Source organism: Bradyrhizobium diazoefficiens, from assembly GCF_016616235.1.
GTDB classification, from domain to species: domain Bacteria; phylum Pseudomonadota; class Alphaproteobacteria; order Rhizobiales; family Xanthobacteraceae; genus Bradyrhizobium; species Bradyrhizobium diazoefficiens_H.
Genome location: NZ_CP067100.1, coordinates 453384 through 508537, shown reverse-complemented (window position 1 = coordinate 508537; position 55154 = coordinate 453384). Strand labels below are relative to the sequence as shown.

General features: G+C 64.8%; 59 protein-coding genes (1 of these 59 only partly in view). 34 read left to right on the top strand and 25 right to left on the bottom strand.

Features of this window, described 5'->3' with window-relative positions:
* The 4 genes from mdh to JJB99_RS02400 all read right to left on the bottom strand — a co-directional run.
* Nucleotides 1-736, bottom strand: partial view of a malate dehydrogenase gene (gene mdh, locus JJB99_RS02415; RefSeq protein ID WP_014490623.1) — the 5' portion only. It extends 233 nt beyond the left edge of the window; 736 of the gene's 969 nt are visible here — the first part of the coding sequence; it begins with the start codon at nt 734-736; its stop codon lies beyond the left edge, outside the window.
* A gap of 254 nt (nt 737-990) precedes the next feature.
* Entirely contained in the window at nt 991-2178 is a 1188-nt protein-coding gene (gene zapE, locus JJB99_RS02410; RefSeq protein ID WP_200497225.1) for a cell division protein ZapE, read from the bottom strand.
* Between the two features lie 209 nt (nt 2179-2387).
* Entirely contained in the window at nt 2388-2924 is a 537-nt protein-coding gene (gene thpR / locus JJB99_RS02405) for an RNA 2',3'-cyclic phosphodiesterase (protein WP_200497224.1), read from the bottom strand.
* Nucleotides 2925-3096: 172 nt separating this feature from the next.
* Nucleotides 3097-3732 carry an arylesterase gene (locus JJB99_RS02400; protein ID WP_200497223.1) on the bottom strand — a complete coding sequence of 212 codons (636 nt, stop codon included), beginning with the start codon at nt 3730-3732 and terminating at the stop codon, nt 3097-3099.
* A gap of 55 nt (nt 3733-3787) precedes the next feature.
* Between JJB99_RS02400 and JJB99_RS02395 the strand changes: the two genes are divergently transcribed.
* From JJB99_RS02395 to JJB99_RS02380, 4 genes are all read left to right on the top strand, one after another.
* A complete protein-coding gene (locus JJB99_RS02395) occupies nt 3788-4507 on the top strand; it encodes an ABC transporter ATP-binding protein (RefSeq protein WP_200497222.1) in 720 nt (239 codons plus the stop codon).
* A complete protein-coding gene (locus tag JJB99_RS02390) occupies nt 4504-7074 on the top strand; it encodes an ABC transporter permease (protein WP_200497221.1) in 2571 nt (856 codons plus the stop codon). The genes JJB99_RS02395 and JJB99_RS02390 overlap by 4 nt, the downstream gene beginning before the upstream one ends.
* Before the next feature lie 272 nt (nt 7075-7346).
* Nucleotides 7347-8138, top strand: a complete 792-nt coding sequence (locus JJB99_RS02385) for a Bax inhibitor-1/YccA family protein (protein ID WP_200500018.1) — start codon at nt 7347-7349, stop codon at nt 8136-8138.
* 288 nt (nt 8139-8426) lie between these two features.
* Nucleotides 8427-8957: a GNAT family N-acetyltransferase gene (locus JJB99_RS02380; protein WP_200497220.1), complete on the top strand. Its 531-nt coding sequence runs from the start codon at nt 8427-8429 to the stop codon at nt 8955-8957.
* Nucleotides 8958-9072: 115 nt separating this feature from the next.
* On the opposite strand, the gene JJB99_RS02375 is transcribed toward JJB99_RS02380, so the two are convergent.
* The 3 genes from JJB99_RS02375 to acnA form a co-directional block, all read right to left on the bottom strand.
* Complete coding sequence (locus JJB99_RS02375; protein ID WP_200497219.1) at nt 9073-9444, bottom strand: DUF2794 domain-containing protein; 372 nt, start codon at nt 9442-9444, stop codon at nt 9073-9075.
* Between the two features lie 588 nt (nt 9445-10032).
* Nucleotides 10033-10809, bottom strand: a complete 777-nt coding sequence (locus tag JJB99_RS02370) for a DUF1223 domain-containing protein (RefSeq protein ID WP_200497218.1) — start codon at nt 10807-10809, stop codon at nt 10033-10035.
* Between the two features lie 219 nt (nt 10810-11028).
* Complete coding sequence (gene acnA, locus JJB99_RS02365; protein ID WP_200497217.1) at nt 11029-13749, bottom strand: aconitate hydratase AcnA; 2721 nt, start codon at nt 13747-13749, stop codon at nt 11029-11031.
* Nucleotides 13750-13989: 240 nt separating this feature from the next.
* On the opposite strand from acnA, the gene ccmA reads away from it, so the two are divergent.
* The 5 genes from ccmA to JJB99_RS02340 all read left to right on the top strand — a co-directional run bounded on the left by ccmA (nt 13990) and on the right by JJB99_RS02340 (nt 17130).
* Entirely contained in the window at nt 13990-14592 is a 603-nt protein-coding gene (gene ccmA / locus JJB99_RS02360) for a heme ABC exporter ATP-binding protein CcmA (RefSeq protein WP_200497216.1), read from the top strand.
* 271 nt (nt 14593-14863) lie between these two features.
* Nucleotides 14864-15532, top strand: coding sequence for a heme exporter protein CcmB (gene ccmB / locus JJB99_RS02355; RefSeq protein ID WP_200497215.1), 669 nt, complete (start codon nt 14864-14866; stop codon nt 15530-15532).
* A gap of 91 nt (nt 15533-15623) precedes the next feature.
* The gene (locus JJB99_RS02350) at nt 15624-16355 is read left to right on the top strand and encodes a heme ABC transporter permease (protein WP_200497214.1); all 732 of its coding nucleotides are present in this window, start codon (nt 15624-15626) and stop codon (nt 16353-16355) included.
* Nucleotides 16352-16537 carry a heme exporter protein CcmD gene (gene ccmD / locus JJB99_RS02345; RefSeq protein WP_200497213.1) on the top strand — a complete coding sequence of 62 codons (186 nt, stop codon included), beginning with the start codon at nt 16352-16354 and terminating at the stop codon, nt 16535-16537. Before JJB99_RS02350 ends, ccmD begins: the two co-directional genes overlap by 4 nt.
* Nucleotides 16534-17130, top strand: a complete 597-nt coding sequence (locus tag JJB99_RS02340) for a DsbE family thiol:disulfide interchange protein (RefSeq protein ID WP_200497212.1) — start codon at nt 16534-16536, stop codon at nt 17128-17130. Before ccmD ends, JJB99_RS02340 begins: the two co-directional genes overlap by 4 nt.
* Nucleotides 17131-17289: 159 nt before the next feature.
* Here the strand turns inward: JJB99_RS02340 and JJB99_RS02335 are convergent, their stop codons facing one another.
* Nucleotides 17290-17892: a septation protein A gene (locus JJB99_RS02335; RefSeq protein ID WP_200497211.1), complete on the bottom strand. Its 603-nt coding sequence runs from the start codon at nt 17890-17892 to the stop codon at nt 17290-17292.
* Between the two features lie 129 nt (nt 17893-18021).
* The gene (gene ftsY / locus JJB99_RS02330) at nt 18022-18969 is read right to left on the bottom strand and encodes a signal recognition particle-docking protein FtsY (RefSeq protein ID WP_200497210.1); all 948 of its coding nucleotides are present in this window, start codon (nt 18967-18969) and stop codon (nt 18022-18024) included.
* Nucleotides 18970-19016: 47 nt separating this feature from the next.
* Here ftsY and JJB99_RS02325 point away from each other — a divergent pair, with 47 nt between their 5' ends.
* A complete protein-coding gene (locus JJB99_RS02325) occupies nt 19017-19718 on the top strand; it encodes an RluA family pseudouridine synthase (RefSeq protein WP_200497209.1) in 702 nt (233 codons plus the stop codon).
* A 260-nt stretch (nt 19719-19978) separates the two neighbouring features.
* A complete protein-coding gene (locus tag JJB99_RS02320; RefSeq protein WP_200497208.1) occupies nt 19979-21088 on the top strand; it encodes a DUF2336 domain-containing protein in 1110 nt (369 codons plus the stop codon).
* 85 nt (nt 21089-21173) lie between these two features.
* On the opposite strand, the gene mtaB is transcribed toward JJB99_RS02320, so the two are convergent.
* Both mtaB and dapF read right to left on the bottom strand, forming a co-directional pair.
* Nucleotides 21174-22490 (bottom strand): tRNA (N(6)-L-threonylcarbamoyladenosine(37)-C(2))-methylthiotransferase MtaB, encoded by a 1317-nt coding sequence (gene mtaB, locus JJB99_RS02315; RefSeq protein ID WP_200497207.1) that lies wholly within the window; start codon nt 22488-22490, stop codon nt 21174-21176.
* The gene (dapF, locus tag JJB99_RS02310) at nt 22490-23365 is read right to left on the bottom strand and encodes a diaminopimelate epimerase (protein WP_200497206.1); all 876 of its coding nucleotides are present in this window, start codon (nt 23363-23365) and stop codon (nt 22490-22492) included. Before dapF ends, mtaB begins: the two co-directional genes overlap by 1 nt.
* Before the next feature lie 245 nt (nt 23366-23610).
* On the opposite strand from dapF, the gene JJB99_RS02305 reads away from it, so the two are divergent.
* Both JJB99_RS02305 and JJB99_RS02300 read left to right on the top strand, forming a co-directional pair.
* Nucleotides 23611-24384 (top strand): GyrI-like domain-containing protein, encoded by a 774-nt coding sequence (locus JJB99_RS02305; RefSeq protein ID WP_200497205.1) that lies wholly within the window; start codon nt 23611-23613, stop codon nt 24382-24384.
* 5 nt (nt 24385-24389) lie between these two features.
* Nucleotides 24390-25106 (top strand): SIMPL domain-containing protein, encoded by a 717-nt coding sequence (locus JJB99_RS02300; RefSeq protein ID WP_200497204.1) that lies wholly within the window; start codon nt 24390-24392, stop codon nt 25104-25106.
* Nucleotides 25107-25268: 162 nt separating this feature from the next.
* Here JJB99_RS02300 and JJB99_RS02295 read toward each other — a convergent pair whose 3' ends face one another.
* Nucleotides 25269-26249 carry an MBL fold metallo-hydrolase gene (locus tag JJB99_RS02295; protein ID WP_200500017.1) on the bottom strand — a complete coding sequence of 327 codons (981 nt, stop codon included), beginning with the start codon at nt 26247-26249 and terminating at the stop codon, nt 25269-25271.
* 478 nt (nt 26250-26727) lie between these two features.
* Here JJB99_RS02295 and ffh point away from each other — a divergent pair, with 478 nt between their 5' ends.
* The 7 genes from ffh to JJB99_RS02260 all read left to right on the top strand — a co-directional run bounded on the left by ffh (nt 26728) and on the right by JJB99_RS02260 (nt 32562).
* Complete coding sequence (ffh, locus tag JJB99_RS02290; RefSeq protein WP_200497203.1) at nt 26728-28275, top strand: signal recognition particle protein; 1548 nt, start codon at nt 26728-26730, stop codon at nt 28273-28275.
* Between the two features lie 83 nt (nt 28276-28358).
* Nucleotides 28359-28691: a 30S ribosomal protein S16 gene (gene rpsP / locus JJB99_RS02285; protein WP_200497202.1), complete on the top strand. Its 333-nt coding sequence runs from the start codon at nt 28359-28361 to the stop codon at nt 28689-28691.
* A gap of 9 nt (nt 28692-28700) precedes the next feature.
* On the top strand, nt 28701-29252 hold the full coding sequence (rimM, locus tag JJB99_RS02280; RefSeq protein ID WP_200497201.1) for a ribosome maturation factor RimM: 552 nt from the start codon (nt 28701-28703) through the stop codon (nt 29250-29252).
* A gap of 33 nt (nt 29253-29285) precedes the next feature.
* Entirely contained in the window at nt 29286-30041 is a 756-nt protein-coding gene (gene trmD / locus JJB99_RS02275) for a tRNA (guanosine(37)-N1)-methyltransferase TrmD (RefSeq protein WP_200497200.1), read from the top strand.
* A 109-nt stretch (nt 30042-30150) separates the two neighbouring features.
* Entirely contained in the window at nt 30151-30531 is a 381-nt protein-coding gene (gene rplS, locus JJB99_RS02270; protein WP_200497199.1) for a 50S ribosomal protein L19, read from the top strand.
* Nucleotides 30532-30851: 320 nt separating this feature from the next.
* Entirely contained in the window at nt 30852-32258 is a 1407-nt protein-coding gene (gene leuC / locus JJB99_RS02265; RefSeq protein ID WP_200497198.1) for a 3-isopropylmalate dehydratase large subunit, read from the top strand.
* A gap of 94 nt (nt 32259-32352) precedes the next feature.
* Entirely contained in the window at nt 32353-32562 is a 210-nt protein-coding gene (locus JJB99_RS02260; protein ID WP_200497197.1) for a hypothetical protein, read from the top strand.
* 122 nt (nt 32563-32684) lie between these two features.
* On the opposite strand, the gene JJB99_RS02255 is transcribed toward JJB99_RS02260, so the two are convergent.
* Nucleotides 32685-33245 carry a hypothetical protein gene (locus JJB99_RS02255; RefSeq protein ID WP_200497196.1) on the bottom strand — a complete coding sequence of 187 codons (561 nt, stop codon included), beginning with the start codon at nt 33243-33245 and terminating at the stop codon, nt 32685-32687.
* Nucleotides 33246-33516: 271 nt separating this feature from the next.
* On the opposite strand from JJB99_RS02255, the gene JJB99_RS02250 reads away from it, so the two are divergent.
* Nucleotides 33517-33738, top strand: a complete 222-nt coding sequence (locus JJB99_RS02250; RefSeq protein ID WP_433995747.1) for a DUF1330 domain-containing protein — start codon at nt 33517-33519, stop codon at nt 33736-33738.
* 7 nt (nt 33739-33745) lie between these two features.
* On the opposite strand, the gene JJB99_RS02245 is transcribed toward JJB99_RS02250, so the two are convergent.
* Nucleotides 33746-34009, bottom strand: a complete 264-nt coding sequence (locus JJB99_RS02245; protein WP_200497195.1) for a hypothetical protein — start codon at nt 34007-34009, stop codon at nt 33746-33748.
* A gap of 55 nt (nt 34010-34064) precedes the next feature.
* Nucleotides 34065-34346 (bottom strand): hypothetical protein, encoded by a 282-nt coding sequence (locus JJB99_RS02240; protein ID WP_200500016.1) that lies wholly within the window; start codon nt 34344-34346, stop codon nt 34065-34067.
* A gap of 154 nt (nt 34347-34500) precedes the next feature.
* On the opposite strand from JJB99_RS02240, the gene JJB99_RS02235 reads away from it, so the two are divergent.
* The 3 genes from JJB99_RS02235 to JJB99_RS02225 all read left to right on the top strand — a co-directional run bounded on the left by JJB99_RS02235 (nt 34501) and on the right by JJB99_RS02225 (nt 36452).
* A complete protein-coding gene (locus tag JJB99_RS02235; protein WP_200497194.1) occupies nt 34501-34899 on the top strand; it encodes a metallopeptidase family protein in 399 nt (132 codons plus the stop codon).
* Nucleotides 34900-34979: 80 nt separating this feature from the next.
* On the top strand, nt 34980-35585 hold the full coding sequence (gene leuD, locus JJB99_RS02230; protein WP_027573022.1) for a 3-isopropylmalate dehydratase small subunit: 606 nt from the start codon (nt 34980-34982) through the stop codon (nt 35583-35585).
* Nucleotides 35586-35666: 81 nt separating this feature from the next.
* Complete coding sequence (locus tag JJB99_RS02225) at nt 35667-36452, top strand: hypothetical protein (RefSeq protein ID WP_200497193.1); 786 nt, start codon at nt 35667-35669, stop codon at nt 36450-36452.
* A gap of 62 nt (nt 36453-36514) precedes the next feature.
* On the opposite strand, the gene JJB99_RS02220 is transcribed toward JJB99_RS02225, so the two are convergent.
* The gene (locus JJB99_RS02220) at nt 36515-37264 is read right to left on the bottom strand and encodes a hypothetical protein (protein WP_200497192.1); all 750 of its coding nucleotides are present in this window, start codon (nt 37262-37264) and stop codon (nt 36515-36517) included.
* Between the two features lie 193 nt (nt 37265-37457).
* Entirely contained in the window at nt 37458-38339 is an 882-nt protein-coding gene (locus tag JJB99_RS02215) for an HpcH/HpaI aldolase/citrate lyase family protein (protein ID WP_200497191.1), read from the bottom strand.
* Between the two features lie 112 nt (nt 38340-38451).
* On the opposite strand from JJB99_RS02215, the gene JJB99_RS02210 reads away from it, so the two are divergent.
* Entirely contained in the window at nt 38452-39096 is a 645-nt protein-coding gene (locus JJB99_RS02210) for a carbonic anhydrase (RefSeq protein WP_200497190.1), read from the top strand.
* Nucleotides 39097-39294: 198 nt separating this feature from the next.
* On the opposite strand, the gene JJB99_RS02205 is transcribed toward JJB99_RS02210, so the two are convergent.
* Nucleotides 39295-40329 carry an aspartate-semialdehyde dehydrogenase gene (locus JJB99_RS02205; RefSeq protein ID WP_200497189.1) on the bottom strand — a complete coding sequence of 345 codons (1035 nt, stop codon included), beginning with the start codon at nt 40327-40329 and terminating at the stop codon, nt 39295-39297.
* 116 nt (nt 40330-40445) lie between these two features.
* Here JJB99_RS02205 and JJB99_RS02200 point away from each other — a divergent pair, with 116 nt between their 5' ends.
* Both JJB99_RS02200 and JJB99_RS02195 read left to right on the top strand, forming a co-directional pair.
* Nucleotides 40446-41252, top strand: a complete 807-nt coding sequence (locus JJB99_RS02200; RefSeq protein ID WP_200497188.1) for a hypothetical protein — start codon at nt 40446-40448, stop codon at nt 41250-41252.
* A 168-nt stretch (nt 41253-41420) separates the two neighbouring features.
* On the top strand, nt 41421-41804 hold the full coding sequence (locus JJB99_RS02195) for a hypothetical protein (RefSeq protein ID WP_200497187.1): 384 nt from the start codon (nt 41421-41423) through the stop codon (nt 41802-41804).
* A 71-nt stretch (nt 41805-41875) separates the two neighbouring features.
* Here JJB99_RS02195 and JJB99_RS02190 read toward each other — a convergent pair whose 3' ends face one another.
* On the bottom strand, nt 41876-42514 hold the full coding sequence (locus tag JJB99_RS02190) for a DapH/DapD/GlmU-related protein (protein ID WP_200497186.1): 639 nt from the start codon (nt 42512-42514) through the stop codon (nt 41876-41878).
* A 152-nt stretch (nt 42515-42666) separates the two neighbouring features.
* Nucleotides 42667-43779 carry a 3-isopropylmalate dehydrogenase gene (gene leuB / locus JJB99_RS02185; protein ID WP_200497185.1) on the bottom strand — a complete coding sequence of 371 codons (1113 nt, stop codon included), beginning with the start codon at nt 43777-43779 and terminating at the stop codon, nt 42667-42669.
* Nucleotides 43780-43911: 132 nt separating this feature from the next.
* Here leuB and JJB99_RS02180 point away from each other — a divergent pair, with 132 nt between their 5' ends.
* Nucleotides 43912-45108, top strand: coding sequence for a YbfB/YjiJ family MFS transporter (locus JJB99_RS02180; RefSeq protein ID WP_200497184.1), 1197 nt, complete (start codon nt 43912-43914; stop codon nt 45106-45108).
* A gap of 82 nt (nt 45109-45190) precedes the next feature.
* On the opposite strand, the gene JJB99_RS02175 is transcribed toward JJB99_RS02180, so the two are convergent.
* The 4 genes from JJB99_RS02175 to JJB99_RS02160 all read right to left on the bottom strand — a co-directional run bounded on the left by JJB99_RS02175 (nt 45191) and on the right by JJB99_RS02160 (nt 48515).
* On the bottom strand, nt 45191-45973 hold the full coding sequence (locus tag JJB99_RS02175) for a molybdopterin-binding protein (RefSeq protein WP_200497183.1): 783 nt from the start codon (nt 45971-45973) through the stop codon (nt 45191-45193).
* A 72-nt stretch (nt 45974-46045) separates the two neighbouring features.
* The gene (locus tag JJB99_RS02170; protein WP_200497182.1) at nt 46046-46675 is read right to left on the bottom strand and encodes a cytochrome b/b6 domain-containing protein; all 630 of its coding nucleotides are present in this window, start codon (nt 46673-46675) and stop codon (nt 46046-46048) included.
* 180 nt (nt 46676-46855) lie between these two features.
* Nucleotides 46856-47410 (bottom strand): fasciclin domain-containing protein, encoded by a 555-nt coding sequence (locus JJB99_RS02165; protein ID WP_200497181.1) that lies wholly within the window; start codon nt 47408-47410, stop codon nt 46856-46858.
* Between the two features lie 343 nt (nt 47411-47753).
* Nucleotides 47754-48515 (bottom strand): SDR family oxidoreductase, encoded by a 762-nt coding sequence (locus tag JJB99_RS02160; RefSeq protein ID WP_200497180.1) that lies wholly within the window; start codon nt 48513-48515, stop codon nt 47754-47756.
* A 94-nt stretch (nt 48516-48609) separates the two neighbouring features.
* Here JJB99_RS02160 and JJB99_RS02155 point away from each other — a divergent pair, with 94 nt between their 5' ends.
* Nucleotides 48610-50139: a malonate--CoA ligase gene (locus JJB99_RS02155; protein ID WP_200497179.1), complete on the top strand. Its 1530-nt coding sequence runs from the start codon at nt 48610-48612 to the stop codon at nt 50137-50139.
* A gap of 185 nt (nt 50140-50324) precedes the next feature.
* On the opposite strand, the gene JJB99_RS02150 is transcribed toward JJB99_RS02155, so the two are convergent.
* The gene (locus JJB99_RS02150) at nt 50325-51185 is read right to left on the bottom strand and encodes a sulfite exporter TauE/SafE family protein (protein WP_200497178.1); all 861 of its coding nucleotides are present in this window, start codon (nt 51183-51185) and stop codon (nt 50325-50327) included.
* Nucleotides 51186-51226: 41 nt separating this feature from the next.
* Here JJB99_RS02150 and JJB99_RS02145 point away from each other — a divergent pair, with 41 nt between their 5' ends.
* The 5 genes from JJB99_RS02145 to JJB99_RS02125 all read left to right on the top strand — a co-directional run bounded on the left by JJB99_RS02145 (nt 51227) and on the right by JJB99_RS02125 (nt 55136).
* A complete protein-coding gene (locus JJB99_RS02145) occupies nt 51227-51625 on the top strand; it encodes a hypothetical protein (RefSeq protein WP_200497177.1) in 399 nt (132 codons plus the stop codon).
* A 64-nt stretch (nt 51626-51689) separates the two neighbouring features.
* Nucleotides 51690-52088: a succinate dehydrogenase, cytochrome b556 subunit gene (gene sdhC / locus JJB99_RS02140; RefSeq protein ID WP_183249632.1), complete on the top strand. Its 399-nt coding sequence runs from the start codon at nt 51690-51692 to the stop codon at nt 52086-52088.
* Nucleotides 52085-52489, top strand: a complete 405-nt coding sequence (gene sdhD / locus JJB99_RS02135) for a succinate dehydrogenase, hydrophobic membrane anchor protein (protein WP_200497176.1) — start codon at nt 52085-52087, stop codon at nt 52487-52489. Before sdhC ends, sdhD begins: the two co-directional genes overlap by 4 nt.
* A 3-nt stretch (nt 52490-52492) precedes the next feature.
* The gene (gene sdhA / locus JJB99_RS02130) at nt 52493-54328 is read left to right on the top strand and encodes a succinate dehydrogenase flavoprotein subunit (protein WP_200497175.1); all 1836 of its coding nucleotides are present in this window, start codon (nt 52493-52495) and stop codon (nt 54326-54328) included.
* A 25-nt stretch (nt 54329-54353) separates the two neighbouring features.
* The gene (locus JJB99_RS02125; RefSeq protein ID WP_200497174.1) at nt 54354-55136 is read left to right on the top strand and encodes a succinate dehydrogenase iron-sulfur subunit; all 783 of its coding nucleotides are present in this window, start codon (nt 54354-54356) and stop codon (nt 55134-55136) included.
* The last annotated feature ends 18 nt before the right edge of the window (nt 55137-55154 follow it).

The window sequence follows — 55154 nt, the reverse complement described above, 5'->3', positions numbered from 1 at the left end:
AGCTCTCGGCCATCGCGATCGCGGATGCTGCCGGCGCGTAGAAGGCCGAGCCGGTCTTGAGCAGGTTGACGATCTCGGCGCCGCCGTTGCGGGTGCGGTCGACGATCTCGTCGAGGCGCGCCTGCGAGGTCCAGCCCATCTTGACGAGGTCGGGCAGCGGGATGCCGGCGACGGTGGAGTACTTCACCAGTGGCACCATGGTGTCGCCATGGCCGCCGAGCACGAAAGCGGTGACGTCCTCGACCGAGACGTTGAACTCGTCGGCCAGGAAGTAACGGAAGCGCGCCGAATCCAGCACGCCGGCCATGCCGACCACCTTCTTGTGCGGCAGGCCGGAGGCCTTCTGCAGCGCCCACACCATCGCGTCGAGCGGGTTGGTGATGCAGATGACGAAGGCGTCGGGGGCGTACTTCTTGATGCCGGCGCCGACCTGCTCCATGACCTTGAGATTGATGGAGAGAAGGTCGTCGCGGCTCATGCCGGGCTTGCGCGGCACGCCGGCGGTGACGATGCAGACCTTGGCATTGTCCAGCGCCTCGTAGGAGTTCGCGCCGGTGTAGTGCGCGTCGAAACCGTCGACCGGCGAGGATTGCGCGATGTCGAGCGCCTTGCCCTGCGGCACGCCTTCGGCGATGTCGAACATCACGACGTCGCCCAGCTCTTTCAGGCCGATGAGGTGAGCCAGCGTTCCGCCGATCTGGCCGGAGCCAATCAAAGCAATCTTGTCGCGCGCCATGTGAACCTGTCCTTTAGACACGTAAGGAGGGGAAAACTGAGACGGGTGGTTATCCCTTTCGCCTCCCCCGTTCAAGTCGGGGGATGCCCATTTGTCGGGCTTGCCGAGACAGCGGCCAGCATACCCCGTCTGTCATTCCGGGATGCGCCGACAGGCGCAGGCCCGGAATCCATCGGGCGGCAGAATTGGTGGCGCGATGGATTCCGGGCTCGTCGCTCCGCGAGCCCGCGGAATGACAGCGCTGACAATAGGACTTAAGTCTCCACCAGTCCCTTGGTGGAGCCGCTGGCGGTGGAATCCTTGCGGCCGTGGGCCAGCGCCAGATAGGATTCCGAGCTCATCTCGATCAGGCGTGAGGCGGTTCGCTTGAACTCCATCGCCTCGGTGCCCTCGTGGGCGAGGTAGAGCGAGATCGGGTTGGCATCGGCCGAGGCCATCAGCTTCACGGCATTGTCATAGAGCGTGTCGATCAGCGTGATGAAGCGCTTGGCGGCATTGCGCTGGGAGAAATCCATCACTGGAATATGGTCGACCAGGATGGTGTGATAGTCGTGCGCGAGCCGGAGGTAGTCAGATGCCCCGAGCGGCTTCTCGCAGAGATCGACAAACGAAAACCGCGCCACGCCATGGGCCGAGCACGGCACGTGCAGGATGCGGCCCTTGATCGAAATGTCGCGCGGCTTGCATTTGGCCCCGCCTGACATCTTCGACCAGGCGCGGTCGAGCGCTGCGTCCGCATCGCCATCCGCCGGCGTCAGCCACATCGGCACGCCCTGGAGCTTTTCCAGGCGGAAGTCGGTGCGCGCGTCGAGCCGCGCGACATCCATGTGGTCGGTGATCTGCTTGATGAAGGGCAGGAACAGCGAACGGTTGAGGCCGCCCTTGTAGAGATCGTCGGGCGCGACGTTGGAGGTGGCGACCACGACGGTGCCGAGCTCGAACAATTTTGCGAACAGGCGTCCCAGGATCATCGCGTCGGCGATGTCGGTGACATGGAATTCGTCGAAGCAGAGCAGCCAGCTTTCCTCGAAGATCGCCTGCGCGGTCAGCGCGATGACGTCGGCATCCGGGATCTGTCCGCGCGAAATGCCCTGGCGATAGTCGTAGATGCGTTCGTGCACGTCGGCCATGAATTCGTGGAAATGCGCGCGGCGCTTGTGCTCGACCGTCGAGTGCTGGAAGAACAGGTCCATCAGCATGGTCTTGCCACGGCCGACCTCGCCATGGATGTAGAGCCCGCGCGGCGCCTCGTCCTTATCGCCGTTACTGAACAAGCGGCTGAGCAGGCCCTGCTTGCGCTGCGGCTTGTAAGTCGCGAGCCGCTGATCGAGCGCCGCATACGCCTCGGCGACCTCGGCCTGCGCAGCATCGGGCTCGATCGCGCCGGACGCGATCTGGGCCTGGTACGCTTCGCGGAAGGTGGAATTGGGGGTGGAGAGCATGGCTCTTTACCGCCAGAGACCGGCGGAAATTGCAAGCCGTCAATTGGTGCGGGGCGCTATGCGTTCCGTGTCCCGGACGCGCTGCAGCGCTCTTGCGCTGCTGCGCAGAGCCGGGACTCACCGTTTCGTTCATCGATCGTGGAGCAATGGACCCCGGCTCGGCAGAGCACCGCTTCGCGCTGCGCAGCGCCCGGGGCACGAGAGCCTCGCTACTCACACAGCTCGTAGGCGTCCTCGACCACATACGGCCCACCACCCGTCGATGCGCGGGACGAGAACAGGACGAAGCGTTCGGCCATGAACACCTTGCTCGGGAAGTAGCCGCGCAGCGAGAGATAATCAGCGACATCACGGTCGGTGGCGTCGTGCAGCCGAGCCAGCGTCACGTGTGGGATGAACTTGCGTCCTTCCGGGTCGAGACCGATCCGCTGCATCATGCGTTCGAGCTCGGCCTGCAAGTCCATCAGCGGCTTGCTCGGCGCGATGGTGGCGACCACCGCGCGCGGCTTGCGGCCGCCGAAGCTGGTCAGCCCCTGCACCTTGACCTCGAACGGCTTGCGATCGACGCGAAACAGCATCGAGGCGATCTCGTTGGCGGAGACGCCGTCGATATCGCCGATGAAGCGCAAGGTGACGTGATAATTTTCGGGATCGATCCACCGGGCGCCGGGAAGGCCGCCCCTGAGATTGGAAAGCGACTGGCCGATCTCGGCCGGAATTTCCAGACCAGTGAACAAACGCGGCATCGTTTCGCACTCCCGATGCTTGGGCATGATCCCCAGGATGGATCATATCCAAATTAGAGCCGGTGACGAATCACCGGTACCCTGATTCCTATCGCAGTTGTGTGACTCTGCGAAGCATGCCGCGCCTCACCCCGGGAAAACCCTGGGAATTAGGGTTAGTGCTGCCTGTTTTTCAACGCCGTTGCTCGTTGATCGTGCCAAGGAATGCCTCCACTGTGGGCATGATCTTGCCGACAATGATGTCGATGCCGACTGCCGTCGGATGAATGCCGTCGGCCTGGTTGAGCTTGGCGTCGGCGGCGACGCCGTCGAGGAAGAACGGATAAAGCGGCACGTCGAATTGTTTTGCCAGATCCGGATAAATCGAATTGAAGCGCGCGGCGTATTCGGCGCCGTAATTCGGCGGCGCCAGCATGCCGCACAGCATCACCGGAATCTTGCGCGCCTTGAGGCGCTGGACGATCTCGGTCAGCGCTTTGCGCGTCAGATCGGGATCGATGCCGCGCAGCGCGTCGTTGGCGCCGAGCTCGACGATGACACCATCGGTTCCATCGGGCACCGACCAGTCGAGCCGGTCGCGGCCGCCGGAGGCGGTGTCGCCGGACACCCCGGCATTGGTCATCTCGACAGCTATGCCTTTGGCCTGCAAGGCTTTTTGAAGCTTGATGGGGAATGCCTCCTGACCCGGAAGGCCAAGGCCCGCGCTCAAGGAATCGCCGAGAACGACAAGCTTGACCGGCTTTGTCGCGTCCGCCCAAGCCGGTTTCGCAATCGTCATCAAAGCGAGCATCAACACGGCTATGTGCATGAACAATCCGTAACGCCTCTCGACCGCGCGTGCGGAGTTGCCATATGACCGGACCATGGACACTCGCATCTCTTCCTCTTCGCTCGCCGCTGCCGCGGACACCATCGCCATCTCCAACGTCAATCTCTCATTGGGTACGGGCGCGGCACGCGTTCACATCCTCAAGGATATCAGCCTGCGGGTCGGCCGTAGCGAGACGATCGGCCTGATCGGCCCGTCAGGCTCGGGCAAATCCACACTGCTGATGGTGATGGCAGGGTTGGAGCGTCCTGATAGCGGAGAGGTGGTGGTCTCAGGCACGCCTTTCAATGCCCTCGACGAGGACGCGCTGGCCCGCTTCCGCGGCCGCCAGGTCGGCATCGTATTCCAGTCCTTCCATCTGATCCCGACCATGACGGCGCTGGAGAACGTCGCCGTGCCGCTCGAGCTCGCCGGCAATCCCGATGCGGCCAAGCGTGCGGCGCAGGAGCTGCAATCGGTCGGGCTCGGTGATCGCCTGCATCACTATCCGACGCAGCTGTCGGGCGGCGAGCAGCAGCGCGTCGCGCTCGCGCGTGCGCTGGCGCCCGATCCCGCCATTCTCGTTGCCGACGAGCCGACCGGCAATCTCGACGAGGCCACCGGAAAGCAGATTGTCGATCTGCTCTTCACCAAGCATGCCGAGCGCGGCATGACCCTGGTGCTGGTCACGCACGATGCTTCGCTCGCCCATCGCTGCGATCGCGTCATCCGCCTGCGCTCGGGCCGCATCGACACGCAGTCTGCGCCGGCATGAGTGCTGTGGCCGAACCGTTCGCGAAGCCCAGCGCCGTCGCGTTGTCAATGCGCTATGCGCTGCGCGAACTGCGCGGGGGCTTGCGCGGCTTCTACGTCTTCATCGCCTGCATCGCACTCGGCGTGATGGCGATCGCCGGCGTCGGTTCGGTGTCGGCGAGCCTCTCCGACGGTCTCGCCCGCGAGGGCCGCACGCTGCTCGGCGGCGACGTCTCCTTCGTGCTGTTCCAGCGCGAGGCCAAGCCCGACGAGGTTGCCTTCCTGCGCTCGCGCGGCACCGTCTCGGTCGCGGCGACCCTGCGCGGCATGGCGCGCTCGACTGACGGCAAGCTCGCGCTGGTCGAAATGAAGGCCGTCGACGGTACCTATCCAATGCTGGGTCAGCTGACGCTGGCGCCGCCGATGCCGTTGTCCGATCTGCTCGCCGAGCACGACGGCGCGTTCGGCGCGGCCGCCGATCCGACGCTGCTGGCGCGGCTCTCGCTGAAGACCGGCGACCGCGTCACCATTGGCTCGGCAACCTTCCAGATCCGCTCGACCGTCGAGGCCGAGCCCGACAAGCTCGCCGGCGGCATCGGCTTCGGTCCGCGCTTCCTGATCAGCGAGGCGGGCCTGCGCGCCACCGGTTTGATCCAGCCCGGTAGCCTGGTGCGCTGGGTCTACCGGGTGAAGCTGCCTGATGGCGCCAACAGCGAGCGCGCCACCGAAACCTTCATCAACGATGCGCGCAACGCGGCGCCGCAGGCCGGCTGGGAGATCCGCAGCCGCTCCAATGCCTCACCGCAGCTCGAGCGCAACATCAACCGCTTCACGCAATTCCTGACGCTGGTCGGCCTTGCCGCACTGCTGGTCGGCGGCGTCGGCGTCGCCAATGCCGTGAAGAGCCATATCGACCGCAAGCTCGAGGTGATCGCGGCCTTCAAGGCGGTCGGCGCCACCGGGCGCGACGTGTTCGGCATTTATCTCGCGCAAGTGATCCTGCTCGCCGCGATCGGGTCGGTGATCGGCTTGGCGCTCGGCGCCGCGATGCCGTTCGCCATCGTCGGCCTGTTCGGAAAACTGCTGCCGCTGCCGGTGGTGCCGGCGGTGCATGCCGGCGAGCTCGCGCTGGCCTTCGTCTACGGCCTGCTCACTGCGCTCGCGTTCGGCCTGTGGCCGCTCGGGCGCGTGCACGATGTGCCGGTCGCCGCGCTGTTCCGCGACACCATCAGCTCCGAATGGCACCGGCCGCGCCTCGGCTATGTCGTGTTCATGGGTATCGTGGTCGCGCTGCTGATCGCCGTCGTGATCGGCCTCTCCTTCGACAAGCGCATCGCCGCGGTGTTCGTGGCCTCCTCCGTCGTCGTGTTCGCATTGCTGCGCGGCATCGCCGCGCTGCTGATGGCCATCGCGCGGCGCCTGCCGCGCACGCGCCTGCCGATGCTGCGGCTGGCGATCGCCAACATCCACCGGCCCGGCGCGCTGACGCCGTCGGTCGTGCTGTCGCTGGGACTCGGGCTCGCCGTGCTCGTCACCATCACCCAGATCGACGGCAATCTGCGCCGGCAGTTCTTGGCAGCCTTGCCGGAGCGCGCACCGTCGTTCTTCTTCATCGACATCCCGAGCACGCAGGCCGAACAGTTCGACGGCTATCTCCGCCAGATCGCGCCCGGCGCGAAGGTCGAGGACGTGCCGATGCTCCGCGGCCGCATCGTCGCCGCGCGCGGCGTCCGTGCCGAGGACCTCAAGCCGACCACCGATTCCGAATGGGTGCTGCAAAGCGACCGCGGTCTGACCTATACCGGCGAATTGCCGAAGGGCTCGAAGGTGGTCGAGGGCGAATGGTGGGGCCCCGACTATTCCGGACCGCTGCTGGTCTCGATGGAGAAGAAGATCGCCGACGGGCTCGACCTCAAGCTCGGCGACGAGATCGTGGTCAACGTGCTCGGCCGCGACATCCCGGCCAAAATCGGCAATCTGCGCACGATCGACTGGCAGGGCATGGGCATCAATTTCGTGCTGGTGTTCTCGCCGAACGCCTTCAAAGGCGCGCCGCACACCCACATCGCGACGCTGACCGAATCCGGCGGCGATGCGACCGGCGACGGCAAGATCATCAAACAGGTGGCCGACGCCTATCCGATGGTGACCAGCGTGCGCGTGCGCGAGGTGATGGAGACGGTCGGCGCGGTCGTGACCAACCTCGCGCTGGCGATCCGCGGCGCCAGCGCCGTGACCCTGATTTCGGCGATCCTGGTACTGGGCGGAGCGCTTGCGGCCGGCCACCGTCATCGCGTCTACGATGCGGTGATCCTCAAAACCCTGGGCGCGACCCGGCTGAGGCTGCTCGGCGCCTACGCCCTCGAATACCTCCTGATCGGGCTTGCCACCGCGGTGTTCGGCGTGATCGCCGGCAGCATCGCGGCCTGGATGATCGTGACGCGGCTGATGACCCTGAGCTTCGTCTGGCAGGCCGGCAGCGCCGCCGGCGTGGTCGCGGCCGCCCTTATCGTCACCGTCGGGCTCGGGCTTGCCGGCACGCTGCTGGCATTGAACAAAAAGCCCGCCACGGTGTTGCGGAATTTGTGACAAAGTGTAGCGGCCGGCCGCACTGGAGCGGAATCGCACGATTCCCGCGATTAACCACGTCCGCCTGCGCCAGGATTATGAGTGAGGGCGACATTCAGCCGCGCGTGGACGGTTGCGGCGAATGTGTTAGTTTCCCACATATCGAATGGGTCCGGAGCCCCGATTGTTAGCCAAATTTAATGACGGCCGACATCGGTATCCGGGATAGAATTTGACGAACCGGCGGCATGGCGACCCTCATGCCGGACCGGCCAACCAACGGGAATTCGACCATGTCGGACCTCAACCGTAACTACGCTTCTCCTTTCGGCAGGGCCGCCGGGCGTGTTGACGCCGCGACGGTCGACGCCGGCCTGCGCGCCTACATGCTGCGCATCTACAATTACATGAGCATCGGCCTTGCCATCACTGGCCTTGCCGCGCTTGGCGTCTACATGGCTGCCGTGACCGATGTTCCGACCCCGGAAGCCGTCCGTGTCGGCAAGCTGTTCCTGACGCCGTTCGGCTACGCGATGTTCGTCAGCCCCCTGAAGTGGCTGTTCATGCTCGCGCCGCTGGCCATGGTGTTCGTGATCTCGGCGGGCATCAACCGTCTCGCCCCGTCGACCGCCCAGATCCTGTTCTGGGTGTTCGCGGCGCTGATGGGTGTCTCGCTCTCGTCGATCTTCCTGGTGTTCACGCACACCTCGATCGTGCGGGTGTTCTTCATCACCGCGGCGACCTTCGGTGCGCTCAGCCTCTACGGGTACACCACCAAGCGTGACCTGACCGGGATGGGCTCGTTCCTGTTCATGGGCCTGATCGGCATCATCATCGCGAGCCTGGTGAACCTGTTCCTGGCGAGCACGATGCTGCAGTTCATCGTCTCGGTAGTCGGCGTGCTGGTGTTCGCGGGCCTCACCGCCTGGGACACCCAGCGGCTGAAGAACGACTACATCTACGGCTACGCCTCGGCCGGCGGTGACATCGCAGAACGTGCGGCCATCACCGGCGCGCTGTCGCTGTACCTGAACTTCATCAACCTGTTCACGCTGCTCTTGCAGCTCCTCGGCCAGCGCGATTAAGCGATAGACCGAGAGAACGGACACGAACCCCGGCCGAAAGGCCGGGGTTTTTGTATGTGGCCCGTGGCTGCCGCCATATGCTTGGTGTCATCGCCCGCGAAGGCGGGCGATCCAGTATTCCAGAGGCGGTCGTGATTGACCGAGAAGCCGCGGCGTACTGGATTCCCCGCCTTCGCGGGGAATGACGAGAGAGAGAAAAATGCAATGGAGGCTGCCCTCGCACCGACGGAGTGTACGGATGCGCCAAGGCCCCTTCCGGCAGCCGGGCGGAGGCTCTAGTCTGAGGATATGTCCGCACCTGAAATCAGGCCCACGACCGAGGCCCACCTCCCCGCCATCACCGCCATCTACCAGCAGGCCGTCCGCGAGGGCACCGCGACCTTCGAGCTGGATCCGCCCGACCTCACTGAAATGACGCGCCGCTATCGCGCGCTGGTCGATGGCGGCTACCCTTATTTCGTCGCCATCCTCGACGGCCGCGTGGCCGGCTACGCCTATGCGGGCGCCTACCGGCCGCGGCCGGCCTATCGCTTCACGGTCGAGAACTCGATCTATCTCGATCCTTCGTTCCATCGCCGCGGCATCGGCTCCTTGCTGCTGGAGCGGCTGATCACCGAATGCGAGGCGCGCGGCTTCCGCCAGATGATCGCGGTGATCGGCGACTCCGCCAATGCCGGCTCGATCGGCGTCCACACCAAGGGCGGCTTCAAGATGATCGGCACGCATCCCAATGTCGGGCTGAAATTCGGCCGCTGGCTGGACACGGTGATGATGCAGCGCGACCTTGGCGAGGGCGCGAAGACGGTGCCAACCAAGTAGGGCAGTCTCGTAGGGGTGGGAAAAGGCGCAAAGCGCCGTGCCCACCATCTCTCATCATAAGCAAGCATGGTGGGCACGCTTCGCTTTGCCCACCGTACGGCACCGCTCGCGTGGCCTACACCACCGCCAATTTGCGATCGATCACCAGCAGCACGCGCTCGAGCTCGTGGCCGCGGCGCAGGATCAGGCCGGTGGCCGAGATCACGCTGTACATGCCCTGCTTGCGCGCAAGCCGCGGGTCCTTCTCGATGCGGTAGATCGGCACTTCCGAGGCGCGGCGATAGACCGAGAACACCGCGCGGTCCTTCAGGAAGTCGATGGCATAGTCGCGCCACTCGCCGTCGGCGACCATGCGGCCATAGAGATTGAGGATACGGTGCAGCTCGAGCCGGTTGAACGTCACCCGGTTCGGTTGCGCATTCGCCGCGGCGGGGCGGGGCGCCGCGCGCTGCTCGCTCGGATCGGCATCCTCCGACATCAGACTCATGGGAAGCGGCTCCTCATCGCGCAGCATGACCTCGCCCGCGAAACCGTCCCCGGACCGCGGATCATGACAATCGCATGATTGCGCCAACCGGTCCTGGCCGCAAGGGCCTTGCGGGAACTCGTCGCCTGATCGGGCGCAAATCAGCCCACACGCAATGGTGGAACTCTGTCGCGGCAAACCGTCACGGGATCGTTAGCAGGAATCATACTGTCGCCGCTTTTCCGCCCAGCGCCCGCCGCCCTGCACTGCGAAAAGACCTATGTGCGTTGGCCCGGTCCTTTCGGTTCCGGATTCCTCAGCCCCCAGCCCCCCGGGGTCGAACAGGATCGGGTCTGTACGCGCGACAAGGAGGGCCAACGCAAGTTGGTCCTTTTTTGTTTGTGTCGGGATGTTTCTGACGCGCCGAATTTCCATCCAACATCCAACGCGAGCACTCTTTCCCCTCATCCGGAGGAGCCGCGAAGCGGCGTCTCGAAGGATCGAGGCCGGGATGCGTCGGCGGGCCTTGCATGGTTCGAGACGCGCGCAAGAGCGCGCTCCTCACCATGAGGGTTGAGAGTGAGTGTGACGCTTAGAGAGAAATTCGCTTCAGTGCAGCGACGTGTACGCCGCGCCCAGCATCGGGCCGGGCCTGTCGCGGCTGCCGTCCTGGACATAGACCACCGCGCCGTCGACGCCGTCGCGCGTGAGGTTCTCGATCGGCACGGTCCAGCTTTCCGGACGGCCGTTCCAGTCGCCGACCTTGAGCAAGTTGCGCACGACGTTGTGATACGTGATCTGCTGTCCGCGATTTTCGCCGCGGCTGATCGAGATCGGCACCGACTTGGCGACCGAGCAGATCCAGACCTCGCCGTGCGATACAGCAGGCTCCTTGCTCGCGGCCACCGAGACGTTGATCTGCTTGCCCGAGAGCGACATCGTCACCGGCACGCTCATCACGCCATTGCCCTTGTCGGTCTTGCCGATCGCATTCTCGATGCCGGCACGATCGCTGCCGATGACGTGGGTCGAGCCATTGACCACGACCTGCGGCGTGTAGACTTCGCGGTCGCCGCGCATGCGCGAATAGGCGCGCTGCCGCGCCGAGAAACGCGAATCCGCCAGCGTGTCCTTCCAGCCGAGATAATCCCAATAGTCGATCGGCATGCTCAGCGCGATGATCGAGGGGTCGCTGGAGAGATCGCCGATGATCTTGTCGGCGGGCGGGCAGGACGAGCAGCCCTGCGAGGTAAACAATTCGACAACGGCGCGGGGATCGGCGTGGGCGGGACGGATGATGGCGACGATGGCGCAGATGCCAAGCGCTCCCGACCAGAGTGCACCGGACCAGCGCGAAACCAGATTAGAAGCCGTCATTGTCGTCATGTCGAACGTCACACATCGCCACTCGTTGGGGGGAAGCTTAGCGCCTGATGGTCACCGTAGTCTTACGGGGCGCGGCATATTCGACCGTCCGGGGCGGGATTTGCGCCGGGCGGGCCCATCTGAAGTATGCCGCAACGTGCGAAGGCGGCCTTGTGATAGGCCGCCTTCGTTCAACCTTCTACTCACTTCGCAGTGAGCCACCGTTCACAAATCCGCGCTTTAAGCCGCGAGCTTGCGCAGCACGTAGTGCAGGATGCCGCCGTTCCGGTAATAGTCGAGCTCGTCCAGCGTATCGATGCGGCAAAGCAGCGAAACGCGCTGCAATGAACCGTCGCCGGAGACGATCTCCGCGGTCAGCTTCTGGCGCGGCTTGAGGTCGCCGACGAGGCCGCGCAGCGTGACCTTCTCGTCGCCCTTCAGGCCCAGCGACGACCACGAGGTGCCCTCCTCGAAGGTCAGCGGCAGCACGCCCATGCCGACCAGGTTGGAGCGATGGATGCGCTCGAAGCTCTGGCAGATCACGGCGCGCACGCCGAGCAGACGCGTGCCCTTCGCGGCCCAGTCGCGCGAGGAGCCGTTGCCGTATTCGGCGCCGGCGAACACGACGAGCGGCACCTGCTCCTGCTGGTACTTCATCGCGGCGTCGTAGATCGACATCTGCTCGCCGTCGGGCCAGTGCTTGGTCAGGCCGCCCTCAGGGATGTTGCCGTCGGCGCCTTTCAGCATGAAGTTCTTGATGCGGATGTTGGCGAAGGTGCCGCGCATCATCACTTCGTGGTTGCCGCGACGCGTGCCGTACTGGTTGAAGTCGGCGGGGCGCACCTGGTGCTCGCTGAGATATTTGCCGGCGGGCGAGGTGAGCTTGATCGAACCGGCCGGCGAGATGTGGTCGGTGGTGATCTTGTCGCCGAACATGGCGAGGATGCGCGCCTCGACGATGTCGGTGACCGGCTCCGGCTCCTTCTTCATGCCGTCGAAATAGGGCGGGTTCTGCACATAGGTCGAAGACATGTTCCAGCGATAGGTCTCGCTCTCGACCGTCTTGATCTTGCGCCAGTTGGTGTCGCCCTTGAACACGTCGGCATACTTCTTCTTGAAGATCGACGCGGTCACGAACTTCTTCATGAAGGCGTTGATCTCCTTGGTCGTCGGCCAGATGTCCTTGAGGTACACCGGCTTGCCGTCCTTGCCTTCACCGAGCGGCTCGACAGCGAGGTTCTTGGTGACGCTGCCGGCGAGCGCGTGGGCGACGACCAGCGGCGGCGAGGCCAGATAGTTCGCCTGCACGTCCGGCGAGACGCGGCCTTCGAAGTTGCGGTTACCTGACAGCACGGCGGCCGCGACGATGCCGTTGTCGTTGATCGACTTCGAGATCTCCTCCGGCAGCGGGCCGGAATTGCCGATGCAGGTGGTGCAGCCGAAGCCGACCAGGTTGAAGCCGACCTTGTCGAGATCGGCCTGCAGACCGGAATCGGCGAGATAGCCCGCGACCACCTGGCTGCCCGGCGCGAGCGAGGTCTTCACCCACGGCTTGGCCTTCAGGCCCTTGGCAGCGGCATTGCGTGCGAGCAGGCCGGCGCCGATCAGGACGCTCGGGTTCGACGTATTGGTGCAGGAGGTGATGGCGGCGATCACGACGTCGCCGTGGCCGAGGTCGAAGTTCTTGCCTTCGACGGGGAAGCGCTTCGCCGGCTCCTCGGCCTTCTTGTACTCGCTGGCGAGCGCGAGCGAAAAGCCTTCGGCGACCGAGGGCAGCGCGATGCGGCCTTCGGGACGCTTCGGACCGGCCATCGACGGCACGACGTCGGCGAGGTCGAGCGTCAGCGTCTCCGTGAACACCGGATCCGGCGACTTGGCGGTGCGGAACAGCCCTTGCGCCTTGGCATAGGCTTGCACCAGCGCGACGCGCGCGGGCGCACGGCCGGAGGTCTTGAGGTAATCGATCGCGGCGGCATCGACGGGGAAGAAGCCGCAAGTCGCGCCGTATTCGGGCGCCATGTTGCCGATCGTCGCCTTGTCGGCGACCGAGAGATTGTCGAGGCCGGGGCCGAAGAACTCGACGAATTTGCCGACGACGCCGAGCTTGCGCAGCATCTGCGTCACCGTCAGCACGAGATCGGTGGCGGTGACGCCTTCCTTGAGCTGGCCCTTCAGCTTGAAGCCGACGACGTTGGGCAGCAGCATCGATAGCGGCTGGCCGAGCATACAGGCTTCCGCCTCGATGCCGCCGACACCCCAGCCGAGCACGGCGAGGCCGTTGACCATGGTGGTGTGGGAATCGGTGCCGACCAGCGAGTCGGGATAGGCGACCTCGAAGGTGCCGGTCTTCTTGCCGACCGTCATCTTCTCCTTCTTGGTCCAGACCGTCTGGGAGAGATATTCGAGATTGACCTGATGGCAGATGCCGGTGCCGGGCGGCACGACGGAGAAGTTGGAGAACGCCTTCTGGCCCCACTTCAGGAACTCGTAGCGCTCCTGGTTCTGCTTGTACTCTTCGGTGACGTTCTTGGCGAAAGCCTTGTTGTCGCCGAAGAAGTTCACGATCACCGAGTGGTCGATGACGAGGTCGACCGGCACCAGCGGGTTGATCTTCTCAGGCTCGCCGCCGAGTTTCTGCATCGCGTTGCGCATTGCGGCAAGATCGACCACCGCGGGCACGCCGGTGAAGTCCTGCATCAGCACGCGGGCGGGACGGAATGCGATTTCATGCTCCAGCGACTTCTTGCGCAGCCACTTCGACACCGCGACGATGTCGTCCTTCTTGACCGAGCGGCCGTCCTCGTTGCGCAGGAGGTTCTCGAGCAGGACCTTCATCGAATAGGGGAGCTTCGAAATTCCCTTCAGACCATTCTTCTCGGCCGTGGGCAGGCTGTAATAGACGTAGGTCTTGGCGCCGACCTTGAGGGTCTTTTTGCATTTGAAGCTGTCGAGCGAGGTCATGTACGAAATCCCAATCGTTAGTTATACCCGGCCGGGTATTTTAACACCGTCAGCATAGCAGGCTGGGTCGCTTGCAGGGGCAGGTTGAGTTGCTGCATCAAGTAGTTCCGGGCTTATAGAAGCTTTCTAACCGCACCGCCACAGCCACAAACATACCCAGCAATCCGCGAGCCAAAAATTCTGATGCGCTACCGCAAGTTTTCCTGAGGCCTGGCTGTGAGCGGGTTGGGACCAGGCCAGATGCAGCTGTCCGGACGCGGGGTCGCCTGCGTGCGGGGCGGCCGGGAGGTGTTTGCCGGGCTCGATTTCGAGGCCGTCTCGGGCGAAGCCGTCGCGGTGATCGGCCGCAACGGCGCGGGCAAGACCTCGCTGCTGCGGCTGATCGCGGGGCTGCTCGTTCCGGCCGGCGGCACGATCGTACTGGACGGGGGCGACGCCGACATGACGCTGCCCGAGCAGTGTCACTATCTCGGCCATCGCGACGCCCTCAAGCCGGCGCTGAGCGTGGCTGAAAATCTATCGTTCTGGGCTGATTTTCTCGGCGGCGAGCGCAGTGATGCGGGTGAAAGCCTCGCCACCGTGGGACTCGACCATGCGGCCGATTTGCCCGCCGCCTTCCTGTCCGCGGGTCAGCGCCGCCGGCTCTCGCTCGCCCGCCTGCTGACCGTCCGCCGGCCGGTCTGGCTGCTGGACGAGCCGACCAATGCGCTGGATGCCGCCGGCCAGGATATGTTCAGCGGCCTGATGCGGGAGCATCTGGCGCGCGGCGGCCTGATTATCGCCGCGACCCACGCCCCGCTCGGGATCGAATCGCGGGAGCTGCGGATCGGGGGTGTGGCGTGAGGTGGGCCGACCCTCAGCTTTCCGAGCGGCATGATGGCGACCTCTCCGTTCCCTCCCCCCTTGTGGGGGAGGGGCAGGGAGGGGGGTGCCACACGGCATGCTCTCTTGGTTCTAGCGTTTGGGAAGCAGGCGCTCCGCTGCGGACCGTCCGCCCCTCAAAGGCACCTCGCCCGGGGCTACCCCCCTCCCCCGCCCTCCCCCACAAGGGGGGAGGGAGCGCATCATGTGCTCGGCTGGCAGCGGACGCTTCGGCGATCATTGGGAGCACCCCATGACCGCCCTTGCCGCCCTGATCCGTCGGGACGTCCGGATCGCGCTGCGCGTCGGGGGCGGGGCGCTGATTGGCGTGTTGTTCTTCCTGACCGTCGTCGTGCTGATGCCCTTCGCCGTTGGGCCGGATCTAGCGCTGTTGTCACGACTCGGGCCGGCGATCCTGTGGCTCGGCGCGCTGCTGGCGAGCCTTTTGACGCTGGACCGGCTGTTCATGGCCGACCATGAGGACGGCTCGCTCGATTTGATCGCGATGAGCCGGACGCCGCTGGAACTCGCCTGTGCGGCCAAGGCGCTGGCGCATTGGCTGGCGGCGGGCCTGCCGCTGATTGTCGCAACCCCCGTGCTGGGCCTGCTGCTCAACCTCGACATGGTCGCGACCGGCGCGGTGGCGCTGACGCTTTTGGCCGGCACTCCGGCGCTGACCTTCACCGGCATGATCGGCGCTGCACTCGCCGTAACCCTGCATCGCGGCGGGCTGCTGATGGCCGTGCTGGTGCTGCCGCTGTCGATTCCCGTGCTGATCTTCGGCGTCGCGGCCTCGCAGGCCGCGATCGTCGGCCCCATGACCTTCGGTGCGCCGTTCTCGATCCTGTGCGCGCTGTCGCTGGTCAGCCTCGTGATCGGCCCGTTCGCGGCGGCGGCAAGCCTGCGGCATGGGCTAGACTGAGATGGGCTCGACTGATCTTGCCCCCGATCAACTTTCGCCGCCCGCTTTCATGCTGATTGCGTGAGCGCCTACCTGTGATTATCAGAAGACCATGTCGCTGATCGACCTCGCCAATCCCACACGGTTCCTCGCGCTGACGGCGCGGGTGCTGCCCTGGCTTGCGGCTGCGACAATCATCGTGCTCACGATCGGCCTCTACCAGTCCGCGCTTGCGCCCGACGACTACCAGCAGGGCGCGACCGTGAAGATCATGTTCATCCACGTGCCCAATGCCTGGCTGTCGATGTTCGTCTGGGGCGTGATGAGCATCGCCTCGCTCGGCACGCTGGTGTGGCGGCATCCGCTCGCCGACGTTGCCGCGAAAGCGGCGGCTCCGATCGGCGCCAGCTTCACCTTCCTTGCACTGCTCACCGGTTCGCTGTGGGGACGTCCGATGTGGGGCACCTATTGGGAATGGGACGCGCGGCTGACCTCGGTGCTGATCCTGTTCCTGATGTATCTCGGCCTGATGGCGCTGTGGCGCGCGGTCGACGATCCCTCGCGCGCGGCGCGCGCCGCCGCCGTGCTGACGCTGGTCGGTGCGATCAATCTTCCCATCATCAAGTTCTCGGTCGACTGGTGGAACACGCTGCACCAGCCGGCCTCGGTGATGCGCATGGGCGGCTCGACGCTCGACAAATCGTTTTTGATCCCGCTGCTGGTGATGGCGGTCGCGTTCACGCTGCTGTTCGTCACGCTGCATCTGGCCGCGATGCGCAATGAGATTTTGCGCCGGCGCGTCCGCTCGCTGCAGATGATGCAGGCGAGCCAGAAGGCTGCGTGATGATATCGCTTGGTCCATACGCATCCTTCATCGTGACGTCCTACGCGGCTGCGGCGGTCGTCGTGGTGATCCTGATCGGCTGGGTCATCATCGATTATCGCAACCAGACGGAGCGTTTGCGCGAGCTCGAACGCACCGGCATTAGCCGCCGCTCCGGCCGCAGCGGGACGAAGCTGCGATGAGCAATCAATCGACCTCCGCCCCGCCGCAGCGTCGCACCTTCCTGATGGTGCTGCCGCTGATCGCCTTCATTGCGCTCGCGCTGCTGTTCTGGTTCCGGCTCGGCAGCGGCGATCCCTCGCGAATTCCCTCCGCACTGATCGGTCGTCCGGCGCCGCAGACCACGCTGCCGCCGCTCGAGGGGTTGCAGACTGATAACGCGCAGGTCCCTGGCCTCGACCCGGCCGCGTTCAAAGGCAAGGTCAGCCTCGTCAATGTCTGGGCATCCTGGTGCGTGCCGTGCCACGACGAGGCGACGCTGCTGACGGAGCTCGCCAAAGACAAGCGCTTCGCGCTCGTCGGCATCAACTACAAGGATGCGCCCGACAACGCGCGGCGCTTCCTGGGACGCTACGGCAACCCATTCGGCCGCGTCGGCGTCGACGCCAACGGCCGCGCCTCGATCGAATGGGGCGTCTATGGCGTGCCGGAGACCTTTGTCGTCGGCCGCGAGGGCACCATCGTCTACAAGCTGGTCGGGCCGATCACGCCGGAAAACTATCGGACGGTGTTGCTGCCGCAGCTTGAGAAGGCGCTGAAGGCGACCGGCTCCTAACACCGCTCTCGTGCCCCGGACGCTGCGCAGCGCTTCTTCAGCGGTGCGCTGCAAAGCCGGGGCCCATATCACCACGACGGCGCTCCTGGATGGTTCTGGGTCCCGGCTCTGCGCAGCAGCGCAAGAGCGCTGCAGCGCATCCGGGACACGAGACGGTCATCACCCCTTCCGCACATCCCCCGCCTCTGCCTCGCTCGCTTCCAGCGAGGCCGGCTCGATCCCGTAGCGCTTGGTCAGCGGCATCTGGGCGATGGCGAAGACCATGGTCAGCGGGGTGACGCCGAACACCTTGAAGTTCACCCAGAAGTCCGTGCTCTGGGTGCGCCAGACGACCTCGTTCAGCACCGCCATGCCGGCGAAGAACAGCGCCCAGCGCAGCGTCAGGATGCGCCAGCCCTGCGGCGTCAGGTTGAACATCTGGTCGAACATCACGGCGATGAAGGAGCGGCCGAACAGCAGGCCGCCGCCGAGGATCGCGGCGAACAGGCCGTAGATGATGGTCGGCTTGACCTTGATGAAGGTCTCGTCGTGCAAGACCAGGGTCAGCGTGCCGAACACCAGCACGATCACGCCTGTGACGATCGCCATGATCGGGATGTGACGCGTCACCACATAGGAGGCGATCATCGCCGCGACGATCGCGATCATGAAGGCGCCGGTGGCGGCGAACAGGTTGAACTTCGCATTGACGAAGAAGAACACGAGCAGCGGACCGAGCTCGGTCGCCAGCTTGAACAGCGGATGCGGCTGGGTCTTGTCCATTACCTGACCTTTGTTGCTGTCATCCCCCCGCGAAGGCGAGGGATCCAGTATTCCAGAGGCAGCTCGGCTTGAACCGAGAAACTGCGGCGTACTGGATGCCCCGCCTCCGCGGGGCATGACGAAAGAAACCTACGATTCGATTCCGGCAATCGCGCGGGCGAAATCGCGCGCGGTGAAGGGGGCGAGATCGTCGACGCCTTCACCGACGCCGATGAAATGCACCGGCAGTTTGAATTTCTCCGCGAGCGCCACCAGAATGCCGCCGCGCGCGGTGCCGTCGAGCTTGGTCATCACGAGGCCGGTGACGCCGGCGGTGCGATGGAAGGCCTCGACCTGCGACAGCGCGTTCTGGCCCACGGTCGCGTCCAGCACCAGCAGCACGGCATGCGGTGCAGTCGCATCCACCTTGCGGATCACGCGCACGACCTTTTCGAGCTCGTTCATCAGCTCGGCCTTGTTCTGGAGACGGCCGGCGGTGTCGATCAGCAGCACGTCGACGCCCTGCTCCTTCGCCGCCGTCAGCGCGTTGAAGGCAAGGCTCGCCGAATCCGATCCTTGCGCGCCCGCGATGACCGGGGTCTTGGTCCGCTCCCCCCAGACCTTGAGCTGTTCAATCGCGGCGGCACGAAACGTGTCGCCGGCGGCCAGCATCACCTTGCGGCCCTCGGAGGCGAATTTCTGCGAGAGTTTTCCGATCGTCGTGGTCTTGCCGGAGCCGTTGACGCCGACCACGAGGATCACGAACGGCTTCTTCGCCGCATCGATCTCGAGGGGCTTGGCCACCGGTGCCAGCACCTTCTCGACCTCGGTTGCGACGACGTCCTTGACCTCGTCCGCCGAGATCGCCTTGTCGTAGCGTCCGGTGCCGACGGCGTCCGCAATCCGCACCGCGACCTCAGTGCCGAGATCGGCGCGCAGCAGCACGTCCTCGATGTCGTCGAGCATGGCGCGGTCGAGCTTGCGCTTGGTGACGAGATCGGCGACCGCGGTCCCGAGCGAGGACGAGGTGCGCTTCAGCCCGTTGGACAGGCGGCGCCACCAGCTCAGCTTGGGGGGATCTGACGTGGTATCGTTCATGGCGGGGGTGTGTTAGCCGTTCCGGCCTCTAAACGAAAGTCTTGCAATTGCTCGATGTTCCCCAATTGACTGCCGACGAGATCCTCGCGCGCGTGCTCCATCGCGACGGATTGATGCTGGTCATCGACAAGCCGGCCGGCCTTCCCGTGCATCGCGGCCCCAAAGGCGGCGCCAATCTGGAAGACTCTTTCGACGCGCTCCGGTTCGGTCTGCCGCGACCGCCGGTGCTGGCCCATCGGCTCGACAAGGACACTTCCGGTTGCCTCGTGCTCGGCCGCCACCGCAAGGCGACTGCCTCGCTCGGCCTGCTGTTCAAGCACGGCAAGATCGGCAAGACTTACTGGACCGTGGTTGAAGGCGGCCCCATTGCGGATGAAGGCGTCATCGACATGCCGCTCGGCCGGCTCAATGCCGAGCGCGGCTGGTGGCAGAAACCCGACCCAGAGGGCCAGAAGGCGATTACCAACTGGAAGGTGATGGGACGTGGCGACGGTTTCACCTGGCTCGCCATGGAACCGGTGACCGGGCGGACCCATCAATTGCGCGTGCATTCGGCCGAGAGCGGCTGGCCAATCTTTGGCGATAACATTTACGGCAACGGTCCGCGTTTCGGCGAGCCGAAGCTGCACCTGCATTCCCGCGAGATCGTGGTGCCGATCTCCCGGAACAAGGAGCCGGTCCGCGTCGTGGCGCCGGCGCCGCCGCATATGCATGAGAAGCTCAGGGCGTGCGGGTGGAACGGGGAATAGGTGCCGCTGGCGTTCACCTTTCCCGCGTGCCGGAGAGGTCGGCGCGAAGCGCGGGGCGAGGGTTCTATGGGAGATTGTCCCGTCGCGGAGACACCCTCTCCCCAACCCTCCCCCGCAAGCGGGGGAGGGAGCACAGCTCCGCCGCCGCATCACCTCGTCCTCATCGCTCCATGGTTTACGAAACGTTCAGCGCTCATCGCTAATGATAGCGGTTGCTTAGAACAAGCTTCCGTCAATCCGCTCAGGACGAGCTGCGCGACATGTCCAAGGCCGAGCTATCGATCATCGACGAGGTCGAATCCGCGATTCGGATGGGCTCGGCGGAAAAGGGCCTGGAAACCGCCCGGCGCGTCACCGACCTGTTCCTGTCCTCTGCCGGAAGCTTCGATGACGAGCAGATCGCGCTGTTCGACGAGGTGCTCGACCGCCTGATCGGCACCATAGAGCTGCGCGCCATAGCTGATATGGGCGCGCGAATTGCCTTGGCCGAGATCAGCGCGCAGCTCGCGCCGATCGCGCAGGCGCCGCCCTCGGTGATCCGCCGCCTGGCCAACAATGACGAGATCCGCATCGCCGGTCCGGTGCTGCAGGAATCCGCGCGGCTCGACGATGGCGAGCTGGTGAAGATCGCCTCCAGCAAGGGCGAGCCGCATCTGCTCGCGGTCGCCGGCCGCTGGTGGCTGAAGGAGATCGTCACCGATGCGCTGCTGGCGCGGCGTTATCCCAGCGTCAGCCGGCGCCTCGCCGCCAACCCGGGCGCGCGCGTCTCCGGCAAGGGATTTGCCATCATTGTCGGACAGGCCGAAAGCGATCCCGAGCTCGCCGTCAGCGTCGGCGTCCGCGTCGATCTGCCCTCGAATCTGCGCCGGCAGCTGCTGCGCTCGGCGACCGATGCGGTGCGCACCCGCCTGTTGTCGCGCGCCCCACCGCATCTGTTCGAGGAAATCCAGAGCGCGATCGCTGCGGTCACCGTCGGCGTCGAGCGCGAGATGTCCGGCGTCCGCGATTTCGAGGGCGCCAAGCGCGCGATCGCAAATCTCAAGGCGAGCGGCCAGCTCAACGAGGCGACGCTGCTCGGCTTCGCCACGCAGCGGCGTTATGAGGAGACCGTGGCGGCGTTGGCCGCGCTATCGGGATCGACCGTCGAGGTGATTCGCCCGCTGATGCAGAGCCTGCGCGAGGACGGCCTGCTGGTGCCGTGCAAGGCGGCGCAGCTCAGCTGGGAAACCACCGCCGCCGTGCTCGAAAGCCGGTTTGCCACCGGTGCGATGAAGCCGGCGGATCTTGCCAAGGCGCAGGGGCATTTTGCAAGGATAACCCCGGAGAACGCCCGGCGGACGCTGCGGTTCTGGCAGGTGCGGGCATCGTAGGGCACGCGTGTTTTTCGCGCCCTATGGGCCACACACTCCGCTGTCATCACCCGCGAAAGCGGGTGATCTAGTATTCCAGAAACGGTTATGGGATGCGGAGAAGCCGCGGCGTACTAGGTCGCCCGGTCAAGCTGGGCGACGACACTGATGATGTGGTAAGCCGCTCGCCATCACTGCCGCAAATATTCAGCCGCACGACACTGCCCACCTCCGCGCCCGTGATCGCCACCGGCAGGTAATGCTCCGTCCGGCCCTGCCCTTCGCTCTCGATCAGCACATCGCGCGTCGCGCCGATCTCGGCTTGCAGCCGCTGACGCAGCGCCAGTTCGCCCGCAGCCCGCAGCCGCTTCGCGCGTTCCTTGATCGCGGGTCCCGCCACCTGCGGCATCCGCGCGGCGGGCGTGCCGGGGCGTGGTGAATAGGGGAAGACGTGCAAGAAGGTCAGGCCGCATTGTTCAATCAGATCGAGCGAGCGCGAGAACATCTCCTCGGTCTCGGTCGGAAAGCCCGCGATGATGTCAGCACCCAGCGCGATGTCCGGGCGCAGGCGGCGGACCTGATCGCAGAACGCGATCGCATCCCGGCGTGAATGCCGTCGCTTCATCCGCTTCAGGATCATATCATCGCCGGATTGCAGCGACAGATGCAGATGCGGCATCAGGCGCGCATCATCGGCGATGGCGTCGAGCAGATCGCTGTCCGCCTCGATCGAATCGATTGAGGAGATGCGCAGGCGCTTCAGCTCGGGCACGTGCCGCAAAATCTGCTTGGTCAGCATGCCAAGTTTCGGCGTGCCCGGCAGATGGGCGCCGTAGCTGGTGAGATCGACGCCGGTCAGCACGATCTCGGCATGGCCGCGCGCGGCCAGCGCCCGCACCTGCTCGACCACGGCGCCCATCGGCACCGAACGCGAATTGCCGCGGCCGAACGGAATGATGCAGAAGGTGCAGCGATGATCGCAGCCGTTCTGCACCTGCACGAAGACGCGCGGCAGACCGCTGGCAAAGCCGTCGATCAGATGCGGCGCCATCTCCTTGACGGCCATGATGTCGCTGACGGCGATTTTTTCGCCGGCGCCGAGATCGAACGCTTCGCGCGCCTTGCGCCACACTTCGCCGCGCAGCTTGTCGTCATTGCCGACGACGCGATCGACCTCGGCCATGCCGGCGAACATCGCACTTTGTGTCTGCGCGGCGCAGCCGGTGACGACGATGCGCGCACCGGGCCGTTCGCGCTTCAGCTTGCGGATCGATTGCCGCGCCTGCGCCACCGCCTCGTTGGTGACGGCACAGCTGTTGATGACGATGGTGTCGGACAGGCCTGCGCCCTCGGCTTCGCGGCGGATCACCTCCGCCTCGAAGGCATTGAGGCGGCAGCCGAAGGTGACGACGTCGACAGCCATCAGCCGACCGGCGCGAACAGCGCCGGATCGAAATTGCCTTCATATTCGAAGGTCGCGGTGCCGGTCATCAGCACATGGTCGTCGCGCTCGCGCCATTCGATGCCGAGCTTGCCGCCGGGCAGCGTGATCTCGACATGGCGCCCGGCGCGCTTCAGGCGCGCAGCCGCGACCGCGCTGGCGCAAGCCGCCGAGCCGCAGGCCTTGGTGAGGCCGGCGCCACGCTCCCAGGTGCGGATCGTGATGTGCTCGCGATCGACGATATGGGCCAGCGTGATGTTGGCGCGCTCGGGGAAGATCGGATGGTTTTCGAGCAGCGGGCCGAAGCGGCCGAGATCGTAGGCGTCGACGTCGTCGACCCAGAAGATCGCGTGCGGATTGCCCATGCTCACCACCGACGGCGAATGCAGGATCGGATTGTCGATCGGTCCGATCTGCAATTCGATGTAGCGGGTGTCGCGAAACTCTTCCGCCAGCGGAATGTCCTGCCAGCCGAACTTTGGCGCGCCCATGTCGACCGTGTACAGGTCCGGCGCCGGGCCTTGCCAGGCGTTGAGCAGGCCGGCCGCGGTCTCGAACGTCGCCGCGGTCTGACCGGTCTTCTCGAAGATGCGGCGCACCACGCAGCGCATGCCATTGCCGCAGGCGCCGGCCTCCGAGCCGTCATTGTTGTAGATGCGGACGAAGGCCTCGGTGCCGTCGAGCCGCGGCTTCTGCAGCACCATGAGCTGGTCGTAGGGCACGCCGCCCTGAGCCGACGCCACGGCGCGCGCGTCGTCCGGCGTGACAGGCGAGGCGGAATCGCGCATGTCGACAACGACGATCTCGTTGCCGATGCCGTTCATCTTGGCAAATGCGTGGTTGGCCAGCGCGCTCATGAAAATTCCCGAATTTCGCCTGCCTTATATGGCGATCCTTGCCGGCTTGGCCAGTGATTTGGCGGCCGTCTGGGTGGACGGCCATGACGCATCTGTCATGGGACGAATTCGGCCCTCGCGTGTTAGAACGGCGCGGTTCGCGCGGACCGGGACGCGCGGGCGGGTGCAAGGATGGATTTAGGCCTTGGTGCACAAGGTCTTGATGAATTGAGGCGTTGGTGAACCAGGGCCTTGGGGAGAATAGAATGATCAGGTTTCGTCGTCTCGCTCTGGCTGCGCTGATCCCGGCAGCGGCCATGTCGCTTGCGCTGTCCGGCGCACTGGCACAGGCTCCGAGCCCGGCACCGGCCGCATCAGCAAGTCCCTCGCCGGCTCCATCGGCTGCGCCCGCTGCGGCCGCGAGCGCTTCGCCTGCGCCTGCGGCAAGCCCGTCGTCGGCGACGAGCGCCTCGCCCAGCCCTGCGGCGACACCTTCGCCCGCGGCCAGCGCCTCCCCCTCACCCAGCCCGACGGCGCCGCCACCGGCGGCCGCCGCCACGCCCGCCCCGGTGCAGACCGCCGATCCGTTCGGCCAGGAGACCACGCTCGAGGCCAAGAAGGTCGTGATGGTCAAGGGCACCGCCAATTGGGATTCGGCGTTCGACACGCTGATCGATGCCTTCAAGGCGCTGAACACGCTCCTGGACAAGCAAGGCATCCAGCACGCCGGCAATTCGATGATCGTCTACACCTCCACTGACGACACCGGCTTCACCTTCCTCGCCGAGATCCCGGTCGAGCAGGACCCGAAGAACCTGCCCAAGGACATGAGCATCGGCAAGTCGCCGGAGGGCAAGGCCCTGAAATTCGTCCATCACGGCTCCTACGACAACATGGACAACACCTATGAGGCGATCACCAATCACCTCGACGACAAGAAGCTGGAAGCCAAGGACACCTTCATCGAGGAGTACCTCACCGATCCGCTCAAGACGGCCGAGGACAAGCTCGTGATCAACGTGTTCGTACCGTTGAAGTGAGAGCGATGAAGAAGCCCGCCGTACTTGTTGCTTTCCTGGTAGCCGCTTTCGCCGCCACGCTGCTGGCAACGCCCGCGCTCGCGGACGATTTCCCATCCGCCATTACGGTGAGCGGCGAAGCCACCGTGTCCGCGGCCCCGGATCTTGCGCAGATCGATGCCGGCGTCGCCACCGACGCCAAGACGGCGAAGGAAGCCTCCGACGCCAACAACGCCGCCATGGGCAAGGTGCTGCTGGCGCTGAAGGGCGCCGGCATCCCCGAAAAGGATTACCAGACCTCGCGGCTGTCGCTGCAGCCGCAATACGGCCAGAACAAATCCACCGGCGCCTCGCCGGTCATCGGCTTCCGCGCGAGTAACCGCGTCACCGTGAAAATTCGCGACGTCACGAAAGTGGCTGGCATCATCGACACGCTGGTCAGCGCCGGCGCGAATGATATCGGCAATATCTCGTTCGAGGTGACGCAGGCCTCAAAGCTGCTGGACGATGCGCGCGAACAGGCTGTGGCCGATGCCCGCCGCAAGGCCGAAATCTACGCTAAAGCCACCGGCGTGACGCTGGGCGCACCACTCAGCGTCTCCGAAGGCGGCGCGCCGGTGCCGCTGTTCAAGGCGCGGATGGCAACGGCCCCTATGGCCGCACCCGCCGCCGTTGCGCCCGGCGAGGAAACGCTGTCGGTGACGGTGAATGTGAGCTGGGCGATCAAGGCCAAAGAGCAATAAGTCTCGTGTCCCGGACGCGCTGCAGCGCGTAGCGATGCTGCGCAGAGCCGGGACCCAGAAAGCAACACAGTACAATGCGGCGACATGGGCCCCGGCTCTGCAGCGCACCGTCGAAGAGACGCTGCGCTGTGTCCGGGGCACGAGTTGTGTGCGGGGAGAGAACTAAATCTCCACCACTTGCCCCGGCTTCATCGCCACGAACCGCTCCTGCGGAATCTTCGCTGCATCGAGCGCTTCAACCAATGCCTTGGCCGGCGCATCGATCGCCTCATCCGTGAGCTGGAATGTGCCGTGATGATGCCCGAGCGCTTCCTGCGCGCCGCAATCGGCCAGCGCCTTCACCGCATCTTCCGGATTCATGTGCTGGTCGCGCATGAACCAGCGCGGCTCGTAGGCGCCGATGGGCAGGATCGCGAGACGCAGCGGCCCGTGCTTCTCGGCGACGCGGCGAAAATGCCCGCCATCGCCATAGCCGGAATCGCAGACGATGTAGATTTTTCCGGCCGGAGTCTCCAGGACAAAGCTCGCCCACAGCGCCTTGTTGCGGTCGAACATGCCGCGCGCGGTCCAGTGCCGGGTCGGCACCAGCGTCACGGCGATGCCGCCGCCGAGCTCGACGCGATCGTGCCAGTCGAACGCCTCCGCCTTGATGGTGGGATCGGCACCGCGCATCGTCACGTCATTGCCGAGCGGGGTGACCACACGCGGGGCAAAATTCTTGGCGAGCCGCGACAGCGTCGCGATGTCCAGATGATCGTAGTGGCCGTGCGAGACCAGCACGACGTCGATCTTCGGCAGCTTCTCGAAGGCGATGCCGGGATCGTTGTGCCGCTTCGGTCCCGCCCAGGCCACCGGCGAGACCCGCATCGACCAGACGGGATCGACCAGGATGTTGAGGCCGCCGGTCTGGATCAGCCAGCTGGCATGGCCGACGAAGGAGAGCCGCACCCTGTCGCCATCGACCCGCTCGGGCGGGGTGTCGGCATGGGGACTGGGCGCCCAATCCGGCCATTTTGCGCGGTTCCGGCCGCCGCCGAACTGCCAGCGCAACACCTCGCCGAGCGCTCTCGGAGGCGCCCCATCGGGATCGAAGAAATGCAGGCCATTAAAATGGTCGGAGACGGGGCCGTCATAGGTTTTCATGCGGGACACGGGCGGCTCCAGGGATGATAGCAGAGGTAAGTCATCACCGGCTATATGGGCGGGACCGCTGGAAAAGGAACCCGCGGCCGAAAGCGACTTACTTTCAAGGCCTTATTCAGGGCTTGGCCTTGGCGATGGCTCCCCGCCACCCTAACTTTCCTTGACTTTTGGGCGGGAGCGGCGTTTAACCCCGCCACTTTCTCGGAAAGGTTTTCTTTTCGACCCGCCGACCGGCCTTAGGACCGGAGGTCAACGCCCGACAGCGCTGTGCGCCCTCGGGCGCAAAGGTGTTTGGAAGATCGTTTGCCCAGGAGGTGGTCATCGCCCGACTTGATCGGGCGATCCAGTATCCCAGAGGCGGCTCGGCTGGAATCGAGACGCCGCGGCGTACTGGATGCCCCGGTCAAGCCGGGGCATGACAGCGGTAATTGACGGAGCGCTTCTCCCGTTTCGGGAGGACAGCAACAGGATAACGGCATTGTTCGACAATCTGTCGGAACGGCTTGGCGGCATTCTCGATCGTCTGACGGGGCGCGGTGCGCTGACCGAAAAGGACGTCGACGCCGCGATGCGCGAGGTGCGCCGCGCGCTGCTCGAGGCCGACGTCGCGCTCGAAGTGGTGCGCAGCTTCACCGAGCGCGTCCGCGAGCAGGCGATCGGCGCCACCGTCGTCAAGTCGGTCACACCCGGCCAGATGGTGGTCAAGATCGTCCATGACGAGCTGATCAACACGCTCGGCGCCGAAAGCCAGACCATCGACGTCAATTCCGTGCCGCCGGTGCCGATCATGATGGTCGGCCTGCAGGGCTCGGGCAAGACCACCACCACGGCAAAGCTCGCCCGCCGTCTGGTCCAGCGCGACAAGCGCAAGGTGCTGATGGCCTCGCTCGACGTCTATCGCCCGGCGGCGATGGAGCAGCTCGCCGTGCTCGGCCGCGATCTCGACATTCCCACCCTGCCGATCGTGGCCGGCCAGCAGCCGCCGCAGATCGCCAAGCGCGCGCTGGAAGCCGGCAAGCTCGGCGGCTACGACATCGTGCTGCTCGACACCGCCGGCCGCACCACGCTCGACGAAGAGATGATGGCGGAAGCCGCCAGCATTAAAGCCGCAGCGAACCCGCATGAAGTGCTGCTGGTCGCCGACAGCCTCACCGGCCAGGACGCCGTGAACCTCGCGCGCGCGTTCGATCAGCGCGTCGGCCTCACCGGCATCGTGCTGACCCGCGTGGACGGCGACGGCCGCGGCGGCGCCGCGCTGTCGATGCGCGCGGTCACCGGCAAGCCGATCAAGCTGATCGGCACCGGCGAAAAGACCGACGCGCTGGAAGATTTTCATCCCGACCGTATCGCCGGCCGCATCCTCGGCATGGGCGACGTGGTCTCGCTGGTCGAACGTGCTGCCGCCAATATCGACGCCGAGAAGGCCGCACGCACGGCCGAGCGCATGCGCAAGGGTCAGTTCGACCTCAACGACATGCGCGAGCAGTTGCTGCAGATGGCCAATATGGGCGGCATCAGCGGTCTGATGGGGATGATGCCCGGCATTGCCAAGATGAAGAACCAGATCGCCGCCGCAGGGATCGACGACAAGATTTTGAAGCGCCAGGTCGCGGTGATCGATTCGATGACGCGCGAGGAACGGCGGCATCCCGACCTGCTCAAGGCCAGCCGCAAGAAGCGCATCGCCGCAGGCAGCGGCCAGAGCGTCGAGCAGGTCAACAAGCTGCTGAAGATGCACCGGAACATGGCCGACATGATGAAGGCCATGGGCTCGGGCAAGCGCGGCCCGCTCGCCGGCATCGCGCAGGCGATGGGATTTGGAGGCGGCATGAAGATGCCGTCTCCGGAAGAGATGAAGGCGCTGCAGGAGAAGATGCAGAGCGGCGGCGGACAGGGGCTGCCCAGCCTGTCGAAGGATCTGCCGCCCGGTCTTCGCTCGGGCCTACCGAATTTGCCGGGGCTCACGGGCCTCAGCGGCAAGCCGACCCTTCCGGGGCTCGGCGGTTTTCCCGGCAAGAAGAAATGAGGAATTCGTCGCGGGGGATCGCAAGCATCTCGCGCAACGCGGAAGACCAATCAACCGAACAAACTGTACTTAAGGAGAACTAAATGTCCGTCGTTATCCGCCTCGCCCGCGCAGGCACCAAGAAGCGTCCCGTCTATCACGTCGTCGTCGCCGACTCGCGCTTTCCGCGCGATGGCCGCTTCATCGAGCGTCTCGGCTATTTCAACCCGCTGCTGCCGAAGGACAACGAGACCCGCCTGAAGCTCGACATGGACAAGGTGAAGTCCTGGCTCGCCAAGGGCGCGCAGCCGTCGGACCGCGTGATGCGCTTCCTCGATGCCGCCGGCGTCGCCAAGCGCGAAGCGCGCAACAACCCCGAGAAGGCTGTGCCGCGCAAGGAGCGCAAGGCGCAGGCCGAAGCCGCCGCCAAGAGCTAAGGCCAGATCATGTCGGCGCTGGTCTGCGTCGCGCGGATCGGCGCCGCGCATGGTGTGCGCGGTGCGGTCAAACTATGGACCTTCACCGAAGATCCGTTTGCCGTGCGCCGCTATGGCCCGCTTCTCGCCAAGGACGGCAAGCGCCAGTTCGAGGTCGCAACGGCGCGCGAGGCCAAAGATCATCTGGTCGCGACCTTCAAGGGCGTCACGACCCGCGATGAGGCCGAGCGCCTCAACGGCATCGAGCTTTACGTTGCGCGCGAAAAGCTGCCCGCGACGGATCAGGACGAATATTACCACACCGACCTGATCGGGCTCGCCGCAGTCACGGCTGACGGCGAACCGCTCGGCCGCGTGCTCGCGATCCATAATTTCGGCGCCGGCGACATCATCGAGATCGCGCCGCTCAAAGGGCCGACGATGCTGCTGCCGTTCTCCAACGCGGTGGTGCCGGAAGTCGACCTCAAGAGCGGCCGGGTCGTGATCGCGCTGCCGCAGGAGATCGAGGGCGAGGACGAAGATGCCTCTCCGGGCCGTCCCCGCGAAAGCGGGGACCTATAACCACAAGCCGTGGTTTTGGCTAAGCTATCTCCAATGACCAATCCCTCCCCCTGGCGCGCGACGGTGCTGACGCTGTTTCCGGAGATGTTTCCGGGGCCGCTCGGCGTGAGCTTGGCCGGGCGGGCACTGGCCTCCGGGCTCTGGGAACTGGAGGCGCGGGATATCCGCGCTTCCGCCACCGACCGCCACCGCAGCGTCGACGACACCCCGGCTGGCGGCGGACCGGGCATGGTGCTGCGGGCAGATGTTCTGGCGGCGGCGATCGATGCGGCGGAGATCGCCCCGGAACGGCCGCGTCTGCTGATGAGCCCGAGGGGTCGGCCATTGACCCAGGTTCGTGTTGTCGAGCTCGCTAACGGCCCGGGGCCCCTGATCGTCTGCGGCCGGTTCGAGGGCATCGACCAGCGGGTGATCGACGGACGCGACCTGGAGGAGGTCTCGATCGGCGATTACGTGCTCTCAGGCGGCGAAATCGCAGCTTTAGCCCTGATCGACGCCTGTGTCCGGCTGCTGCCGGGCGTGATGGGCAAGGAGGCCTCGGGAACCGAAGAAAGCTTTTCCGACGGCCTGCTCGAATACCCCCAATACACCCGCCCGCAGCTGTTCGAGGGAGCCCCGATCCCTGACATCCTGACCTCCGGCGACCACGCCAAGGTCGCTAGCTGGCGACGGGCGCAATCCGAGGCCCTGACGGCGGCCCGGCGGCCCGATTTGTGGGCGCAAGTCTCCGCGAAGGTTCCGAATCGGGCCGGTCGCCAAAAAACGCCAAAAAACAAGACAGACGGGTGACAAACGCTCCGGCTTGCCTTATAGGAGCGGCCACATCCGCAATGGCTGGATAGACGAATTTCGCGCAGCCCCCGTTACGAAGGCTGGGCGCGCCGATGGAGATTTACCCATGAACCTGATCAAGCAGCTCGAGCAAGAGCAATTCGACAAGCTGTCCGCCGGCAAGGACATTCCGGAATTCGCCCCCGGCGACACCGTGATCGTCAACGTGAAGGTCGTCGAAGGCGACCGCACCCGCGTGCAGGCCTATGAAGGCGTCTGCATCGGCCGTTCCGGCGGCGGCCTCAACGAGAGCTTCACCGTCCGCAAGATCTCCTATGGCGAGGGCGTCGAGCGCGTGTTCCCGCTGATGTCGCCGATGATCGACTCGATCAAGGTGGTGCGCCGCGGCAAGGTGCGCCGCGCCAAGCTCTATTACCTCCGTAACCTCCGCGGCAAGTCGGCCCGCATCGTCGAGAAGACTGAGCACGCCAAGGCCGTCAACGAGTAAGCTCCGCTTACAGACGAGTTCTAGAAAGCGCGGGGCTTGGCTCCGCGCTTTTTTGTTGCGTCAGCCGTGCGCGTCAAACCACTCGCGATTCCAAATCGGCCTGCTATATATTCTTGGAATGTTTCCAGATCTGACCAGCCTCTCGCCCATCCAGCGCGTCGTCATCGACGATCGCTCGCGGCTGCCCGGCCGGTTCTTCGGACGCTTCGCGACTTCGGCAACGTCAGAGCTTACGCGCGCAGCCTAAAGGCTGCGCTGACGGTTTTGTTGCCCGCGCGCCAGGCGCGCTCATCGCCATACATTCTTCGGAGCTGACGCTCATGTCCAAGCCGACTACCCTGTACGACAAGATCTGGAACGACCATCTGGTGCACGAAGCCGAGGACGGCACCTGCCTGCTCTATATCGACCGTCATCTGGTGCACGAGGTGACCTCGCCGCAGGCGTTCGAAGGCCTGCGCGCCACCGGGCGCAAGGTCCGCGCGCCCGAGAAGACGCTCGCCGTGGTCGACCACAACGTGCCGACCACCGACCGCACCAAGCCGAATCCCGATCCCGAAAGCATCGAGCAGATCAAGGCACTGGCCGATAACGCCAGGGAATTCGGCATCGAATATTACAACGAGTTCGACAAGCGCCAAGGCATCGTCCACGTCATCGGCCCCGAGCAGGGTTTTACGCTGCCCGGCACCACCATCGTCTGCGGTGACAGCCACACCTCGACGCATGGCGCGTTCGGCGCGCTCGCGCACGGCATCGGCACCTCCGAGGTCGAGCACGTGCTGGCGACGCAGACGCTGATCCAGAAGAAGGCGAAGAACATGCGCGTCACCGTCGACGGCAAATTGCCTGACGGTGTGACGGGCAAGGACATCATCCTGGCCATCATCGGCGAGATCGGCACCGCCGGCGGCACCGGCTACGTGCTGGAATATGCCGGCGAGGCGATCCGCGCGCTCAGCATGGAAGGCCGCATGACGGTCTGCAACATGTCGATCGAAGGCGGCGCCCGCGCCGGCCTGGTTGCGCCCGACCAGAAGGCCTACGATTTCCTGCGCGACCGTCCGAAGTCGCCGAAGGGCGCGGCCTGGGACGCGGCGATGCGCTATTGGGAGGGCTTGCGCTCCGACGAGGGCGCGCATTTCGACCACGAGCTGCGCCTCGATGCCGCCAAGCTGCCGCCGATCGTGACCTGGGGCACGTCGCCTGAGGACGTCATCTCGGTGACCGGCATCGTGCCCGATCCCGACAAGATCGCGGACGAGGCCAAGCGCATCTCCAAGCATCGCGCGCTGAAATATATGGGCCTGACCGCCGGCACCAAGATCACCGACATCAAGCTCGACCGCGTCTTCATCGGCTCCTGCACCAACGGCCGCATCGAAGATCTGCGCGCGGCAGCGAAGATTGCCGAAGGCAAGACCGTTTCGGCCAACGTCAACGCCATGGTGGTGCCGGGCTCTGGCATCGTGAAGGAGCAGGCGGAAGCCGAAGGCCTCGACAAGATCTTCATCAAGGCCGGCTTCGAATGGCGCGAGCCGGGCTGCTCGATGTGCCTTGCGATGAATCCGGACAAGTTGAAGCCGGAAGAGCGCTGCGCCTCGACCTCGAACCGCAATTTCGAGGGCCGCCAAGGCTTCAAGGGCCGCACGCATCTGGTGTCGCCGGCAATGGCGGCGGCCGCAGCGATCGCGGGTCACTTCGTTGACGTCAGGGACTGGCGCTAAGCTCGTCCCTGCAATTTGAACGAACCCGGCAAACGGCCATTAAGCGGCAGCGCCGACACTGCGTCCTCGCGACGGTTTCGCGAGGACGCAAGTCATGGCCAACAAGCCTGAATATGTCGATCTGATCAGCGAGGCGACGCGCCAGCACCGGCGCCGCGCAACGCCGCTGCGCATCGTTGCGAAGCCCGAGGTGGAGGAGACGTCAAAGCTCAGCCGCTGGCCACCGGCGATGTTTCGGCAGTGGAAGGTCGAGACGCTGGCGCGGTGGAAGTCCGCGTCATGGAAGCTGAAGGATTGGCTTTAGGCCATGATGTCATTCCGGGGCGCCCGAAGGCGAACTATGGTGCGCAATTGCGCACCTGAGAATCTCGAGATTCCGGGTCTGGCGCTTACGCGCCATCCCGGAATGACGGTACCTCACTCACATCACCAATAGCGATACGGATAGTGCCAGCGGTGCCAATGGTGCCAGCGGCAGATGCGGCGCGGGCCGTAATAGGTCCAGATGATCCGGCAGCGGCGCGGATAGTGATAGTAGGGATAATAGCCGCCATAATAATAGCGCCGGTGGAAGTGGCGGTAGCCGTAGTGCGGGCGATAGATGCCGTAGCGATGATAGCCGCCGTAGTGGCGAAATCCGCCATAGCGATAGCCGCCGCCGTGAAACGCCGGCGCGGCGCGGAAGCCGCCGCCATGGAAACCACCGCCATGGAAGCCACCGCCGCGAAAGCCGCCGAAATGTCCGCCGCCTCCGTGGAAGCCGCCGCCGCCGTGAAAACCGCCGCCATGTCCGCCGCCGCCACCGCCGTGGCGAACTTGCGTGACGAGATCGTCCGTCGCGGCTTTCGTCGCAGGTGATGTCGCCGGATTAATCAAGGTCAGCGCTTCCGCACGACGCGCAGTGCCGGCCGACAGCATCAGCGTCGCGGCGGCCGCGATCCCGAGCAAGCGCATCGGGCTTGCTCTGAGAGCCAATATCCTCAGCATGGACGTCTCCCTGAATCTGGACAGCGGAGTTGCGACGCACGTTCCCAGCCTGCGTCATCCCTGTTCATTTGCAGTCGCTCCCGAGATTAAATTAACGACAGCGACGTGAACGCCCCATGAATGAACGACATTCCCGGCAACGCGCTGCGACGCAGTGCCGCGAGGTGAGGATTCGAGAGATGACTGTCTATGCGATTGCGCAATTGAAGATGACGGACCGCGCGGCCTATGACCGCTATCCTATGACCGCTATCAGGCGCGGTTCTTCGACGTGTTCAGGCAATTCAACGGGCGGCTGCTCGCCGCCGATGAACATCCGCGCGTACTCGAAGGCACATGGCCGCATGACAAGCTCGTCATGATGTCGTTTCCCGACGAGGCTGCGTTTCTCGCCTTCTCGAACTCGCCCGACTACGAGGAGATCTCGCGCGATCGCAAGGCGGGCGCGCTGGCGACGGTGCTGCTGGTCAAGGGATTTGCCCCCGGCAGTTAGCGGAGCGTCACCACCACGGCCCGTAGCCGAACACAAAGGGCGCGGGCACGGCGTAGGGATAGGGACGGTAGTAGACGGGTCGCGCGTAATAGCGCGGATCACGGCGCAATGCAGGCCGCACGACGTCAGGGGCGCGTCCGTGTCGTCGTCCCTCGAAAACCGCGATCCCTGCCGAGGCCTCAGGGATCGTCACCCTGTGTGCCGCGGAAGCGCGAGACTGTCCGGCGGCAAGCGCAGCGGCAATGGCGGCCAGTGCAATCCATCTCGCCATGACGACCCTCAGAAGGCAACGCGCCGTTCGCTGGCGCGGGCGTTGAACCGACCCGTCAGCCGCGGCGCCAGTAGCAGTGCATATGCGGCACGATCACCGTGCCGCTGGGACGGTATTCCTGCTCATAAGAGGCGTTGCACTCGCGGACTGCGTCGGGGCCGGGATTGTAGCGGGGATAGACGCCGTCGGGGCTGTAATAGGGCGTGACGCGCAAGCGCGCCGGTGGCCGCCTGCGCGGCGCCGGGGCGTCCTCTGGCGAGGTCGCCTGGGCCAGCCGAATCTCGGGGCCGGTCGTCTGGGCCTCTGCGCCAACGAAAAATGGTGAAAACAACCCCATGCACAGTAGCGTCAGCGCTGTTTTTGCTCGCATTTTTACCGCCCACCTGACCGTCTGACCGAGCGCCCACGCTCTCTGTTTTGGCGGCGCCCGTCAACCTCGCGCGGTTATAAGCGGGGATGCATCATTGCGGAACCCGCGCTATGAGGGACGCATGTGGACGGAATTGAAAGCGCCTTCGCTGGCCGAGATGGAAGCGATGGCCCATGAATTGTTCGAGCGCCTGCCGGCGGAGTTTCGCGGGCTGTGTGAGGGCGTGATCATCCGCGTCGACGATTTCCCGACCGAGGAAGTCCTCGACGAGATGGACTGCGAGAGCGAGTTCGACCTGCTCGGCCTGTTCCAGGGCGTTGGCCTGCCGCAGCAGAGTTTTGGCGACGTGGCGCGGCTGCCCAACATGGTCTGGCTCTACCGCCGGCCGATCCTGGACTACTGGGCCGAGCACGACGAGAGCCTCGGCCACATCGTCCGCCACGTCCTGATCCACGAGATCGGCCACCATTTTGGTCTTTCGGACGACGATATGGCCGCGATTGAGGCGCAGGCAGACTAGATCTGCCGAATTCGACCTAGGATTCGGCCCACGATCGCGATAAATACCCCTTCCCTGAACACCTGCGGGAAAGCGCAACCATGGACAAGTTCACCACGCTGGAAGGCGTCGCGGCGCCGCTGAAGATCATCAATGTCGACACCGACATGATCATTCCGAAGCAGTACCTCAAGACCATCAAGCGCACCGGCCTTGGCAAGGGGCTCTTCTCCGAGCAGCGCTACAAGGACGACGGCAGCGAGAACCCGGACTTTGTTCTGAACCAGCCCGCCTATCGCAATGCGAAGGTGCTGGTCGCCGGCGACAATTTCGGCTGCGGCTCGAGCCGCGAGCACGCGCCCTGGGCGCTGCTTGATTTCGGCATCCGCTGCGTGATCTCGACCTCGTTCGGCGACATCTTCTACAACAACTGCTTCAAGAACGGCATTCTGCCGATCCGCGTGTCGCAGGAAGATCTCGACAAGCTGTTCGACGACGCCGAGCGCGGCGCCAACGCGACGCTGACGATCGACCTGCCGAACCAGGAGATCCGCGGCCCCGACGGCGGCAAGGTCAAGTTCGAGATCGACCCGTTCCGCAAGCACTGCCTGATCAACGGCCTCGACGACATCGGTCTCACCATGGAGAAGAAGGCATCGATCGACAGCTACGAGGACAAGCTCAAGCGCGAACGCGCCTGGGCCTGAGATCGAATTTCCGGTTCGGCCCCGGCGCGCCAAGCGCCGGGGCTTTTTCTTTGCCCGTTTTGCCCCTAATAGCTTCCGCTCATGTTGCCCGAGATCGTCACCTTCTGGCATGGCCCGCTCGACACCTTGCGCCGGACCTGTCTGCGCTCGCAGTTGGCTGCAGGCCACAAGGTCACCGTCTATAGTTTCGATCCTATCGCCGACCTGCCCGCCGGCGTGCAAAACTCCGAGGCCGAGGCGATCCTGCCGCACGCCTTCTCGGAAAAGCTGCGACCGCCGCAACCGGACGGAAGCTGGCGCGACTGGACCATTCTGCAGTTCAGCGACTTCTTTCGCATGAGGCTGATGGCGCTTGGCGCGGGCCTTTGGCTCGATGCCGACGTGCTGCTGCTGAGGTCGGTCAGGATCGATCCCACTAAACCCTATTTCGCGTGGGAGCGATCCCGCCGGCTCGGCAACTCCGTGCTCTATCTTCCGCGAGATCATGCGATCGTTCGGTCCTTCGAGGGGTTGATGGAGCAGGACGAGCTGACGCCGGAATGGCTGTCGCTGAGCCATCGCCTGAGCTTTGCGATGAAGCGGCTGGCTGGCGGCTCGCAGCGCCTGTCCGACCTTCGCATTGCCATTTACGGGCCGCCGGCATTGACCATCCTCGCGCGGCGTTCGGGCGACCTGCAAGATGCGCTGCCGAAGACATCGTTCTATTCGGTGCACTCGGAGCCAAGGCTGTTCTTCGATCCCGGCGATTTCAGCGCGCTGATCAGCAATCCCGAGGTGAGCGGATTCCATATCTCCGGCAAGGGCCGCTCGCTGCAGCCGCCGATTCCCGGCAGTCTGTTCGCCTGGGCGGTGGAGAAATTCGGCTAGCTGGCGCGCGCTCCGAACGGCGCAGGCGGCGGCGCACTGAGGTGCGCGACGCAACGCGTCGATCAGAATCCAACGCTCTCGTTCACATAGAACGTGTTGAGAATCGTGACCCTGTCACGATCAGTCTGGATGGGCGGACGGCCGTGCCAGCTCATCCTGGTCAGCGTGTGATAGGCCTTCAGAACCACGAAGGCGTAGCCGACATTGGGCAGGAACGGGATCATCTTCACGGGCTCGAGGCAATACGAGCCGACGTGCAACAGTCCCTTGAGCGAGGCCTGATAGAGCGTCGTTCCCAACGCTTCCTGGCTGGAATCGGCCGGACAATAGAGCTGCATCGTCACGACCTTCTTGCGCGTGTCCGGATGCGGCTTGATCTGATAGCCGTCCCGATCGACGTAGACGACCGGCTTTGCGACGAGCGTCAGATCTTCAGCCCTCGCCACCTTATCGCCGCGGGCGCGAATCTCGAGCCCGTCATGCAGCCGTTTGCGGATCGCCTGCTCGATGCTCTTCGACGTCAGCATGGCGGACACCGCGGCCCACGCCGGCCGCAGCGACGGCTCGATCTTGTCGACGTTCTCGCCATAGAGGCGCAGCGCCATGCGCGTCCCCGTGCCGGTGATGGGATCGTAACCTTGCGTCGGGACGCTCCGGATCAAATCACGGTAAAAGTCCTCGGGAAAGAAATTCCTGAAGACGATGTGGGGGAAGGGCGCAGCCGAGTGATCGGCGGCTTCGATGCTACGAACCGCGTGCGCAGTGAGTTCATCGACGAGGTCAACAGGAGCAATCTCGGCAAGTGCTGTCATGAGGCCCCCCGGAGCGCGCTTGTGGCTCAATAGATCCAGATTGTCGCAGCAACATACTGCAATCGTTTATCCTGTGGCGAGCCGCATCTGCAAGTCAACCGGGCGGCAAAACGATCACGCTTGCATGAACTTAGAACCCCGGGAACCTCGGTTGCCACAGCGCAAATCGGTGCACGGCCGCGGACGCCGTGTCTCAGCCCTTGCTCATCGCGGCGATCGCGTCCGCGATCTCGATCGTGCGGCGCGCCATGTCGGCGTGCAGACGCTCCACCATCGCGCCGTCGAGGCGGATCGCGCCGCGCGAGACGTTCTCCGGCAGCTCGAACGCCGCGATGATCTTTCGCGCACGCGCGACTTCCTCCTCGGGCGGCGTGAAGATCGCGTTGCAGGCCTCGATCTGCGAGGGGTGGATCAGCGTCTTGCCGTCGAAGCCGAGATCGCGGCCTTGCGCGCATTCGGTGGCAAATCCGTCGGAATTGGCGATGTCGCTATAGGGGCCGTCGAGGATCTCGAGGCCGTGGGCGCGCGTCGCCAGGATGCAGTGCGTGATCATCGGGATCATCGCGGCGCGGCCCGGCAGCATGCGGATGCGCGTCTCGCGCGAGATGTCGTTCGGGCCGAACACGAAACCGGAGAGCCGGCTCGATGGATCGCGTCCGGCGGCGGCCAGTTCCTCGGCATGCAGCACCGCGCGTGCGGTCTCGATCATGGCCCAGACTTTCACGGTCGGCGCGGCGCCGAGCTCGACGAGGCGGCGGCCGATGGTCTGGAGATCCTCGATGCTTGAAACTTTGGGAACCAGGATGCCGTCAGGCGAGGCCTTGGCGGCCATCGCGACGTCATCGGCCCACCAAGGCGTGTCGAGACCGTTGGTCCGGATCAAAATCTCGCGCTTGCCGAACCCCTTGGCCGCGATTGCGGCGGCGATGCCGTCGCGCGCCGCCGCCTTGGCCTCGGGAGCGACGGAGTCCTCAAGATCGAGAATCAGCCCGTCGGCGGGCAGATTGCGCGCCTTTTCCAGCGCCCGGGGGTTGGAGCCGGGCATGAACAGATGGCTGCGGCGCGGGCGGGTCATGCTGGTGGTCCTTCCGGTTTCCTCGCGTTCTATTGTGACCGAAGCCGATAGCATCTGGCATGCCTATTCGAAAGGCTTGTTCGCCCCCGCGGTCTATGATTAGGCATAGGCCATGATGACATTCCCGAAGCAATTGCTGGAAGGCTACAAGGCCTTCGCCACCCAGCGGCTGCCGACCGAGCAGAACCGCTACCGCGAACTCTCGATCAAGGGACAGTCGCCCGAGACGATGGTGATCGGCTGCTGCGACTCGCGGGTCTCCCCCGAGGTGATCTTCGACGCGGGGCCGGGTGAACTCTTCGTGGTCCGCAACATCGCCAACCTGGTGCCGACCTATCAGCCTGACGAGAACGCACACGGCGTCTCGGCAGCGCTGGAATTTGCGGTGACGGTGCTGAAGGTGAAGCACATCGTGGTGCTCGGCCACGCCCAATGCGGCGGCATCCGCGCATTCATCGACAAGATCGAGCCGCTGACGCCCGGCGACTTCATCGGCAAATGGATGCAGATGTTCATCAAGCCCGGCGAGGTGGTCGAGCAGCGCGAGCACGAGACCATGGCGCAGTTCGTCGAGCGCATCGAGAAGGCCGCGGTGTTCCGCAGCCTGGAGAACCTCATGACGTTCCCGTTCGTGCGCAAGGCCGTCGAGAGCGGCCAGATGCAGCTGCACGGCGCCTATTTCGGCGTCGCCGAAGGGACGCTGTTCGTGCTGGACAAGGCGAGCAAGGAATTCAAGAGCGCGCGGAGCGTGGTGTAGGCGATTTCGTAAACTGCCGCATCAAACCAGGTCGTCGTCCCGGACAAGCGCCAGCGCAATCCGGGACCCATACGCCGCGGCAATCATTTTGCGAAGAAGGTAACTCCGACTCCCGTCACCACGGCCGCCTGTGGTTTATGGGTCCCGGATCGGCGCGCGCTTTTGGCGCGCTTGTCCGGGACGACGGGAGGGGCTGCCCTACGCCGCCTTCTTCTTCGCAGCGATCAGCTTGCGGTTGATCAGCACTTCGGCGATCTGGATCGCGTTGAGGGCAGCGCCCTTGCGCAAATTGTCGGACACGCACCAGAGAACGAGGCCGTTCTCCACGGTCGCGTCTTCGCGGATGCGGCTGATGTAGGTCGCGTCCTCGCCGGCCGCTTCATACGGCGTGGCGTAGCCGCCGGGCTCCTGCTTGTCGATGACGAGGCAGCCGGGCGCCTTGCGCAGGATCTCGCGGGCTTCATCCGCGGTGATCGGATTCTCGAACTCGATGTTGACCGCTTCGGAGTGGCCGACGAAGACAGGCACGCGCACGCAGGTCGCGGAGAGCTTGATCTTGGGATCAAGAATCTTCTTGGTCTCCATCATCATCTTCCACTCTTCCTTGGTGTAGCCGTCCTCCATGAAGACGTCGATGTGGGGGATGACGTTGAAGGCGATGCGCTTGGGGAATTTCTTCGCGATCAGCTCGTCATTGGTGTAGACGGCCTTGGTCTGCGAGAACAATTCGTCCATCGCATCCTTGCCGGCACCCGACACCGATTGATAGGTCGAGACCACCACGCGCTTGATCGTCGCCTTGTCGTGCAAGGGCTTCAGGGCAACGACGAGCTGCGCGGTCGAGCAGTTCGGGTTTGCGATGATGTTCTTCTTCTTGAAGCCGGCCGTCGCGTCCGCGTTCACTTCGGGCACGATCAGCGGCACGTCCGGATCCATGCGCCAGGCCGAGGAATTGTCGATCACGACCGTCCCGGCGGCGCCGATCTTCGGCGACCATTCCTTCGACACTGAGCCGCCGGCCGACATCAGGCAGATGTCGACGTCGGAGAAGTCGTAGTGCTCGAGTGCTTTGACCTTCAGGGTACGGTCGCCATAGGAGACCTCGACGCCGACGCTGCGGCGTGACGCCAGGGCCACGACCTCGTCCGCGGGGAATTTGCGCTCATCCAGGATGTTGAGCATTTCCCGTCCGACATTGCCGGTCGCGCCGACGACTGCGACTTTGTAACCCATCGTTCACTCTCCGATGAAAAAGCCCTTCCCCGAAGCTGACGCTTAAACGGGAGGAGCAGCGCTTCTATGCGAGAACCGGCCCCAAGACAACGTTGGACCATGCCTTAGGGACGTGGATGCAGTCGCCTGAGGCCAGCACGGCCGTTAGCCCTACCCGGATCAGCCTCCATCTGGCGCTTGCAGCCTTCGCCGACGAGGTCGTCGGCACGCTGGCGCGCCTGTTTGCCTATGTGGGGGCGCTCGCTCTGTTTGCCATCCTGGCGCTGGCGGCGATCGGCCAGCTGCCTGACCTGCGCGACGACGAGCCGTCCGCGAGGCCGGGCTGGAGCGCGGCCGACCGCTCGCATCCGGCCTTCGCCGTCAGCCGGCTCGATTCTTCGGACAAAACAGTCTCTTACATCATCTTTCGGCACCCCAAAGGCGGCCGCAGAGATGTGATGCGTTGGGCCGGCGAGGCGGACCAGCCGGTGGCCGAGCTCGAAATCTACCGAGAAGGCGGCGAATTCGATGTGGCGCGTCCGGCAACCGCGGATCTCGCCGCCAATCTGGCCGCTCAGCTGGGCCTGGGTTCGGCTCCGCCGCTCGAGCAGGCCGGCCTGATCGACACCAAGTTCGGTCCGGTCGCCCTGTTCCGGCCGGTCGGCGCCGAGAAGGGGCTGCCGTCCTGCCTCGGTTACCTCAAACGCAGCGAGGAGCCGGCGCTCCAGATCTCCGGCTTCTCCTGCCAGGGCGACACCATGCCCGCCCGGCGCGCGGCGGTCGCCTGCATGCTGAACCGGCTGACGCTGCTGGCCTCGGGCAACGAGCCGAAGCTGGCCGAATTGTTCGCCCATGCCGAGCTGAAGCGCCGCGCCTGCGACGGCGCGGCCGCCTCGGACTGGCTGCTGGGCGCCGCGAATGCGCAATTGCGCGGGACGCTGTGACGGCATCAAGCTCAAGTCAGCTGGGCAAGTGGCTGGTATTGATGCAACTTTTGCCGGCGCGCCTGATTATTCCGGGCCGGTGTGACCCAATTGACCTAGTGGCGGCCGCTCCGGCCGGGCTAGTATGGGGTGAAATCGACTGGCGGCGTGCCGCCTGAAGGGGACGTGATGAGCTCGACATTTTCTGCCGCAACCAAATTGGCGACCTGGCTAGCGGCGGGCGCCGTCATTGGCGCGGCCTTCGCGACGCCGGCTTCGGCCGACACCAGGACCAAGCGTTATGACGAGCGCGGCCGTCACTATTACGGACCGAGCGGCCCCAACGCCGTCTATCAGCAGGGCCGCACCCGCATCTATGTGAGCAAGCGCTCCTGGCTCGACGGCGGCACCGAGGTCAATCCGGGCGACCGCAAGTTCACCGACTACGCTTTCCCGCCGGCCGTGGGCTATCCGTCCTTCGCCCGCGAGAATCTCAACCGCCCGATCGATCGCCAGCCGCTGGCGACGCCGGCCGATGTCGGCGGCTATCCGCAGAATTTCCCGCTGTACTGAGCGGACGTCACGACCGAATCAAAATGGCCGGGCTCGCGCCCGGCCATTTTTGTTTGTGCGATGCGCCCGCTTTACGCGTTGGCCTCAGGGTCGTAGCGCCTGCAAAATTCGTCGATCGCCTCGGAGCGGAAATCGGCGAGCCGCTCGAAGATAAGCTCATCGGGCCAGTCCCACCAGGCGATGCGGCGCAGGCTGTCCGCAACAGTGTCAGAAAAGCGCTTGCGGATGGAGCGCGCGGGGACACCGCCAACGATGGTGTAGGGCGCGACATCGCGGCTGACGACCGCGCCCGCGCCGATCACCGCACCGTCGCCGATTGTGACGCCCGGCAGCAGGATGGCGGCGTGGCCGATCCAGACATCGTTGCCGACGATGACGCGATCGCCGCGGCGGTCGGCAAAGAAGTCGCGGTCACGCGTCGCGCTCGCCTCGTAATATTCTGGGACATAGGTGAAGCGATGCTGGGACGGGCGGCCCATCGGATGATTCGGCGCGCCGATCCGCACCGAATTGGCGATCGCCGTGAATTTTCCGATTGAAGCGTCGGCGACCTCGCAATTCTCGCCGAGATAAGAGTAGTCGCCGAGCGAAGCATATTCGATGCGCGTGTTGGCGAGGACTTCGCAGCGGCGTCCGATCTGCGCATCGCGCTGGCGCACCGTTTCATGGATGATGGTTTCCGCGATCTTGGGGCGGGATGAGGCATCCATGAGGCGGCTCCGATGAAGTCGTAGGGTGGGTTAGCCGAAGGCGTAACCCACCACTGTTTGCTTCCGCGGCGACAGAAGAGGTGGGTTACGCCAAGCGGTTTGCGCTTCGCGCAGTCCGCAGGGCTAACCACGCTACGATCGCGGTAGTCCCGTTACCCGTGCAGCTTCTGCAATTCCTTCAGGATCGCTTCGCCCATCTGCGCGGTCGAGGCGGCGGTCGTGCCTTCCGACTTGATGTCGGCGGTGCGCAGGCCGCTGGCCAGCACCGCGGCAATCGCGGCATCGACCTTGTCGGCGAGCTCGCCCATGTCGAAGGAATAGCGCAGCGCCATGCCGAACGACGAGATCATCGCAATGGGATTGGCGAGGCCCTTGCCGGCGATGTCGGGCGCCGAGCCGTGCACCGGCTCGTACAGCGCCTTGCGCTTCTTGCTCTTGACGTCGACCTCGCCGAGCGAGGCCGAGGGCAGCATGCCGAGCGAGCCCGTGAGCATCGCCGCGATGTCGGAGAGCATGTCGCCGAACAGATTGTCGGTGACGATGACGTCGAACTGCTTCGGCCATTTCACCAGCATCATGCCGCCGGAATCGGCGAGCTGGTGCTCGAGCGTGACGTCGGGATATTCGCGCTTGTGGACCTGGGTCATGACCTCGTTCCAGAGCACGCCCGACTTCATGACGTTGCGCTTCTCCATCGACGTCACCTTGTTCTTGCGCTTCCTGGCAAGCTCGAAGGCGACGCGGCCGATGCGCTCGATCTCATAGGTGTCGTAGACCTGGGTATCGACGGCGCGCTTCTGCCCGTTGCCGAGATCGGTGATGGTCTTGGGCTCGCCGAAATAGACGCCGCCGGTGAGCTCGCGCACAATGACGATGTCGAGGCCCTCGACCGCCTCGCGCTTCAGGCTGGAGGCATCGGCCAGCGCCGGGTAGCACATGGCGGGACGGAGGTTGGCGAACAGGGCGAGATCCTTGCGCAGGCGCAAGAGGCCGGCTTCGGGGCGCACCTCGTAAGGAACGGCGTCCCACTTCGGGCCGCCGACCGCGCCGAAGATGATGGCGTCGGCGGCAAGCGCCTTGGCCATGTCGCCCTCGGAGATCGACACCTTGTGGGCGTCATAGGCCGAGCCGCCGACGAGGCCGGTGTCGGTCTCGAACTTGGCGACGCCTGATGAATTGAGCCAATCGATCAGCCGCTTCACCTCGCCCATCACCTCGGGGCCGATACCGTCGCCGGGGAGCAGCAGCAATTTGTGGGTCGCCATGGTCATTTCCTCTGAGATCGAATTCGGCCGGAGTGCTAGAGCGGCGTTGCGCGCTTGGCAAGACACCATTGCCGCCCCACGGCTGTGCAAGGCGGGCAGGGCCTGCCACAGTGCGGGACGCCGGAGTATCCCTTGCACGCCCCTGATCGCCCCCACGACGCACATCCCGCGCGGCTGATCCTGACCCTGTCGCTGGCGGCGACGGTCGGGCTCGGCATCGGCCGCTTTGCCTATGCGCTGGTGCTGCCCGACATGCGGGAGGACCTCGGCTGGTCCTACTCGGCGGCCGGGTTCATGAACACCATCAATGCGGTCGGCTATCTCGTCGGCGCGCTGGTTGCGTCCCGGCTGATCCGGCGCGTCGGCTGGGCAGCCGCGATCCGCCTGGGAACCCTGGCCTGCGTCGCCGCGCTGGCCATTTGCTCGCTGACGGGGAATTTCGTCGCGCTGAGCCTGGCGCGCCTCGTGCTGGGTCTTGGCGCCGCGGCCGGCTTCGTCGCCGGCGGCGCGCTGGCCGCGTCGATCGCGCAGGCGCATCCGGAGCGGGCCAATTTCCTGCTCAGCCTGTTCTATGCCGGCCCGGGCATCGGCATTCTCGCCTCCGGACTGATCGCCCCGTTCACGTTGCAATTTTTCGGGCCGGGCTCGTGGTGGCTGGTGTGGTGGGCGCTGACGCTGCTGTCGGCCATCATGACGGTGCCGCTGTTCCTGATCCGGATCGAGAGCCGCGCGCGATTCTCGGAAGGCAGCCACGCGTCTTTCGCGCTTCCGCCCGTGCTGATCTATCTCGCCGCCTACTTCCTGTTCGGCGCGGGCTACATCGCCTACATGACCTTCATGATCGCCTATGTGCGCGACGGCGGCGGCGGCGCCGCGGCACAGGCCGCCTTCTGGAGCCTGATCGGCCTGTCCGCCTTCGTCACGCCCTGGGCCTGGCGCGGCGTGCTGGCGCTCGATCGCGGCGGGCTTGCCACCGCGATCATCCTCGGCACCAACGCGATCGGCGCGGCCTTGCCGATGCTCGGGCATTCACCGACGTGGCTTGCGATTTCAGCCGTCGTGTTCGGCGTCGCCTTCTTCGCCGTGGTCGGCTCGACCACCGCCTTCGTCCGCTTCAACTATCCGCCAGAGGCATGGCCGACCGCGATCGCGGCGATGACGATCTCGTTCGGCGTCGGCCAGACGCTGGGGCCGATCGTGGTCGGCGCCATCACGGACGCGCTGGGGAGCTTGTCGTATGCACTCAACGTGTCCGCAGCGCTCTTGGCGCTGGGAGCGGTTGCGGCATTGTGCCAGCGGAAGGTGGGGCCGAAGAACTCGGCACCGTAGGGTGAGCAAAGCGAAGCGTGCCCACTAACACTGCGTGGGCACGGCGCTGCGCGCCTTTGCCTATCCTACGGCACTGCCTCAATCAGCTCCCGCTGAACGAATTGTAGCCCTGGTCCTCCCAATAGCCGCCCTTGTAGTCGTTGGTGACTTCCATCGAGACCACGTATTTCGGGTTCTTGAAGCCGAGTTTTGTGGGCACGCGGATCTTCATGGGAAAGCCGTAGGCGCGCGGCAGGATCTCGTTCGCGTATTTGAACGTCATCTGGGTCTGCGGATGCAGCGCGCTGCGCATGTCGAGCGGTGAATTGTAGCCGTCCTTGTCGGCGCACTGGAACCAGACATATTTCGCGCGGGTGTCGGCGCCGATCAGTTTGAGGAAATCGCGCAGCGGCGTGCCGGTCCAGCTGCCGATCGCGCTCCAGCCTTCGACGCAGATGTGACGCGTGATCTGCGTCACCTGCGGCAGTTTGTAGAGCTCCGCAAGCGTCCACGATTTCTTGTTGTCGACGAGACCGCGCACTTCGAGCTTCCAGTCGTCGCCATCGACATCGGGCGCGTCGTCGAGATCGTAATAGGCGTTGAACGGGAACGGCTTCGTGATCGCGCTCTCGGGAAAGGTCGGCGCCAGCGCGTCGGGATTGAAGATGAAATCCTGCACCGCGTCGTTGAACTTCGAGACGCTCTTCAGCATCTCCTCCGCGGAGGACGAGTCGATCACGTCGCAGCCGGTGAGCAAGGTCACCGCACCGAGGCTGGCGCCGCCCGCGATGAAGCGGCGGCGGGTGAGATCGGGCATCGTCTTGATGGAATCCTTGATCAGCAGTCGCTTGTCGACGCCTGGGATCAGGAATGAACGCTTCGCCATGGTGGGTCTCACATATTTGTTTTGCGCATGATCTTGTCGGAAAACCGGTTTCCACTTTTCCGGATCATGCGCTCAACGGCCGATGATCATCGCGCGCAAGCTCTTCGGCACCAGCAGCGCGAGCAGGACGTGAATGACGAGGAAGGCGCAGATCGCGGCCATGCAGAAGAAGTGGACGTAGCGCGCGGTGGGATAATCGCCGAACAGCATCACCAGGTAATAGAGCTGCACCGGCTTCCACATCGACAGGCCCGACAGCACGATCAGCACCCCGACCACGATGATACCGGCATAGAGCAGACGCTGCACGTAATTGTAGACGGTGAGATCGTCATGGCCGAGCTTGAAGGTCAGGGCAGCCCTGACGTCGTGAAGCACGCCCGAGGGGGTGATCGGCAGCAGCTTTTTGCGGAAGCGGCCGGTGGCAAAGCCGGTGATGAGATAGGCGAGGCCGTTGATCATCAACAGCCACATCGCGGCAAAATGCCAGAGCAGCGCGCCACCGAGCCAGCCGCCGAGCGTGATGTCACGGGAGAAACGGAAGTCGAACAGCGGCGAGGCGTTGTAGATCTGCCAGCCCGACATGATCATCAGGATCATGGCCAGGGCATTGATCCAGTGCATGATGCGGACCCAGGCCGGCTGGATCACTTTGGCCGGGGTGGCGCTGGCCTGCTCGTCGGTGACTGTGAGGCTCGACATGGCGGTTCCGTCCTGAAGGCGTGTGATGGCGAATATACGCCGGCGCTTCCGCTTTCGTTACGCCCCGCTGGCCATCGAATCGATGCCCGCAGGCTATAATGGTCACAAAAAACGAGCCGGGTACCCCGGCTCGCCGTCTCAAAGCATCCTGTTCCGGGGATGAAACAGGAAGGTGCGGTGTTACGTCGCCGGCATCAGCACGGTGTCGACCACATGGATCACGCCGTTGGACTGGTTGACGTTGGAGATCGTCACCATCGAGGTGCCGCCCTTGGCGTCGACGATCCAGACCTTGCCGTCCATCTTCTTCACCATCAGCTCCTCGCCCTCGGCCGTCTTCAGCTTCTTGCCGTCGGTGAGGTCGGAGGCCTCGAGCTTGCCGGGCACGACGTGATAGGTGAGAATCTTGGTCAGGGTCGCCGTGTTCTCGGGCTTGACCAGGTTGTCGACGGTGCCGGCCGGCAGCTTGCCGAAGGCGGCGTTGGTCGGCGCGAACACCGTGAACGGGCCCTTGCTTTCCAGCGTCGACACCAAACCGGCCGCCTTCACCGCGGCAACCAACGTGGTGTGGTCCTTGGAGTTGACCGCGTTCTGCACGATGTTCTTCGACGGGAACATCGCGGCGCCACCGACCATGATGGTCTTCTCCTCGGCGGTCGCAGGCGCAACGACGGTCGCCGAGATGGTGAGGGCGCTGAAAGCGGCGGCAGCGAGATAGGCAATAGGCTTCGACATGGAAAAGTCTCCCGATTGGATTGTGACCGGCAACTTGCCGGCGTTGAGCTGGGGCAACAACGGTGCTTGCGACCTCAGCGTGAAGCGGCAGCGCCGTCGTTGGCCGAACTACGGGAGGGTTTGCGATGCGGTTTCGGGGAAAAATTCTTTGTGATGGGTGAAACTATGCGGCGGGGAGTTCGTGTGGTGCGAGCGCGCGCCGCGCGAACGGTGCCGTAGGGTGGGCAAAGCGCCAGCGTGCCCACCATTCGGTTGTGATCGCGGAGAGATGGTGGGCACGGCGCTTCGCGCTTTTGCCCGCCCTATGGCAGTTGTGCGTGTTGCCGCAGTTGTGTGCCCCGCCTCAATCCCTGTTGTTCGGCGTCTGGATGAACCCGCGATTGTGCGTCGGGCTGATCAGCACCTCGTTGATGCAGACGCGCGCCGGCATCGAGGCAATGAACGCGATGGTGCGGCCGAGGTCCTCGGGCTGCAGCATCTTGGCCTGCTCTTCCTCGCTCGGCACCACGGGCCGCAGCTTCAGGATTGGAGTCGCGACCTCGCCCGGCATCAGGCAGCAGGCGCGCAGGCCATTGACGCATTCATCCATGTTGAAGGAGTGGGTCAGCGCCAGCACGGCATGCTTGGTGGTGGTGTAGGCCGGGCCCGGCATCTTGGAGACGTGGCGGCCGGCCCAGGAGGAGACGTTGATGATCGAGCCGTCCTGCTGCTTGCGCATCGTCGGCAGCACCGCGCGCATGCAATAGAGCACGCCGTTGAGATTGACCTGGACCAGTCTGTCCCAGCCCTCCAGTTCCATGTCCTGCCAGCTCCGCTTGGGGACGTTGATGCCGGCATTGTTCACGAGCAGGTCGATCCGGCCATGCGTCGCGACGATGTGATCGGCCGCCTTCCGGGCCTCCGCGGCGTTGGAGACGTCCAGCACCATGGCCTCGGCGGCTCCGCCCGCCTTGGTGATCTTCGCGACCACGCGATCCAGGGCGTCCTTGCGGCGGCCCGAGACCACGACGATCCAGCCGTCGGCCGCCAACGCCTCGGCGCCGGCCTCTCCGATCCCGCTGCCGCCGCCCGTAACCCAAGCCACGCGTTTCCCACCTTTGGTCATGCCAACTGTCTCCGTTGCTTCATTGGGGCGGTTTTTGCTAATCCAGCCCTCGGTTTGACCGGCCTTGTCAGCCTTGCGGTCGAGGAATTCTTGCATGAACCAAGCAGCCAATGCCAACCTGTTTTCCCGCCTGTTCGATGGCCTCGACGACCCCAAACGTCTCGCGATCGAGACGCAGGATGGCGGCCATATCAGCTATGGCGATCTCATCGCGCGGGCCGGGCAGATGGCGAATGTGCTGGTGGCGCGCGGCGTCAAGCCCGGTGACCGCGTCGCGGTGCAGGTGGAGAAATCGGTCGCCAATATCGTGCTCTATCTCGCCACGGTGCGGGCCGGCGCGGTCTATCTGCCGCTCAACACCGCCTACACGCTGAACGAGCTCGACTACTTCATCGGCGATGCCGAGCCGTCGCTGGTGGTCTGCGATCCCGCCAAGGCCGAAGGCCTTGCTCCGATCGCCGCCAAGGTGAAGGCCAAGGTCGAGACGCTCGGGCCTGACGGCAAGGGTTCGCTGACGGACGCCGCCGAGAAGGCCAGCAGCGAATTTGCGACCGTGACGCGGGCCGGCGACGATCTCGCCGCGATCCTCTACACCTCGGGCACCACCGGCCGCTCCAAGGGCGCGATGCTGACGCACGACAATCTCGCCTCGAACTCACTCTCGCTGGTCGGCTACTGGCGCTTCACCGACAAGGACGTGCTGATCCACGCACTGCCGATCTACCACACCCACGGCCTGTTCGTGGCGACCAACGTGACGCTGTTCGCGCGGGCCTCGATGATCTTCCTGCCGAAGCTCGATCCGGATCTCATCATCAAGCTGATGGCGCGGGCCACGGTGCTGATGGGCGTGCCGACCTTCTACACCCGTCTGCTGCAAAATCCCGCGCTGTCGCGCGAGACCACCAAGCACATGCGCCTGTTCATCTCGGGCTCGGCGCCGCTGCTGGCTGAAACCCACCGCGAATGGTCGGCGCGCACGGGTCATGCCGTGCTCGAGCGCTACGGCATGACCGAGACGAACATGAACACGTCCAACCCCTATGACGGCGAGCGCGTGCCCGGCGCGGTCGGCTTTCCGCTGCCCGGCGTTTCCGTGCGCGTCACCGACCCCGAGACCGGCAAGGAGCTGCCGCGCGAGGAGATCGGCATGATCGAGGTCAAGGGCCCGAACGTGTTCAAGGGCTACTGGCGCATGCCGGAGAAGACCAAATCCGAATTCCGGCCCGACGGCTTCTTCATCACCGGCGACCTCGGCAAGATCGACGCCAAGGGCTACGTCCACATCCTTGGCCGTGGCAAGGATCTCGTCATCTCCGGCGGCTTCAACGTCTACCCCAAGGAGATCGAGAGCGAGATCGACGCCATGCCCGGCGTGGTCGAATCCGCCGTGATCGGCGTGCCGCATGCCGATTTCGGCGAAGGCGTCACGGCGGTTCTGGTCTGCAACAAGGGCGCGGACGTCAGTGAAGCCTCGGTGCTGAAGGCGCTCGACGGGCGGCTCGCCAAGTTCAAGATGCCCAAGCGGGTCTTCGTCGTCGACGAGCTGCCGCGCAACACCATGGGCAAGGTGCAGAAGAACGTGCTGCGGGATGCGTACAAGGATATCTACGCGAAGAAGTGAAGCAGGCTCGTCGCGGGTTGTCGCGGCAAGGAGCGTCCACACAACGCACTGTCATGCCCCGCGAAGGCGGGGCATCCAGTATTCCAGAGACAGTCGTGATAGAGCCGAGAGGCTACGGCGCACTGGATTCCCCGCCTTCCCGGGGAATGACACTGAGAGTGTGGAACGCGTGTGCCCCGACCCCATCACTGCCCGCCCACCAAGCTTAGCACGAACCGGCTGCCGACGATGAAGAGATAACAGCCGAACGCGACTTCGAGCGTTCGCTTCGACATCGCATGCGCCGCTCTTACGCCGAGCGGCGCTGTCACAAGACTCATCGGCATCACCAGCACGGCGCCGATCAGCGAGACGTAGCCGAGCGCGAACGGGATCTGCAACGCGGTGACGGCCGGATAGTTCGCCGCCGCCGGCCAGCCGGCATAGATGTAGCCGAGCGCGCCGGGAATCGAGATCAGCACGGCGAGCGCCGACGAGGTCGCGACCGCCTGGTGGATCGGCCGACCGTAGAACGTCATCAGCAAATTCGAGAACAGGCCGCCGCCAATGCCCATCAGCGTCGAGAGGATGCCGACGCAGAAGCCATAGGCGCGCATCAACGGCCCCTTCGGCAGATCGTCGCCGAGCTTCCAGCTCTCGCGCGCGAACATCAGCCGCACGGCGGCGGACCATGCGACGCACACGAACACGATCTTGAACAGCCGCTCCGGCGCGAAGCGGGCGACCACGCTGCCGGCGACGACGCCGATCAGGATCGGCAGCCACCAGACACGCAGGATCGCCATGTCGACGGCGCCGCGCTTGTGGTGCGCCTGGAAGGAGCGGATCGATGTCGGGATGATCACCGCCAGCGACGTGCCGACGCAAAGTGGCATGCGCACCTCCAGCGGCACGCCGGCGATGCGGAAGCATTCGTAAAACACCGGGACGAGAATCGCGCCGCCGCCGATGCCGAATACACCGGCCAAAAATCCCGAGAGCGCGCCGGTTGCGATCAGCAGCAGTGCGAGCTCGGCGATTTCCTTGATATCAAGACCTGCAATCACCCCTGACCTGCCCTGGCGACTGGTCGCAGCATCTCCGCCACATGCTTCGCAACGCCACGCGCGGAGCTTTAGGCGATCTGATTCCCGCGGTCGACATTCCGCAGGTCGCGGCTGGGGTGGAATGCAGGATGCGCATATCCAAGACTCAGCCAAACGCGATGGAAGAGGGCGCAGATTGGCGGCGGCTGAAGAGGGTAGCGACCGGAATGAAAGCGTGCGGCCGGTTTGGACGGCATGGTCCGTTTAGAGGCGTTCCAGTAGCAATTTCAACGCGCCTGGGTTTCTCAGATCAGGTGAATTTTGATTCGCTTCTTCGCTGGCGGACCGATGTGCTGGTATACCAAGCCTCTGATTGCCCTAGCTTCATCAACGCTGTAGCGCTGAACGCGGGTTCGATTTATGGCGATTTGGTGATTGCGCAGGCGAAATCGACTCCGTAAATAGAGCCGACCTTTCGCGATCCCCGCGCGCGCCCTGCTGGGCCGCCATACAACATCAAAGCCCATGACCGCACGGATCGAACGACCGCTTTCTCCCCACATGCAAGTCTACCGCTGGACGCTGACGATGGCGCTGTCCATCGTCCATCGCGCCACCGGTATCGCCCTCTATGTCGGAACGCTGCTGCTGGCCTGGTGGCTGATCGCAGCGGCCTCCGGCCCCGCCGCCTATGCCCACGTCCAGGCCTTCACCGGCAGCATCATCGGCCGCCTGATCGTGTTCGGCTACACCTGGGCACTGATGCACCATATGCTGAGCGGCATCCGGCATTTCGTCTGGGACCTCGGCTACGGCTTCAAGGCCAATGAGCGCGAGGCGCTGACCTGGGGCGCGCTGATCGGCGGTATCGCGCTGACGGTGCTGATCTGGATCATTGCCTATGCGACCGGAGGCGGACGATGAGCGCGACCGATACGCCCAAGCGCAGCATGCGCACCCCGCTCGGCCGCGTCCGCAATCTCGGCGCCGCGCATTCCGGCACCGGCGAGTTCTGGCGCCAGCGCATCACCGGGGTCGCCATGACGCTGTTGATGATCCCGGTGCTGGTGATCATCATGATGCTGCTCGGCCGCAACCAGGCCGGCGCCGCCCAGATCCTCGGCTCGCTGCCGATCGCGGTGATCCTGCTGCTCTTCATCGGCGCCAGCGCCTGGCACATGAAGATCGGCATGCAGGTGGTGATCGAGGACTACGTCCATAACGAGAAGCTGAAGCTCGTCTCGATCATGCTCAACAATTTCTTCTCGATCGCCGTGGCGCTCGCCTCGACCTACGCGATCCTGAAGCTTTCATCCGGAGTCTAACCCATGGCCAACGAGATGAATGGCAAGGGCAACGGCGCTCCCGCCACCAACGGAAAAGCCTATCCGATCGAGGACCACACCTACGACGTCGTCGTGGTCGGCGCCGGCGGCGCGGGCTTGCGCGCCGTGGTCGGCTGCAGCGAAGCCGGTCTTCGCACCGCCTGCATCACAAAGGTGTTTCCGACCCGCTCGCACACGGTCGCGGCGCAGGGCGGCATCTCGGCCTCGCTCGGCAACATGCACAAGGACGACTGGCGCTGGCACATGTACGACACCGTGAAGGGGTCGGACTGGCTGGGCGACCAGGACGCGATCGAATACATGGTGCGCAACGCGCCCGAAGCGGTCTACGAACTCGAGCATTGGGGCGTGCCGTTCTCGCGCACCGAGGACGGCAAGATCTACCAGCGCCCGTTCGGCGGCATGACCACCGAGTTCGGCAAAGCCCAGGCGCAGCGCACCTGCGCCGCCGCCGACCGCACCGGCCACGCCATGCTGCACACGATGTATGGCCAGTCGCTGCGCCACGCCGCCGAGTTCTTCATCGAATTCTTCGCCATCGATTTGATCATGGACGACCAGGGCACCTGCCGCGGCGTGATCGCGCTCAAGCTGGATGACGGCACGCTGCACCGCTTCCGCGCCCAGACCGTGATCCTGGCCACCGGCGGCTATGGCCGCGCCTATGCCTCCTGCACCTCGGCGCACACCTGCACCGGTGACGGCGGCGGCATGGTGCTGCGCGCCGGCCTGCCGATGCAGGACATGGAATTCGTGCAGTTCCACCCGACCGGCATCTACGGTTCGGGTTGCCTCGTCACCGAAGGCGCCCGCGGCGAAGGCGGCTATCTCGTCAATTCCGAGGGCGAGCGCTTCATGGAACGCTATGCGCCGTCCGCCAAGGACCTCGCCTCGCGCGATGTCGTCTCGCGCGCGATGACGATCGAGATCCGCGAGGGACGCGGCGTCGGCAAGAAGAAGGACCACATCTTCCTGCATCTCGACCATCTTGATCCCGCGGTGCTCGCCGAGCGGCTGCCGGGCATCTCGGAATCCGCAAAGATCTTCGCCAATGTCGACGTGACGCGCGAGCCGATCCCGATCGTGCCGACCGTGCACTACAACATGGGCGGCATTCCCACGAATTATCACGGCGAAGTACTGACCAAGAAGGACGGCGACGACAACGCCATTATCCCCGGCCTGATGGCGATCGGCGAGGCCGCCTGCGTCTCCGTGCACGGCGCCAACCGTCTCGGCTCCAACTCGCTGATCGACCTCGTCGTGTTCGGCCGCGCCGCCGCGCTGCGCCTGGCCGAGAAGCTGACGCCCAACGCCAAGCAGCCGGAACTGCCGGCGACCTCCGCCGAGCTCGCGCTCGGCCGTCTCGACCACTATCGCTATGCCTCCGGCGGCACGCCCACCGCCAAGCTGCGCGAGGGCATGCAGCACGTGATGCAGAACAATTGCGCGGTGTTCCGCACCGGCGAAGTGTTGAGCGAAGGCCAGAACCTGATTGCGAAGGTCCACAGCGGCATCACCGACATCGCGGTGTCCGACCGCTCGCTGGTGTGGAATTCGGACCTCGTCGAGACGCTGGAATTCGACAATCTGATCTCGCAGGCGGTGGTGACGATGAACTCGGCCGCCAACCGCACCGAGAGCCGCGGCGCCCATGCCCGCGAGGACTTCTCCGAGCGCGACGACAAGAACTGGATGAAGCACACGCTGGCCTGGCTGGATGAATCCGGCAAGGTCAGGATCGAGTACCGCCCGGTTCACGACTACACCATGACCAACGACGTGCAGTACATCCCGCCCAAGGCGCGGGTTTACTGAGCCAGCAGCGAAGGCCTCATCGAAAATGGTTGAATTCGCACTTCCGAAGAACTCCAAGATATCAGGCGGCAAGACCTGGCCGAAGCCCGCGGGCGCGACCGAGCTGCGCGAATTCCGCGTCTATCGCTGGAATCCGGACGACGGCAAGAATCCGAGCGTCGACACTTATTATGTCGACACCAACGATTGCGGTCCGATGGTGCTGGACGGTTTGATCTGGATCAAGAACCACATCGACCCGACGCTGACCTTCCGCCGCTCCTGCCGCGAAGGCGTCTGCGGCTCCTGCGCCATGAACATCGATGGCCAGAATACGCTCGCCTGCACCCGCTCGATGCACGACGTCAAGGACGGCGCGGTCAAGATCAACCCGCTGCCGCACCAGCCGGTGGTGAAGGACCTCGTCCCCGATCTGACCAATTTCTATGCACAATATGCGTCCGTCGAGCCGTGGCTAAAGACGACCTCGCCGACGCCGCAGAAGGAATGGCGCCAGAGCCACGAGGACCGCGAGAAGCTCGACGGTCTCTACGAGTGCATCCTGTGCGCCTGCTGCTCGACCTCCTGCCCGAGCTATTGGTGGAACAGCGAGCGCTATCTCGGCCCCGCCGCGCTGCTGCAGGCCAACCGCTGGGTGTCCGATTCGCGGGATGAAGCGACCGGCGAGCGGCTCGACAATCTCGAGGACCCGTTCCGCCTCTATCGCTGCCACACCATCATGAACTGCGCCAAGGCCTGCCCGAAGGGCCTGAACCCGGCCGAAGCCATCGCCGAGCTCAAGCTCAAGATGGTCGAGCGGCAGATCTAGGCCTCGTTCATGCTACGC

Coding starts and splice junctions, on each gene's coding strand:
- rplS (WP_200497199.1), top strand. CDS start 30,151: ATGAACCTGATCAAGCAGCTCGAGCAAGAGCAATTCGACAAGCTGTCC.
- JJB99_RS02195 (WP_200497187.1), top strand. CDS start 41,421: ATGAGCTCGACATTTTCTGCCGCAACCAAATTGGCGACCTGGCTAGCG.
- ccmA (WP_200497216.1), top strand. CDS start 13,990: ATGCAGCTGTCCGGACGCGGGGTCGCCTGCGTGCGGGGCGGCCGGGAG.
- JJB99_RS02175 (WP_200497183.1), bottom strand. CDS start 45,973: ATGGCGAAGCGTTCATTCCTGATCCCAGGCGTCGACAAGCGACTGCTG.
- JJB99_RS02215 (WP_200497191.1), bottom strand. CDS start 38,339: ATGACCCGCCCGCGCCGCAGCCATCTGTTCATGCCCGGCTCCAACCCC.
- JJB99_RS02385 (WP_200500018.1), top strand. CDS start 7,347: ATGTCGGACCTCAACCGTAACTACGCTTCTCCTTTCGGCAGGGCCGCC.
- JJB99_RS02370 (WP_200497218.1), bottom strand. CDS start 10,809: ATGACGACAATGACGGCTTCTAATCTGGTTTCGCGCTGGTCCGGTGCA.
- JJB99_RS02190 (WP_200497186.1), bottom strand. CDS start 42,514: ATGGATGCCTCATCCCGCCCCAAGATCGCGGAAACCATCATCCATGAA.
- JJB99_RS02335 (WP_200497211.1), bottom strand. CDS start 17,892: ATGGACAAGACCCAGCCGCATCCGCTGTTCAAGCTGGCGACCGAGCTC.
- sdhA (WP_200497175.1), top strand. CDS start 52,493: ATGGCCAACGAGATGAATGGCAAGGGCAACGGCGCTCCCGCCACCAAC.
- JJB99_RS02165 (WP_200497181.1), bottom strand. CDS start 47,410: ATGTCGAAGCCTATTGCCTATCTCGCTGCCGCCGCTTTCAGCGCCCTC.
- JJB99_RS02205 (WP_200497189.1), bottom strand. CDS start 40,329: ATGGGTTACAAAGTCGCAGTCGTCGGCGCGACCGGCAATGTCGGACGG.
- rpsP (WP_200497202.1), top strand. CDS start 28,359: ATGTCCGTCGTTATCCGCCTCGCCCGCGCAGGCACCAAGAAGCGTCCC.
- JJB99_RS02395 (WP_200497222.1), top strand. CDS start 3,788: ATGGACACTCGCATCTCTTCCTCTTCGCTCGCCGCTGCCGCGGACACC.
- JJB99_RS02125 (WP_200497174.1), top strand. CDS start 54,354: ATGGTTGAATTCGCACTTCCGAAGAACTCCAAGATATCAGGCGGCAAG.
- JJB99_RS02340 (WP_200497212.1), top strand. CDS start 16,534: ATGAGCAATCAATCGACCTCCGCCCCGCCGCAGCGTCGCACCTTCCTG.
- JJB99_RS02220 (WP_200497192.1), bottom strand. CDS start 37,264: ATGACAGCACTTGCCGAGATTGCTCCTGTTGACCTCGTCGATGAACTC.
- JJB99_RS02170 (WP_200497182.1), bottom strand. CDS start 46,675: ATGTCGAGCCTCACAGTCACCGACGAGCAGGCCAGCGCCACCCCGGCC.
- JJB99_RS02320 (WP_200497208.1), top strand. CDS start 19,979: ATGTCCAAGGCCGAGCTATCGATCATCGACGAGGTCGAATCCGCGATT.
- JJB99_RS02200 (WP_200497188.1), top strand. CDS start 40,446: ATGCAGTCGCCTGAGGCCAGCACGGCCGTTAGCCCTACCCGGATCAGC.
- ftsY (WP_200497210.1), bottom strand. CDS start 18,969: ATGAACGATACCACGTCAGATCCCCCCAAGCTGAGCTGGTGGCGCCGC.
- JJB99_RS02375 (WP_200497219.1), bottom strand. CDS start 9,444: ATGAGTCTGATGTCGGAGGATGCCGATCCGAGCGAGCAGCGCGCGGCG.
- dapF (WP_200497206.1), bottom strand. CDS start 23,365: ATGAGCGCGCTGGCCAACCACGCATTTGCCAAGATGAACGGCATCGGC.
- JJB99_RS02300 (WP_200497204.1), top strand. CDS start 24,390: ATGAAGAAGCCCGCCGTACTTGTTGCTTTCCTGGTAGCCGCTTTCGCC.
- JJB99_RS02160 (WP_200497180.1), bottom strand. CDS start 48,515: ATGACCAAAGGTGGGAAACGCGTGGCTTGGGTTACGGGCGGCGGCAGC.
- JJB99_RS02245 (WP_200497195.1), bottom strand. CDS start 34,009: ATGGCGAGATGGATTGCACTGGCCGCCATTGCCGCTGCGCTTGCCGCC.
- JJB99_RS02210 (WP_200497190.1), top strand. CDS start 38,452: ATGATGACATTCCCGAAGCAATTGCTGGAAGGCTACAAGGCCTTCGCC.
- sdhD (WP_200497176.1), top strand. CDS start 52,085: ATGAGCGCGACCGATACGCCCAAGCGCAGCATGCGCACCCCGCTCGGC.
- mtaB (WP_200497207.1), bottom strand. CDS start 22,490: ATGGCTGTCGACGTCGTCACCTTCGGCTGCCGCCTCAATGCCTTCGAG.
- JJB99_RS02380 (WP_200497220.1), top strand. CDS start 8,427: ATGTCCGCACCTGAAATCAGGCCCACGACCGAGGCCCACCTCCCCGCC.
- JJB99_RS02350 (WP_200497214.1), top strand. CDS start 15,624: ATGTCGCTGATCGACCTCGCCAATCCCACACGGTTCCTCGCGCTGACG.
- JJB99_RS02255 (WP_200497196.1), bottom strand. CDS start 33,245: ATGCTGAGGATATTGGCTCTCAGAGCAAGCCCGATGCGCTTGCTCGGG.
- acnA (WP_200497217.1), bottom strand. CDS start 13,749: ATGACCTCGCTCGACAGCTTCAAATGCAAAAAGACCCTCAAGGTCGGC.
- rimM (WP_200497201.1), top strand. CDS start 28,701: ATGTCGGCGCTGGTCTGCGTCGCGCGGATCGGCGCCGCGCATGGTGTG.
- trmD (WP_200497200.1), top strand. CDS start 29,286: ATGACCAATCCCTCCCCCTGGCGCGCGACGGTGCTGACGCTGTTTCCG.
- JJB99_RS02225 (WP_200497193.1), top strand. CDS start 35,667: ATGTTGCCCGAGATCGTCACCTTCTGGCATGGCCCGCTCGACACCTTG.
- sdhC (WP_183249632.1), top strand. CDS start 51,690: ATGACCGCACGGATCGAACGACCGCTTTCTCCCCACATGCAAGTCTAC.
- ccmB (WP_200497215.1), top strand. CDS start 14,864: ATGACCGCCCTTGCCGCCCTGATCCGTCGGGACGTCCGGATCGCGCTG.
- leuC (WP_200497198.1), top strand. CDS start 30,852: ATGTCCAAGCCGACTACCCTGTACGACAAGATCTGGAACGACCATCTG.
- JJB99_RS02260 (WP_200497197.1), top strand. CDS start 32,353: ATGGCCAACAAGCCTGAATATGTCGATCTGATCAGCGAGGCGACGCGC.
- JJB99_RS02295 (WP_200500017.1), bottom strand. CDS start 26,249: ATGAAAACCTATGACGGCCCCGTCTCCGACCATTTTAATGGCCTGCAT.
- thpR (WP_200497224.1), bottom strand. CDS start 2,924: ATGCCGCGTTTGTTCACTGGTCTGGAAATTCCGGCCGAGATCGGCCAG.
- JJB99_RS02145 (WP_200497177.1), top strand. CDS start 51,227: ATGCTTCGCAACGCCACGCGCGGAGCTTTAGGCGATCTGATTCCCGCG.
- zapE (WP_200497225.1), bottom strand. CDS start 2,178: ATGCTCTCCACCCCCAATTCCACCTTCCGCGAAGCGTACCAGGCCCAG.
- JJB99_RS02390 (WP_200497221.1), top strand. CDS start 4,504: ATGAGTGCTGTGGCCGAACCGTTCGCGAAGCCCAGCGCCGTCGCGTTG.
- JJB99_RS02305 (WP_200497205.1), top strand. CDS start 23,611: ATGATCAGGTTTCGTCGTCTCGCTCTGGCTGCGCTGATCCCGGCAGCG.
- JJB99_RS02400 (WP_200497223.1), bottom strand. CDS start 3,732: ATGCACATAGCCGTGTTGATGCTCGCTTTGATGACGATTGCGAAACCG.
- leuD (WP_027573022.1), top strand. CDS start 34,980: ATGGACAAGTTCACCACGCTGGAAGGCGTCGCGGCGCCGCTGAAGATC.
- JJB99_RS02240 (WP_200500016.1), bottom strand. CDS start 34,346: ATGGGGTTGTTTTCACCATTTTTCGTTGGCGCAGAGGCCCAGACGACC.
- JJB99_RS02155 (WP_200497179.1), top strand. CDS start 48,610: ATGAACCAAGCAGCCAATGCCAACCTGTTTTCCCGCCTGTTCGATGGC.
- JJB99_RS02235 (WP_200497194.1), top strand. CDS start 34,501: ATGTGGACGGAATTGAAAGCGCCTTCGCTGGCCGAGATGGAAGCGATG.
- leuB (WP_200497185.1), bottom strand. CDS start 43,779: ATGGCGACCCACAAATTGCTGCTGCTCCCCGGCGACGGTATCGGCCCC.